Origin of the sequence: Nocardia seriolae NBRC 15557 (assembly GCF_007990715.1) — a bacterium.
GTDB lineage: Bacteria > Actinomycetota > Actinomycetes > Mycobacteriales > Mycobacteriaceae > Nocardia > Nocardia seriolae.
On record NZ_BJWY01000064.1, the window covers coordinates 1 to 40,451 of the forward strand.

40 protein-coding genes and 2 pseudogenes are annotated in these 40,451 nt (G+C 66.9%); 18 read left to right on the top strand and 24 right to left on the bottom strand.

All coding sequences use genetic code 11. The features are described 5' to 3' along the window. A partial coding sequence (locus NS2_RS36820) for a hypothetical protein (RefSeq protein WP_222594876.1) occupies positions 1–240 on the bottom strand: 240 nt, incomplete at its 3' end. Positions 241–569: 329 nt separating this feature from the next. Between NS2_RS36820 and NS2_RS19700 the strand changes: the two genes are divergently transcribed. Both NS2_RS19700 and NS2_RS19705 read left to right on the top strand, forming a co-directional pair. Continuing rightward, a complete protein-coding gene (locus NS2_RS19700; protein WP_033088942.1) occupies positions 570–1,166 on the top strand; it encodes a DUF4241 domain-containing protein in 597 nt (198 codons plus the stop codon). A 576-nt stretch (positions 1,167–1,742) separates the two neighbouring features. Next, positions 1,743–2,240 (top strand): hypothetical protein, encoded by a 498-nt coding sequence (locus NS2_RS19705; protein ID WP_147207242.1) that lies wholly within the window; start codon positions 1,743–1,745, stop codon positions 2,238–2,240. A 487-nt stretch (positions 2,241–2,727) separates the two neighbouring features. On the opposite strand, the gene NS2_RS19710 is transcribed toward NS2_RS19705, so the two are convergent. Further along, a complete protein-coding gene (locus tag NS2_RS19710) occupies positions 2,728–2,961 on the bottom strand; it encodes a hypothetical protein (RefSeq protein WP_106852413.1) in 234 nt (77 codons plus the stop codon). Between the two features lie 67 nt (positions 2,962–3,028). Then, on the bottom strand, positions 3,029–3,607 hold the full coding sequence (locus tag NS2_RS19715) for an MspA family porin (protein WP_230464322.1): 579 nt from the start codon (positions 3,605–3,607) through the stop codon (positions 3,029–3,031). Positions 3,608–4,636: 1,029 nt separating this feature from the next. Between NS2_RS19715 and NS2_RS19720 the strand changes: the two genes are divergently transcribed. After that, complete coding sequence (locus NS2_RS19720) at positions 4,637–5,632, top strand: potassium channel family protein (RefSeq protein ID WP_033088938.1); 996 nt, start codon at positions 4,637–4,639, stop codon at positions 5,630–5,632. On the opposite strand, the gene NS2_RS19725 is transcribed toward NS2_RS19720, so the two are convergent. After that, positions 5,629–7,122 carry a DEAD/DEAH box helicase gene (locus NS2_RS19725; protein ID WP_306455141.1) on the bottom strand — a complete coding sequence of 498 codons (1,494 nt, stop codon included), beginning with the start codon at positions 7,120–7,122 and terminating at the stop codon, positions 5,629–5,631. The two genes, NS2_RS19720 and NS2_RS19725, sit on opposite strands and share 4 nt — an antisense overlap. A gap of 86 nt (positions 7,123–7,208) precedes the next feature. On the opposite strand from NS2_RS19725, the gene NS2_RS19730 reads away from it, so the two are divergent. Further along, complete coding sequence (locus tag NS2_RS19730) at positions 7,209–7,853, top strand: plastocyanin/azurin family copper-binding protein (protein WP_033088937.1); 645 nt, start codon at positions 7,209–7,211, stop codon at positions 7,851–7,853. Between the two features lie 359 nt (positions 7,854–8,212). Further along, a complete protein-coding gene (locus NS2_RS19735; RefSeq protein WP_235263970.1) occupies positions 8,213–8,626 on the top strand; it encodes a universal stress protein in 414 nt (137 codons plus the stop codon). A 28-nt stretch (positions 8,627–8,654) separates the two neighbouring features. Here the strand turns inward: NS2_RS19735 and NS2_RS19740 are convergent, their stop codons facing one another. The 4 genes from NS2_RS19740 to NS2_RS19755 are packed head-to-tail and all read right to left on the bottom strand — an operon-like array spanning position 8,655 to position 12,844. Then, entirely contained in the window at positions 8,655–9,119 is a 465-nt protein-coding gene (locus tag NS2_RS19740; RefSeq protein WP_033088935.1) for a nitroreductase family deazaflavin-dependent oxidoreductase, read from the bottom strand. Between the two features lie 32 nt (positions 9,120–9,151). Then, the gene (locus tag NS2_RS19745; RefSeq protein ID WP_036546451.1) at positions 9,152–11,497 is read right to left on the bottom strand and encodes an ABC transporter permease; all 2,346 of its coding nucleotides are present in this window, start codon (positions 11,495–11,497) and stop codon (positions 9,152–9,154) included. 11 nt (positions 11,498–11,508) lie between these two features. Next, positions 11,509–12,255 (bottom strand): ABC transporter ATP-binding protein, encoded by a 747-nt coding sequence (locus NS2_RS19750; RefSeq protein ID WP_052086646.1) that lies wholly within the window; start codon positions 12,253–12,255, stop codon positions 11,509–11,511. Beyond that, positions 12,221–12,844 carry a TetR/AcrR family transcriptional regulator gene (locus tag NS2_RS19755; protein WP_052086645.1) on the bottom strand — a complete coding sequence of 208 codons (624 nt, stop codon included), beginning with the start codon at positions 12,842–12,844 and terminating at the stop codon, positions 12,221–12,223. Before NS2_RS19755 ends, NS2_RS19750 begins: the two co-directional genes overlap by 35 nt. Before the next feature lie 348 nt (positions 12,845–13,192). Between NS2_RS19755 and NS2_RS19760 the strand changes: the two genes are divergently transcribed. Together NS2_RS19760 and NS2_RS19765 are read left to right on the top strand one after the other, a co-directional pair. Continuing rightward, the gene (locus NS2_RS19760; RefSeq protein ID WP_052086644.1) at positions 13,193–14,338 is read left to right on the top strand and encodes an alpha/beta hydrolase; all 1,146 of its coding nucleotides are present in this window, start codon (positions 13,193–13,195) and stop codon (positions 14,336–14,338) included. A 95-nt stretch (positions 14,339–14,433) separates the two neighbouring features. Continuing rightward, positions 14,434–15,114 carry a phosphatase PAP2 family protein gene (locus NS2_RS19765; RefSeq protein WP_063865022.1) on the top strand — a complete coding sequence of 227 codons (681 nt, stop codon included), beginning with the start codon at positions 14,434–14,436 and terminating at the stop codon, positions 15,112–15,114. Positions 15,115–15,160: 46 nt separating this feature from the next. Here the strand turns inward: NS2_RS19765 and NS2_RS19770 are convergent. Then, positions 15,161–15,694 (bottom strand): annotated as a pseudogene (locus tag NS2_RS19770) (oxidoreductase dimerization domain-containing protein); the annotation flags it as partial. On the opposite strand from NS2_RS19770, the pseudogene NS2_RS19775 reads away from it, so the two are divergent. Then, positions 15,684–16,073, top strand: a pseudogene (locus NS2_RS19775) (ArsR/SmtB family transcription factor). The pseudogenes NS2_RS19770 and NS2_RS19775 sit on opposite strands and share 11 nt — an antisense overlap. Here NS2_RS19775 and NS2_RS19780 read toward each other — a convergent pair. Beyond that, entirely contained in the window at positions 16,067–17,833 is a 1,767-nt protein-coding gene (locus tag NS2_RS19780) for a chloride channel protein (protein WP_052086643.1), read from the bottom strand. The pseudogene NS2_RS19775 and the gene NS2_RS19780 overlap by 7 nt on opposite strands. 86 nt (positions 17,834–17,919) lie before the next feature. Beyond that, entirely contained in the window at positions 17,920–20,148 is a 2,229-nt protein-coding gene (locus NS2_RS19785) for a putative glycosyltransferase family protein (RefSeq protein ID WP_033088933.1), read from the bottom strand. Between the two features lie 188 nt (positions 20,149–20,336). Here NS2_RS19785 and NS2_RS19790 point away from each other — a divergent pair, with 188 nt between their 5' ends. Then, a complete protein-coding gene (locus NS2_RS19790) occupies positions 20,337–20,822 on the top strand; it encodes a MarR family winged helix-turn-helix transcriptional regulator (RefSeq protein WP_033088951.1) in 486 nt (161 codons plus the stop codon). Here NS2_RS19790 and NS2_RS19795 read toward each other — a convergent pair. Next, the gene (locus tag NS2_RS19795) at positions 20,813–21,172 is read right to left on the bottom strand and encodes a hypothetical protein (protein ID WP_143837498.1); all 360 of its coding nucleotides are present in this window, start codon (positions 21,170–21,172) and stop codon (positions 20,813–20,815) included. The two genes, NS2_RS19790 and NS2_RS19795, sit on opposite strands and share 10 nt — an antisense overlap. A 334-nt stretch (positions 21,173–21,506) precedes the next feature. Here NS2_RS19795 and NS2_RS19800 point away from each other — a divergent pair, with 334 nt between their 5' ends. Continuing rightward, complete coding sequence (locus tag NS2_RS19800) at positions 21,507–22,343, top strand: hypothetical protein (RefSeq protein WP_143161289.1); 837 nt, start codon at positions 21,507–21,509, stop codon at positions 22,341–22,343. Between the two features lie 61 nt (positions 22,344–22,404). Here the strand turns inward: NS2_RS19800 and NS2_RS19805 are convergent, their stop codons facing one another. The 7 genes from NS2_RS19805 to NS2_RS19835 form a co-directional block, all read right to left on the bottom strand. Beyond that, the gene (locus NS2_RS19805) at positions 22,405–22,635 is read right to left on the bottom strand and encodes a hypothetical protein (protein WP_033088932.1); all 231 of its coding nucleotides are present in this window, start codon (positions 22,633–22,635) and stop codon (positions 22,405–22,407) included. 390 nt (positions 22,636–23,025) lie between these two features. Beyond that, entirely contained in the window at positions 23,026–23,913 is an 888-nt protein-coding gene (gene thpD / locus NS2_RS19810) for an ectoine hydroxylase (RefSeq protein ID WP_033088931.1), read from the bottom strand. Positions 23,914–23,940: 27 nt separating this feature from the next. Beyond that, entirely contained in the window at positions 23,941–24,330 is a 390-nt protein-coding gene (locus tag NS2_RS19815; protein WP_033088930.1) for an ectoine synthase, read from the bottom strand. A gap of 1 nt (position 24,331) precedes the next feature. Then, complete coding sequence (ectB, locus tag NS2_RS19820; protein WP_033088929.1) at positions 24,332–25,603, bottom strand: diaminobutyrate--2-oxoglutarate transaminase; 1,272 nt, start codon at positions 25,601–25,603, stop codon at positions 24,332–24,334. After that, positions 25,600–26,091: a diaminobutyrate acetyltransferase gene (gene ectA, locus NS2_RS19825; RefSeq protein WP_373456098.1), complete on the bottom strand. Its 492-nt coding sequence runs from the start codon at positions 26,089–26,091 to the stop codon at positions 25,600–25,602. Before ectA ends, ectB begins: the two co-directional genes overlap by 4 nt. Positions 26,092–26,263: 172 nt before the next feature. Beyond that, positions 26,264–27,676 (bottom strand): sensor histidine kinase, encoded by a 1,413-nt coding sequence (locus NS2_RS19830; protein WP_081986046.1) that lies wholly within the window; start codon positions 27,674–27,676, stop codon positions 26,264–26,266. Beyond that, entirely contained in the window at positions 27,663–28,376 is a 714-nt protein-coding gene (locus NS2_RS19835; RefSeq protein WP_033088947.1) for a response regulator transcription factor, read from the bottom strand. Before NS2_RS19835 ends, NS2_RS19830 begins: the two co-directional genes overlap by 14 nt. Here NS2_RS19835 and NS2_RS19840 point away from each other — a divergent pair. After that, a complete protein-coding gene (locus tag NS2_RS19840) occupies positions 28,342–28,926 on the top strand; it encodes an alpha/beta fold hydrolase (protein WP_071811780.1) in 585 nt (194 codons plus the stop codon). The genes NS2_RS19835 and NS2_RS19840 overlap by 35 nt on opposite strands. A 36-nt stretch (positions 28,927–28,962) precedes the next feature. Here the strand turns inward: NS2_RS19840 and NS2_RS19845 are convergent, their stop codons facing one another. Further along, complete coding sequence (locus NS2_RS19845) at positions 28,963–29,931, bottom strand: acyl-ACP desaturase (RefSeq protein ID WP_033088927.1); 969 nt, start codon at positions 29,929–29,931, stop codon at positions 28,963–28,965. A 280-nt stretch (positions 29,932–30,211) separates the two neighbouring features. Further along, complete coding sequence (locus NS2_RS19850) at positions 30,212–30,973, bottom strand: sigma 54 modulation/S30EA ribosomal C-terminal domain-containing protein (protein ID WP_158544076.1); 762 nt, start codon at positions 30,971–30,973, stop codon at positions 30,212–30,214. Positions 30,974–31,244: 271 nt separating this feature from the next. Here NS2_RS19850 and NS2_RS19855 point away from each other — a divergent pair, with 271 nt between their 5' ends. From NS2_RS19855 to NS2_RS19865, 3 genes are all read left to right on the top strand, one after another. Beyond that, entirely contained in the window at positions 31,245–32,930 is a 1,686-nt protein-coding gene (locus NS2_RS19855) for a sensor histidine kinase (protein ID WP_269150588.1), read from the top strand. A 338-nt stretch (positions 32,931–33,268) separates the two neighbouring features. Next, the gene (locus NS2_RS19860; RefSeq protein WP_045438278.1) at positions 33,269–33,976 is read left to right on the top strand and encodes a response regulator; all 708 of its coding nucleotides are present in this window, start codon (positions 33,269–33,271) and stop codon (positions 33,974–33,976) included. Positions 33,977–34,087: 111 nt separating this feature from the next. Continuing rightward, on the top strand, positions 34,088–35,110 hold the full coding sequence (locus NS2_RS19865; RefSeq protein ID WP_033088924.1) for an Acg family FMN-binding oxidoreductase: 1,023 nt from the start codon (positions 34,088–34,090) through the stop codon (positions 35,108–35,110). A gap of 92 nt (positions 35,111–35,202) precedes the next feature. Here NS2_RS19865 and NS2_RS19870 read toward each other — a convergent pair whose 3' ends face one another. After that, positions 35,203–36,132, bottom strand: coding sequence for a universal stress protein (locus NS2_RS19870; protein ID WP_033088923.1), 930 nt, complete (start codon positions 36,130–36,132; stop codon positions 35,203–35,205). A 1-nt stretch (position 36,133) separates the two neighbouring features. On the opposite strand from NS2_RS19870, the gene NS2_RS19875 reads away from it, so the two are divergent. Continuing rightward, entirely contained in the window at positions 36,134–36,418 is a 285-nt protein-coding gene (locus tag NS2_RS19875) for a hypothetical protein (protein ID WP_033088922.1), read from the top strand. 187 nt (positions 36,419–36,605) lie between these two features. Next, positions 36,606–37,484: a DUF302 domain-containing protein gene (locus NS2_RS37650; protein ID WP_228102859.1), complete on the top strand. Its 879-nt coding sequence runs from the start codon at positions 36,606–36,608 to the stop codon at positions 37,482–37,484. Positions 37,485–37,588: 104 nt separating this feature from the next. Here the strand turns inward: NS2_RS37650 and NS2_RS19885 are convergent, their stop codons facing one another. Then, a complete protein-coding gene (locus tag NS2_RS19885) occupies positions 37,589–37,975 on the bottom strand; it encodes a PfkB family carbohydrate kinase (protein ID WP_052086640.1) in 387 nt (128 codons plus the stop codon). A gap of 550 nt (positions 37,976–38,525) precedes the next feature. Here NS2_RS19885 and NS2_RS19890 point away from each other — a divergent pair. Both NS2_RS19890 and NS2_RS19895 read left to right on the top strand, forming a co-directional pair. Beyond that, complete coding sequence (locus tag NS2_RS19890; RefSeq protein WP_197707833.1) at positions 38,526–39,158, top strand: sigma 54 modulation/S30EA ribosomal C-terminal domain-containing protein; 633 nt, start codon at positions 38,526–38,528, stop codon at positions 39,156–39,158. 139 nt (positions 39,159–39,297) lie between these two features. Next, entirely contained in the window at positions 39,298–39,771 is a 474-nt protein-coding gene (locus tag NS2_RS19895; protein ID WP_147207243.1) for a nitroreductase/quinone reductase family protein, read from the top strand. A 141-nt stretch (positions 39,772–39,912) separates the two neighbouring features. On the opposite strand, the gene NS2_RS19900 is transcribed toward NS2_RS19895, so the two are convergent. After that, positions 39,913–40,428: a tellurite resistance TerB family protein gene (locus NS2_RS19900; protein ID WP_036546417.1), complete on the bottom strand. Its 516-nt coding sequence runs from the start codon at positions 40,426–40,428 to the stop codon at positions 39,913–39,915. Positions 40,429–40,451: the final 23 nt, after the last annotated feature.

Sequence of the window (40,451 nt, forward strand, 5' to 3'; positions counted from 1 at the left end):
AGTACTAACACCGATCAACCCGAACCACCCCACGGCCCATGGACCGCAATTGCGGATCAAACCGGTCGGCACGCGCAGTACGCCATCAAGGGCTTGACCTGCTGTTTCACCTGATACTTCCGTTGATGACACCGTTCCCGGACCCTCCAGTTCCCGCTTGATCATCACCGGTCCGGAAATCTGAATTGACCGTCGAATGGCGCGGTACTCCAGCGCTCCCGCATCACCGTCGCCATACATGGATGCTGCGCGGCCTGTTCTCGATCGTCGGGCATGCTTACTTCTGCTCGACCTGCAGGTATGCAGAACCCAGCCCTCTTAGATTGCCTGATAGTTGCTAACGTCGTGTAATGGCCATGTCTCGGCGACGCTGTCTGACGACCTCGCTCGGGGTTGCGTTATCGGCCTGGTGGGAGGTTGGGTGCGGCGTCGACCGCGATCCTGACAAGCGGGTTCTCGCACACGTCACCTCGACGGTCCCGGCACGCACGACAGACCCGCCGGCCGCAGACGACAACGAGCCTCCGAGTCTGGCCGACCTCTATGCCCTACGTACCGGGCCCGCGCCGATGGGCGCTGATCAGTGCACGCTCACCGTGCACGACATCGGGCCGTTGACCGTGCTGTCGGGCCGGGTCGAAGCCTCCGATCCGTTCGTGAGTCTCGGCCGGGGCTTGGTGGTTTCGGTTGCCTCCGGGCAGATTCCAGTGGTGCTCACCGTCGCGGAGGTGCCGTACCCCAACGGCGACACCGAACTCCGCAACGCTTACCTGAGCCTGGTCTTCAGCGACGATCCGCCCGTGATGGTCGAGAACGTCACGCCGGAGGGAAAACCACCCGCTCCTCCCGGCAAGATCTACGGCGTATCCGTCGATTCCGGTCTGGCCGGTTTCGTCGACGCGCAAGCCGTCGCCCAGGTCCCCGACGATATCGACACCACGGTTCTGGAAACCGGGCGCCCCGGCGCCTGGATCGACCTGTTCAGCAAAGACCCTCGCATCCCCAAATACGCCAACACTGTTGTCCCCTTCGCCCCCGACCATCAGAACATCGTGTTCTGCGAATCCGGTTGGGGCGACGGATTCTGCCCGCTGCTGGCCACCCGCACCGATGACGGCCGAATGACCGCCCTGCACTTGGATTTCGGCGTCGTCTACCGCGATTGACCCGACCGCCAGCGGCGTGGCACGAGGCGCGGCCAGAACCGGCGCGTCTGGGTCACGACCATGAACCCGTCAACCACCGCTTGGCTGTCCGAGCGCTGGAACACGAGTGCGAAAGGCGGTCCGTCGAGTAGGTTCGGCATGCTTGGCGGATCTTGTCCTTGATCGATTCGGGGTTGTCGTAGCCGTCGTCCCGGTAGACGTTGGGGACCTCGAGATCGCTGGCCAGCTCGGCGAGCCCGGGATCAGCCTGTTCGACCGTATGCGCCAATTGATGCAGTAATGCGGCAATGCGTTACGACGCCCTGGGCGGCAACACCCCGACCTCCACCCGGGGCCTCGCGGGTATCCATCCGGTGGACCGGCCGGTGGATCCACTGCCGGACGACACCGCGCCCCCGCCGCCCGATCCCGGCGACGGCAAAATACCCCCGCCTCCCCCCGTGGACCTCGCACGACAAGGGGGCCCCACCATGGGGATCCCAGCCGATCTGGTCACGTGCCGACGACCTGGCCTTCAAGGCGGCCATCCTCGAAGCCCTACCAGCCATATCATCGGTCTGGCCGCATGTCACAAGCATGCTCCGGCATTATCTCGGCAACACCGGCAACACCGTGAATCTCGATCCAGCCGAGCTTATGACCGAAATCCCCGAGTTCAACGATGAGGTCAATCGCACCATACATAATCAGGTTGCGGAGATTGTGGCGCAAGCGGTCGCGTCTGGCAACTACGGCAAACCCACACCGTTCGGTACCGGGTGGCTCGGATTCTACCCATCACCCACAAAGTATCCGGATTGGTTTCGGGCGATCGGCGGATTCGATTACTCTGTCGGTGGCGTGGTGACCGTCTATCCGCCATCGACACCGGGCGGTAATCCTATTGTGCATGTCGAGTCCCAGGTCGATATTGCAGACCGATACAAATGGGACACCGGAAAAGAGAGCAAGATCGGACCCTTGACAATCGAAGACGGCGACATACAAGCCCTGCAGACAGCTGGGTTGGCTCGGGAATTCAACATCGAGGGCCATCATCTAATGCCGACCTTCCAAGGTGAGTTCATTGTGTAGGCCATCGAACTGGCTCATTGCCATCGTTGTAATTGCAGCAGTTCTGGGAACCGTGGTCGTCGTTGGTGTTGCGAAGAAGTTCCATTTCGACTCCGGCAGTAAACCGACCTGCATTCCGGACGATCCGGACGCCGCATTCAGGATGGCGCGAATCGACCTACCACCTTCCGCGGTCGTTGAAAGTTTCGAAGTCAATTGCGATCGTTTCTATAATTTCGATGCGACCATTCGCATGAATTCCGCAACCGTAGACAGTTTGCTAGCCTCATCACAATTCAAAGATGTACCGACGGTACTCGACCGACATGGCGTGAAGTCATGTCACATCTCCGACCATGTGTCAATACCCGGATGGCAGGCAAACATCCAACGTGAAATAGAATATCCCGATTGCGCTCGATCACCCGATACCGTTTTCCTCAGGATCGCGACCGATTATCCTACGCCCGTGTCCTGAAAGAAAGACGATTGGTGTGAGGCTCTGTTTCTAAAGCACCGCCGGTTCGAGGGCAGCTTTGCTGTGTGGGTATCGATAGACCAGGATCGCGCCGTAATCGTCGGCCCAGCCGGGGATCCGGTTCAGGTTCGCGAATGCCACGATCAACAGCAGCAGACCCAGGGCGAAGCCACCGAGCGCGACAACGGTCGGGTTCACCGCTTCCGGCACGGAGTCCGCGCGCGGCGGCGCTGCGGTCTCAACAGTAGGCGTGGTGTCGGTCATCAGCGGGTCTACCTTCCTGCGCTAACGTGCTGGGGTCGATGGCGAAGGGGTTGGGGCACTGGTGGTTTCACAACCAGATCGGGTCGCCGTAAACCGACAAGTTGTTGTCGGCGTCCGCAGCGGAGACCGCAGCTGTTGCGAAGGATCTGATGGTCACTGGCCCAGCACACGCGTCGACCTTGATCTCGACCTGCTCGGCGGTGACCGAAGCACGCGGCCCGGCAAGGGGTTTCCATCCAAACGCGATCGTGGCGATCGCGCCGGGCTTGAGGGTGGTGGAGATATTCGGGGTCACCGCGGCCCGCCCACCGATGGTGACGCCAGGGAACTGAGAGATGGCGACCGAGGCGTTGGGCCCGATGGAGAACCCCAAACCCAGGGTCAGGCCATTGGAAACGTCCACAGCACAACCGATCTGAAACCCCAGGGTGACGGTGCCGGTCGTGATCGGTTGCGTGCCTCGCCCACTCACCTCGGCGATCGCTTTGAGGCTGACGAAACCTTCTCTGCTGACTGGCGAGTTCGCCAAATTGGGCCAGCGGTCGAGGTTCTCGTTGGTCTCGGCGATGGCAAGGGCCCAGCCGTCGTCGGTGACGGTCTGCCGGGACTTGTCGGCGATCGGATCCGCACCGGCCGAACCAGCCATCCACCCACATGCCAGCAACATTGCGGCCATTGCGCGGCCAACACCGGTGATCTTCGGTCGTAGCGTAGGCACGAGTGGGGTTCGAAGATGACGTCACTCGGATGAGAGCCGAGTACCAGCAGAGAATCACTGAGGACGCTCGAGAAGAAGTCCGGCCTGATGCTGATCGTCGGGCGGCTGAGGCGCGGATCGCCCCAGAGGTGGCTGAGGCAATCGCCGGTTTCGCTCGCTTCGCCTTGTCAAACGGCGCGCATTACGTCCCGCTGTACCGCTGGCGTGACGTGGATCAGTCCGACGGAGGCAAGAAGCGCAAGTACAGGAGGGTGGGCTCGGTGCTGGCGTGTATCGCCTGGTCGTCAAGGAGTTCCAGCAATTTCGGGTGGTGGGAACCCAACGGCACGGGCATCACCCAAGACGGTCGCGTGGTAGTCGATGCGAGCTTCTATGACGGTGGCTTCTGGCGGTCGCCCGGCCTCGCCGACGGTATCGCGGTTGAAAACTTGGGAGCGCATCCGAACCTGCCAGACTGCTCGAGCACGCCGCGGCGAGTCTATTCGCGCCCACAAACCTGCCGACGGGCCGAAAGCCCCTGGAGGACGGGATCATTCACTTCGGTCCACCAAGGTATTCCTGAAACGGATGCGACGCGGGCCTGTGGTGGCGTGGCCGCGCGGGTCGGGCGAGTGGCGATGAATTTCGAGGCTGCGGGTCCGACCAGGCCGCCGACCAGCGTAGGCAAATCATCAACGACACCTCGCCCTCGGTATTGGCGGCATGGAGCAGTCGACCACGGGTACCCCCAGTGTGAGAGGGTGGTCGCGGACGATTCCCCGATGGTAGTTCCCACGTTCGATGGCCGCGGCTCCTCTCGCGTCGCATATCTCGACATCAGCCCGCCACAAGGCCCGGTACCCGCTTCGCGCCGAAGCCATCCCGTGCCACAACACGAGCCGCCCCGAACCCTTGTCGAGCGAACAGCTACCCGCTGGACGATGTTGCGCTGATGACGATGGATGACACAATCGTGCGGTGAATCCGTTGCTCCGCCTCAGCCGTGTGGCGCTGGCATTCCTACTGGTGGTGCTGGCGGGCACCGTCGGTTATGCGGTGCTGGGGTTCGGTTTTCTGGATTCGCTGTACCAAACGGTGACGACGATAACGACGGTTGGATTCCGTGAGGTCCATCCGTTGACCCCGGCTGGTCAGGTGTTCACCATGGTGCTCATCCTTGTCGGTGCGGGCACCGTCTTCTACTTGTTCGGCATCCTGCTGGAGGCTCTGATCGAAGGGCATCTGCGGCATCATCTGGAGCGGAGGCGCATGGACCGGCGGATCGATCGGATGCGCGGGCATGTCATCGTGTGCGGCTGGGGCCGGGTGGGTCGGTCGACGGCTCAGTTCCTGCAGAGTCTCGGCAAGACGATCGTGGTCATCGACAAGGACCCGGAACGACTGCGCGACATCGAATTCCCGCACATACTCGGCGATGTCACCGAGGACAGCGTGCTCGACGCCGCCGGCATCGCCCACGCTCACGCGCTGATCGCGGCCCTGGACAGCGATGCCGACAATGTCTATGTGACACTGTCCAGCCGTGCGCTGCGCGCGGATCTGGTGATCATCGCGCGGGCGCGCACCGAGAGCTCGAAGTCCAAACTGCTTCGCGCGGGGGCGAATCGAGCGGTCAATCCCCAGTTGATCGGCGGCCGCCGCATGGCCGCGTTCGCACTGCAACCCAATGTCGCCGAGTTCCTCGATGTGGTCATGCACGAGGACGCCCTCGAATACCGGATCGAGGAAATCGGTATCGGCGCAGGTTCCGAGTTGATCGGTCGCACCCTCACCGACACCGCCCTACGCCGCAATACCGGCGCACTGCTGCTGGCGCTGCGCACCTCCGAGGGCCGGTTCATCACCAATCCCACGGATGAAACCGAGCTGCACGCCGGGGACATCCTGATCGTCCTGGGCACCCCGGCTCAACTCGACGCGGTACGAGCCGAGGCGACACCCCAAGCCGACTAGCAGCCGCTACTCAGCGCTCCTTCAGTCGAACTCCGCCAAGCGATCTCACGCCGAACAGTAGACAGCGAAACGCTCGCGCTGCCGATGGGCGTGGCCGACACAGTCCGCGCGAGACGTCCGACGAGCTGGACCATCGGGCTCAATGAGCGGCGATTGTCATGGAAAGCCCCGACTTTCAGAGTCGGCATATCGAATCCCTCGCCGAGCATGTCGACGCAGACGATGATCCGGCAATCGCCGTTTTTCAACGCTTCGAGGGTCGCGGCCTTCTGTCGAACAGCCTGACGGTGGTAGAGGATCCGCGGCTCGAACTCCGGCGCCATCTCCGCGTAAAGAGCGTGGATCTCCTCCGCGCGTTGGCTGGTCCCGGCTCTGGCCAGCAGTACATGGTCGAAGCCGGTCTCCCGGTCGGCCCGGAGCCGGTCGAGGGCCGCGGCGGCGCGACCGCGGTCCGGGTCGTCCAAGTTGAGCACGGCCGCGAAATCGATCCGGCTGAAGTACCCCTCCCGCTGGGCTTCTCGCAGCGGGAAACGAAAGATCGTTCTGCCGGGCAGGGCTTTGCCATCGGACCGAAACGGTGTCGCGGTGAACAACAGCACGGGGCGGCCGGTGAACTGCCGGATTACCGAGCGCCAGGTCGCGGCGGCGGCATGGTGTGCTTCGTCTAGGACGAGATGGGTGCATTCCTCGAGTAGTGCGGCTCGGACCTCGGATGCCATGGCGTTCAGAACGCTGGGCGTGGCGACAATGACGTTGCAGGCCTTCGCAAACAGCACGGCCTCGCCAGCATCAGCGAAGGCATGCTCGACGCGCCCGACGCATGGGCGTAATGCCGACAACGCAGTGATGCCTTCCTTGCGCAGGATGCCCAGGGTCTCGAACTTCGAGGCCACCTGCTCTCGCAGCGCAACCGACGGCACCAGCACCAGCAGACGCTCGGGGCGACGCGCCACCATCCACGCCAGCATCGTCTCCGTTTTCCCGGTCCCCCGTCGGCATGACGACGACGGCCGGCTCCTCCAGCCCCGAGGACTGGTAGCCGACGATGGAGTGCAGGGCGCCGATCTGCGGTCGGCGCAAACTGTTGGGCTCCCCGGCAGGTTGAAATCCGATCGCTCCCCGGTATGAGTCCAGCACGACGGCCGGGGTCGACAACTCACGACTGCCCGACCAGCTCTCGCCCCCGGAGGCGAGCAGTTGGCGAATGGCGTTGCCGCCGAGGTGAAGCGGTGACGCCCAGACCTCGGCAACCGACTCGGACATCTCTGCGATCCCCCACTCCCGTGTGCGATAGGTGCGGCGATCCCCCTGATACGAGCACGAGCCGACGCAACGATGACCAATGGAATCCAACCGGCAATCCAGTCGGATGAGAGACAAATGATGCCCGCAGAACTGACGAAACATGCCAATAGCGCACGGCCAGCAACCGTGACGGCGGGCCTCGGCCGGATCAGCCCAGCCGGTGCGAGGAGAGGGACATCGGCCACTCGCCTCGTTAGGAAGGTCCCTGTTCCGGGGGCTGGCGGCGGTCCGACACTGTGTGTACGCGCAATCGAAACGGGGTGCTGCCGTGATGAATCGACGATATCTGCTCGTCGTCGCGCTGGTGGGTGCGATCATGCTCGCGGTCGCGTTCACCGTTCTGGTTGTCGGGTACGTGGGGTGGGGTCGATCGGATGGCATGATGGGCGGCCACGATCCCGGCACGGCGATGGGCGCGCGGCTGCGCGACGCGCCCGGTCCCAGGGTGAGCGAGGAGGACGCCACGAGGCTCGGCGCGCAGACTCCGATCGATGCCGCGGTGGACCCCTCCCGCAACAGCATCACCTTCATCGGCCCGGACGTTCGGCTGGTGGTGCTGGCCAGTCCGGTGATGCCCGCGGAGGATTTCCGAATCGTGGGGCTGATCGACCCCACCATCACCGTGCCCGAGGGTGCGCGAGTGCACATGCAGTTCATCAATGCCGACGACGACATGGCACACGGTTTGATGGTCACCCGCGACCCGTTTCCGATGATGATGACGTCTCCGGCGTTCCGCGGGGCTGAGGTGACGGCGCTCGGCGATGCCGGTATCGCGGGAATGCACACGCAGACAATTGATTTCACCGCCGATGTGCCTGGCAGCTACCGGTACGTATGCCCGGTGCCGGGTCACGCGGAGAAGGGCATGTCGGGCGCTTTCGTCGTCGTCGGCGGCGGATCCTCCGGCAGTTGAGCACTGTTGTCGATGACAACTGTTGGCTCGACGGCGGGCCGCACCGTCACGAGGTGCGGGTGCGGTGGATTCCGAGCCCGTCGAATTCCACCAGGACCATCGACGGCAAACCGGTGGCGGTTCCGATGCAACGGGTGCGCGCCAGACTTCCAACCGACGTCGGCGTGGTACCACGGTCACTGTCGGCCCGCGACATTCGGCCCTACGGTCGTATGCCGACCGGGCGCATCGTTGACACCACACCTCAGCTGGCGTTTCCGCGTCGGCCTGGGGTCAACCCGCTCGAGCCAGTCCGGGTCAGCCCGGACGGGCTCCGCAGAATCGAGGTGAGACGAATGAACGGTCGAGCCACACCGCGGGTGATCGTCGGCGTGGACGGTTCAGAGTCGAGGAAGTCGGCCTTGCGCTGGGCTGCGCGGCAGGCAGCCCTGACAGGTTCTGAACTCCATCCGATCCAGGCATGGCAGCTTCCGCCCAATCACGGCATGCCGGTGGACTATTCCGATGTCGACTTCGCGGCCCGAGCCCACAAGAACCTCGAGCACATCATCCGGGAGGTCTTGGGTGAGCACCCGACGACGCCGGTCACGCCGGAGGTTCTGGTGGGTCATCCGCCGGCGGTGCTGATCGAGGCGGCCGCGGACGCCGATCTGCTGGTGGTCGGGAGTCACGGCCATGGGGCCTTCAGCGGCATGCTGCTCGGCTCGGTCGGCCAGCACTGCGCCCAGCATGCCGCCTGCCCGGTCGTCATTGTTCGCACCGGCGATCGCTGATGTCAGGGACGGTGTGAGGTAAGCGGTTTCAGCGCAGCTGCAATCGCACCATGGGAAGGGTGTCCACCGGCTTGCCGGTGGCCGCCTCGATCGTGCCGCGTAGTTTGACCCAGGCCTTGGGATGCCGCTCGATGTAGCGGTCGAGCGCCGCCGCGGATTCGGCGGCCGTCATCGGCGTCGCGGTCGCGGGCAGGGCGCGCCGCGCGCCGACCGAGACCCGCACGTCGGGGTGTGCGGCGATGTTCCGGTACCACTGGGCCTGGACGCCGAATCCGGACACCACGATGTACTGGTCGGACTTGGGGTGGTCGACCACCTCCAGGACGACGTATCGACGTTGCCCGCTGCTGCGGCCGATGTGCTCGAGCATCAACAGTCGGGTACCGAACAGGAAACCGAGTCCGGCTCGGTAGAGGGCGATGGGGCTGCGGACCACCCACCGGGTTTGTAGCGCTCGCGCGCCGAGCTTGGAAGCGAGCTTGGGCGTGGCCATCGGTCGTTCTCCTTCGACGGGGGTTGCGGATGTCATTGGGCGCGTTCGCGAACGACGTGGGCGATGCCGATGCGTCGCACCAGGCGTGCCGCGGGGAGTTGGGAGAGGGCGGCGGCGATCAGCACCGCGAAAACCGCGAGAACCGGCGCGGCGATGCCGAAGGAGAGCCCGAAGGTGAACATGTCGCTGGTGAACGAGCGCAGCAGTGCCCAGGCCGCGACGTATCCCGCGGCGAGTCCGATCGGGACCGCCAGCACGGTCGCGGTGAGATTCTCGGCGGCGAGCGAGGCGGTGAGCTTGCGGACGGGCACCCCCGCCGCGCGCAGGGTGGCCAGCTCGGTGGTGCGTTCGGCGAGGTGCACCGTCATCATCACGTAGATGACGGTGAAGGCCAGCAGCGCGCCGAAGATCAGCATCACCGCGATGAACGCCCAGAACAGCCCGAGGAACTGATCCACCTGGTTGCGGATCGCGTGGGAATCGCTGTAGGCGACGACTCCGGGCAGGTCGGTGATCTTGGCGCGTAAGCCATCCCGATCGGCGCTCGCGGTGAACCGCAGCAGATAACCGTGCAATCCGGCACCACCGACATCGGTCGTGGTCGCTCGGGTGGCGTAGGCATAGGTGCCCAGTGGCTCGTCGAGCAGCCCCTTCAACTGCTCGGTTCTCGGGATCCCGAAAGCAGGTGTGACCGTGAGGGTGTCGCCGACCGAGACGCCGAGCTGCTTCGCGACCGCCGCACCGGCGAGAATGCCGTTCTCGGGCAGCCGAGCGCCATCGCCCGCGCTGACGCGGAAGCCGTGCATGGTGGTATCCGGGAGCAGTCCGGTCAGCATGGTGGAGTATGAGCGCCCGTCGGCGGACAAGGTCACCGGCGTCATGTCGGCGGGTTCGACCTCCGCTACACCCGGGATCGAATGCAATTGGGCCGCAAGCTCGTTCGACTGCGCCGAGACCAGGACCGTGGCGTCCTCTCGTTCGACCCGGTCGAATTGGATGTTCAGGGCCGAGCGCATGCTGGTGAGCATTCCGACCGAGGCCAGGATCAGTACCAGGGCCAAGACGGCGCCGGTCATGGTGGCGATGGTGCGTCGTCGCCCACGTGCCAACGAGCGCAATGTCATTCGTGCCACCACCGGCAGCCGATGCCAGCCTATTGTCGATCGGGACCACCGCCCGGCCCTTGCCGGTCGCAGCCCGTCGCCGCGCATGGCCTCGGCGGGAGCGAGGCGTGCGGCGGCCAGCGCCGGAACCACGCCCGCGACGACACCGGTGACCAGACCGAGAGCCAGGGCGGCGAGTGCGGTCGAGGGCCGATGGTCGACCACGGTGTCGGGGATTCCGACCGCCTTGGTGTAGGCCGCGGTCACCGCGGAGGTGGCGAAGAATCCGCCCAGCACACCGAATGCCGTGCCCGCGAGCACCATCGCGACCCCGTAGCCCGTGTAGTGGCCGATGACGGTGCGCCGACGCGCGCCCAGGGCCAGCATCGTGCCGATGATCGGCCGTTCGGCCAGCACGATCCTGGTGATCAGCACATACGCCGCCACTGCGGCGGCGACCAGGAACAGGGCTGGGAAGGCGACGGCGAGTTCGGAGAATCCGCTGAGGTCCTCGTGCAAGGCCGCGTTGGAGGGTTGGTCGGCCTTGGTCGTCACGTCGACCGCACCCGCCTCGCGCAGCAGCCACGCCACCTGATCGCGCTCGGATCGGGTTGCCGTGGACCGCATCTCGACGAGCGTCTGGGTTGTCCCGGCGTTCCCGGTCAGCCGCGCCAGCTGATCCTGCGGGGCGAACACGACCGCGAAGCCGTGTGGATCCCCGAGCACTTCCTGGCGGCTGCGGGCGGGCCAGAGGTATTCCGGTGACCAGGCGATGCCGGAGACGGTGAGCGTGTGCCAGTTCGTGCCGTCGAAGACCCGCATGTCGCTGCCCACGTGCAGACCGAAGGTCCGCGCGGCGTGGTGTTCGACGACGACTCGGTCGAGATCGGCCGGGGCCGGCGGCGTTCCGGTGGTTACGTCGATCCGGTTCACGCCGTCGGGTCCGCTCAGGCCGACCACGCGGCCCAGCAGCTTGCCGCCGCCGATCGACAGCGGCACATCGGCCTGGGTGCGCACCGACACCCCGGCGACTCCCGGCGCTTCGCGCACGGCGGCCGCGATTCGCTCGGAATCGCCGCCGATGGCGGTGAAGTCGGCGAAATGCAGGCGGGAATATGTGCGTTCGTAGGAGGTTTCGAGATTGCGGAAGGAGTCGTAGCTGGCGACGAAGAGCAGCACGCCCAGCAGAACCGTGACCGCGACGGCGGCAACTTGCGTCGCGCGACGCCGCAGATCGCGCAGAACCTTGCGATGGAGGGCTCGATGCGAGGCCATGAACACCGCCCTCACCACCGAATGTCCGTGGCGGCAACCGGATTCGCGTTCACCTCGTCGGCGACGACTCGGCCGTCGCGCATGCGGATCACCCGGTCGGCCAGGCGCGCGGCGACCTCGTTGTGTGTCACCATGACCACGCCCCGACCAGCGCGGCTGGTCCGCTGCAGCAGCTCGAGCACGCCCTGCCCGGTCGCGACGTCCAGTGCGCCGGTTGGCTCGTCGGCAAGCAGCAGGTCCGGGTCGGTGGCCAGCGCCCGCGCGATCGACACCCGCTGCTGCTGACCACCCGATAGCTGAGCCGGGAAGTGATCGGCGCGATCGGCGAGCCCGACGGCCGCCAGCAGCTCCGGCACCCGGGCGCGCTCACCACGCCCGGTCAGCTCGACGATGACCTCGACATTCTCCCGCGCGGTCAGGGTCGGGATCAGGTTGAAGAACTGGAAGACGAAACCCACATGGTCACGCCGGAACTCACCGAACGCGGCGGGATCACGCCCCGAGATATCGTCACCGGCGACAGCGATCGAGCCGCTGTCGGCAGCCTCGATGCCGCCGATCACATTGAGCAGCGTGGTCTTTCCCGAACCGCTGGCCCCGAGCACGGCGACCAATTCCCCCGGCTGGATCTCGAGGTCGACATCGACCAGCGCGTGTACCGCGGCCTCGCCGACACCATAGGTCTTGTTCAGCCCGTGCACGATGACACCGCCCCGGCGGCCGTCACCTGCCGGGGCCGCCTCCTCCTGCTTGCTCATCCGACTTCCCCTCGCTCGTTCGACACTCGGTCAGTCCCGCCGCACGCAGCAGCGGCCCCGTCACATCCACCGCACCCAGGCTCGAATCGATCAGACGATGCAGGATGAGCCCGTCCAGCAACGCCACCACCACCGCCGCCGTCGCTTCGGGATCGGCCACCGCGCTGTTGTCGCGGAACCACCGGGCCAGCACGGTCCGCGCCTCGGCGACCAGCCCGCCCAGTTCGGCGCGCAACCGCTCGTGGCGGGTCGCGGCGAGCATCATCTCCGTCATGACCACCGTCGTCGGATCGATGGTGGTGTAGGCGGCGATCGCGGCCAGCATGCCGCGCATCGCCTCCGGACCAGGCAGGGCCATCACCCCCGCCATCACCGATTCGTACTCGCGCCGCGCGGCCTGCACCGAGGCATCGATCAAAAGATCGGTCACCGACGCGAAGTGGTAGTGCACCAGCCCCGGTCGCACTCCCGCGCGGTCGGCCACCATGCGAGTGGTCACCTCGCCCCAGCCATGCTCGGCGACGAGGTCGACCGCTGCCGCCATCAGGCGTGCGCGCGTCTCACGACCTTGCTCGACCGAGGTGGCCATCTCCGTCCTCCCGCCTTGGACAATCGCCTTGGGCGTATGCCCAAGCTATCAAATTCTATTGCACTATGCAATAGTTGCTTACTGCCCATATATGGCGAGGCGCTCGCCTCGCACGCTCCAGACTCCCGCCATGCTCCCTTCACGATTCCGCAGCTCTCACCCAGAGGAGGCAATCATAGAAGTGCATAGGGCAACTATTGCATCAGGCCCCTATCCGGTAGCCTGCCGAACTGTGACGCGCGACCCCTACGCACTCCGCCCCGTGCACCCGCCGACGATCCTCGATGCGGGAATCGCCGTGCCCCACCCGAATCAGTTGACAGGCAAAGACCTTCGCGTGCCGATCCGATGAGCCTGACCAGCGACTGCCTGTTCTACGTCATGATCGCCGCGGCGGCGGCCGCCGTGCTGACCACCTTGGCCGCCTGGAATTCGGTACGCGGGCCACGATGGACGCGCTTGCTGACTCGGTTGTTCATGATCGGCATGTGCCAGGCCACCGCCGTCGCGGTGCTCGGCCTGTGGGTCAACGACAATTTCGCTCTCTACAGTTCCTGGAACGATATGCTGGGCGAACCGCCCGCCGCCGATATGCAGACCGGCGCGGGATCCGGCCCCGTGACTTTCCAGGATGTCGGTGACCAGGTCGTCTCAACCGAGTACACCGGTCCCCGGTCGCACCTGCGCGGCAAGGTCCTGGTCTGGACTCCACCCCAATACGACCAGCCCGAATATCGGGGCTACCGCTTTCCGGTGATCATGCTGCTGCACGGCGTCCCCGGCACGCCCGGGGCCTGGATCAAGGGCGGTCACGCGACCACCGAGCTCGCCGACATGATGCGCAAAGGTCAACTGGCACCGGCGATCCTGGTGATTCCGCGCGTCGATCCCGGCGGAAACACCGACTGCGCCAACATCCCCCGCGGCCCGCAGACGGCGACCTGGCTGGCACAGGATGTCCGTGCCCTGGTGATCACCCATTTCCGCGCCATCGCCGAGCCATCGGGCTGGGCGATGGCCGGTGATTCGACCGGCGGCTATTGCGCAATCTCACTACCCCTTCGGTATCCGGCGGCCTTCGCCACCGGGCTCGGCTTCAGTCCCGACGATTTCCACGGCGACCCTGACGTGGTGCCCAGCCGCACGCTGCGCCGGTTGAACGACCCGATTCGCTTGGCGGCCAACGGACCCCGGGTCGCGCTGCTCGTCGCGACGAGCCGCCGCGACCGGTTCAGCACCCTCGCCAACGCGCAAGCCCTGGCCGCCGCCGCCAAAGCACCCACCCAGGTCGCGCCGGCACTGATCGCCGACGACGGCGGGCACAACTGGGGCACCTGGCGCGCGATGTACCCGAAGGCCTTCAGCTGGCTCAACACCCATCTCAGCCCGCCCGAGGGACCCTCCGCACCAACCGCTCTGGCGGTAGGACGGCCGGGATCCATCAGATCGCTACCGACTTGCCAGCCCGCGGATCGGTGTTCCGGCCCGCGTTGACCGCATTCGCAAACCCGAGGCGAACGACCAGGCGTACCCGCTGTGCGCACCGCAAAGGCCGGGTACAGCCGCTACCGACGAAGGATGGTGAGGCTGTGACGATCTCCGCGTCAAGCTACGCGACGCTGTCGGATCCGGATCTGTTCGACGACATCAATACCTTCGCCCGCAATACGCGGTGGCTGCACGCCCCGATGCACGACCTGACAACCTACGGCCCGGTACTGATCGGCGCCCTGCTGCTGACCGGTTGGTGGAGCGCCCGCACCCGAGCCGACGCTCGCGCCGTCGCGGCTGCGGGGTGGGCCGGAACGGCGGCGCTGCTCGCACTGGCGTTGAACCAGCCGATCACGAGCGCGGTCGCCGAGACCCGGCCGTGTTCCACCCGCCACGACATCCTGATACTCGTCACCTGCCCGTCCGATTACGGATTTCCCTCCGATCACGCGGTCCTGGCCGGCGCGGCCGCGGCGGGTCTGCTGGCCTGCACCCGGGAAGTCGGCGCATTCGCCGCGGGATTCGCTGTGCTGCTCGCGTTTTCGCGCGTCTACACCGCCGCCCTCTACCCGCACGACGTGCTCGCCGGACTCACCTTGGGCGCGGGCTTCACAGTGCTGGGCTGGTGGCTGCTTGCGCGCCCCCTCACCGCGCTGACCGAACTCATCGCGGGCACACCGCTGCGGCCACTGGTGACGGCCGAGCCGAAGCGGCCCGACGAGGGCGAGTCCTACAGCGAAGGCACTGAGCGGCGGGCGCAGGGCACGGGTGGTGACTGATAAGGACCTGAAGTTCAGGTCGGCCCATGCGGAGGCTCCAATCCGACGGGGCCCAGGTGTGGGCCAGCTGGTCGACGGTCAGGCGGGCGGTCATCGCGTAGGTGGCGGCGGTGATCAGATCCCCGGCGCCGTCGGCGACGGCATGCACCCGCAGGATCCGGCCCGATTCGGCGTCGGCGACGATCTTGACCAGGCCGCGAGTATCGCGATCGACCAGCGCCCGGGGCACATTCGACATCTCGAGGACCCGGGACCGGCAGTGCCATCCGGCCCGGGCCGCCGCGGCTTCTGTCATTCCGACGGCGGCGATGGCCGGGCTGGTGAACGTCACGCGGGGTACGGCGGTGTAGTCCAAGGCCCGGTCCGCACCGGCCAGGGCGTTGTCGGCGACCACCGTGCCCTGGGCGGCGGCCACGTACACGAACTGCGGGCCGCCGGTCACGTCTCCGGCTGCCCAGATCCGTGGATTCGTGCTGCGCTGGCGGTCATCGACGATCACCGCGCCCAGTTCGCCAACAGTCACGCCGACCGAATCCAGGTGCAGCCCTCGGGTATCGGGCCGTCGTCCGGTGGCCACCAGGTCGCTTCGGTCTGCGACGGCCACCGACGCCGGTGCGCCCGGTACCGAGACCGCGTGCACGCATCTGGATGCCACGGCGAGATTCTTTCGCGCCCTGTCGGATCCGACGCGACTGAAGCTGCTGGAGTTCGTCATCGCCGACGAGCGCACATCCGCCGAATGTGTCGAGCACGTCGGCATCTCCCAGCCCCGTGTCTCGGTCCATCTGTCGTGCCTGTCCGACTGCGGATAGTTCGTCGCCCGCCGGGACGGCAAGAAGCTGCGCTACTCCGTCGGCGATCCGCGGGTGGTGAATCTGGTGATGCTCGCTAGATCCCTCGCCGCCGACAATGCCGCCGCCCTGACCTGCTGCGGCCGCATTCCCGCCGCCGATCAATGATCGGGGTGCAGAACCGCCAGTAGCGCTTCGTAATTCACCCAGCCGATCACGGCCGTGCGATCCGCGTCCAGCACCGGGAGGCCGGTGCCGCCGTGCCCGGCGAGTGCGGTGACGACGTCGTGGAAGCCGGTGTCGGCGGTGATCGGCGGCAGCGTCCGGATCAGCGCGGCCACGGCGGCAGGCGGCTCGGGCGCGTCGAGGGATTCGGCGACATCGCGTGCGGACACGCAACCGCGGTACCGGCCGCGATCGTCGATCGCGGGGAGCATTCCGCCCGGAGTCTTTTCGAGCATCTTCGCCGCCGAGGCGAGATCGGAACTCTCCCAGAGCGATTCGGGGATGGGCTGGGCGAGGTCGGCGGCGGTCACGGCGGCGAAGGGGTGGTGCGGGCGGTCGATGTCGATGCCGCGGCGCAGGAGTTTGCGGGTGTAGATGGTGTCGGACGACAGCAGACGCGAGACCCCGGTCGCCACCGCGACCGCCACCATGAGCGGCAGGATGATGCTGTACTCGCCGGTGAGCTCGAACAGGATGATCACCGCGGTGATGGGTGCTCGGGTGGAGCCGCCGAGCGCGGCGGCCATGCCGACCAACCCGTACGCACCCGGGGATTCCGTTGCGGCGGGCAGGATCTGGTGCACGATCTCGCCGAAGGCGGTCCCGGCCATCGCGCCGATGAACAGCGTCGGCGCGAACACGCCGCCGGATCCGCCGATGCCGATGGTGAGGCTGGTGGCGAGCATCTTCCCGATCAGCAGCAACGCCAGCATGCCGAGCATGTACTTGCCTTCGACGGCGTTCTCCAGCACGGGATAGCCGACGCCGTACATCTGCGGCAGCGCGATCAGCAGACCCCCGAGCAGCAGGCCGCCGACAGCGGGCCGGGCCCATTCGGGTCCGCGCCAGGCCCGGTCGCAGAGGTCCTCGATCAGGTACAGCACCTTGGAGAAGCACACGCCCACGGCACCGACGACGAGGCCGAGCAGCAGATACAGCGGGTACTCGACGGGATTGCGGACCGCGAAGACCGGCAGCGTCAGAAATGCGGTGTTGCCCAGTATCGCTCGCCCGACCACGCTCGCGGTGACGCTGGAAAGCACCACCGCGCCGAAGGATTCGGCGGCGAAGTTGCGCAGGATGAGTTCCATGGCGAAGAACGGCCCGGCCAGCGGGGCGTTGAAGGTGGCCGCGATGCCGCCCGCGGCGCCACAGGCGACCAGCAACCGAACCCGTGGAGTGTCGAGGCGGATCAGTTGCGCGAGGGTCGATCCCGTGGCCGACCCGATCTGTACGATCGGCCCTTCCCGGCCGACCGATCCGCCGCCGCCGATACACAGCGCTGACGCGAAGGCCTTGAGCACCACCACCTTCGGTGCGATCCGGCCGCCGCGTTCGGAGACCGCGTACATCACCTCGGGCACGCCGTGCCCCCGCGCTTCGGGCGCGAACCGGTAGATGACCGGACCGTAGATCGCACCGGCCACCACCGGCACCGCCAGCAGGAACCAGAATCCGAGCGCGGGCCACTGCGCCGAGGCGATCCGGCCGAGTCCGGAATAATCGTCGTAGCCGGTGAACAGCCGGGTCGCCCCGGTGATCAGATACCGGAAGGCCACCGCCGCGATACCGGTCGCGGCGCCGACGGCGACCGCCAGCACCAGGATTCCGGACGAACTCTCCCGCAACCAGCCGAGGAAGGATCTGCGTGAGCCGAGGGAGATTCGGAGCCGATTCTGCCCGGCTCCGTCGAGCACCAACATGATTGCAGTATGCAATAGTTGCACTGCGCGCGGAAATGGGGGGTGTGAACAGACTGGTCGTCTGATCGACCGAGAGGATTGGTCGATCAGACGAACACGGGCGTCAACTCTTCGGTGACCGGTTCGGCAGAGCCCGAACCCGAATGGTCGTCTTCGTCGTCTGACCTGCGGCGGTGTGCCCATTGCAGCCATCCCAGGCCGATCAGCCCGAGCAGGGCGGTGCCGATTCCGATCTTCCAGCCGGGTGGCCGCCAGGACACAATCAGTTCACCGTTCTCGGTGCCGGGCGGAATATCCACGGCGAGGAAGGTTCCAGTAATCGTGTGGAAGCCGATGTCGCGACCGTTGAGGGTGACACGGTAGCCAGGCCAGGCCAGTCTGGCGAACACGATCTGCCCGCCGTGCGCGGAGTTGACGCGGATATGGCTGGTCACGCTGTCGCGCTCGAGGGGACTGGTCGCGACGCCGCGGGTGTCGGCGATGAATCCGTCGCGGGTCGAGATCGGGCCGTCCTCGCGTTCGAGGACCCAGATGTAGCGCTCGTGGCCGGGGTAGTCGACCCATTTCCAGCCCGGCGGGGCGGGTTGGCTGCCCGCGTCCGGGTACTGGACGCGTTGCAGCACAACGCGATCCACCTTCATCAGATCGACGTAGCTTCGGCCCGTGGTGGGTTCGGACGAGAAGGCCGCGCCGAAGGCGGCCGGGCAGGTGCTGCCGTCCCAGCCCATGCACAGCAGTTTGCTGAACTTCCGGTACCCGATCGGGGTGTAGGCGTTCACATAGTTCAGGTGCATGTTCTTGGCGTAGTTGCCGAACGTGAGCGAACCCCACGCCCCGGCCAGTGACTGCTCGGCGGGAGGCACCAGAGCACGGTCGGCGAGTTGCAGTGTGACGCCGCCGAAATGCGGGAATACCGCAGCCATCTCCGAACGACGTTCCGGAAAGTGATACGACATCGGCGTGGGCGACTGCACGCGCACCTGGTCATAGGCGATGGGGAACATGGCCACGATCGCCAGCGCACAGGCGGCCGCGACTCCGCGCGCACGGGCCAGCCACACCAGCGCCGCGGTGAGAGCCGTGACGACCAGCGCGGCAATCAAGTGACGGATCACCAGATGCGGTGCGGCACTGAAGGATCGAATGAACAGCAGGCCGATCAGCACCGCGGCGGCGGCGCCGCGGCGACGCCAGTCGGCGAAACTCCCGTAGCGGGACAGCGCCACGCACACCAGCACCAGCAGCCCGACCGCCAGCATCGGCAGCACCCGCGCGGGCCAGCGCAGCGGACCGATGCGTCCCGGCCCGGCCGTCCACATCAGGAACGTCACCACGAACAACGCCATCCCGGTGTGCTCGCGCCATGCGTTCCGCATGGCGGACCAGTCGATGAACGCCAGCAAAGGAATCAGGAACCAGGCGATGTAGACCATCGGCAGTGGCTGCACATATCCCCACCAACCGGTGAAGGCCGGGACGGTGCTCGGCAGACTCGCGTTCAGCGACTCCGACCAGCCCACGTTGAGGAAGTCGTCATTGAGGATGCGTTCGTTGCCCCGCCAGGTCACCGGTGAGGACAGCATGCCGGGTAAGTAGGTCTCCAACCCGGCCAGTCCCGCGCATGCCGCCACGGCCAGCAGCCGCAGCGACGGTCGCCACACCCGCTGGTAGAACACTTCCCCGACGGCGACCGCCCCGATCATCAGCGCGGCTTCGACTGCGGGAAAGACGTATTGGACCGAGATCGCCAGATACAGGAACACGAACACCGGGATCGGCCCGTTCCACCAACGCCGCCCCTCACACGGCGTTCGGGTGTAGCGGATTGCCGAGGCCCACGCGTGCAGCATCCACGCGGTGCCCGTCAGCGAGGTCGCCCAACTGGCCTCGTCGAAGAACAGGAACCATCCCGAGAGCGGAAAGGCGATGGCGGCCACCGTCGCCCACGGCGGCCGGGCCCCGTAGGCCAGGCAGACCCGGAAGACGCCGAGCGCGGCGATGATCGAGAAGATCAGCTTCACGATCGTGGCGTACAGCGCCAGGTTGTCGAATTCCGGTGCGAACCAGTCGACGAGCATCTGCGGTGGGTTGTAGAGGCCGGCCTCCTCGAGAGAGTAGTTGCCCGACATCCACTCCCATGGCACGAGGGCCGGGAATCGCCCCTCGTGCATGTGCCGCCCCAGCATGACCCACATCGGGCCGTACTGGGATTCGGTGTCATCGGTATAGAAGTGGCGCGGATTCGCCAACAACACTGACGCGTACCCCGCGACCACGCCGACGACGGTGGCAAATCCCCACCGGCACACGTCCATTCGAGCTTCGAACGCTGCACGCACTCCCACGAGTCGGAGACCCTACCCAATCAAAGCATTATGCAACAGTTTCTGTATGCCGGAGTCCGAATTCGCCCACGCGAACCGCGATGCGGTTACACGGAATCGGGGCGGACACGGCAGGATAGAGGGGGTAGGTGAATACCGAGTTTGCGGAGGTGGTCGCGATGGCGAAGGACGTGGTGGTCGGCGAGTCCGTGGACGAGATCACCGATGCACTGTTGGCCGCCTCTCGCCTGCTGGTCGCCTTGTCCGCGCGATCGATCGCGCTGGTCGACGAGTCCATCACCATCCCGCAGTTCCGGACCTTGGTCATCTTGTCCACGCGGGGTCCGTCGAAGGTCGTGACGCTGTCGAACGCGCTGAACGTGCAGCCGTCGACCGCCGCACGCATGGTGGACCGGTTGGTCGCCGCGGGCTTGGTGAACCGCAAACCGAACCCCGACTCCCGGCGTGAGCTGATCATCGAATTGACCACGCTCGGCCACCGGGTCGTCGACCAGGTGACCGCCCATCGGCGTCGCGAGATCGCCGCGGTGGTGACACAGATGCCCGAGAAGGACCGATCCAGCCTGGTGCGCGCGCTGACGGCGTTCACCGCGGCAGGCGGCGAACCACATCGGGATCTCGACGTCGACAGCTATCAGCTCTGATTCCGCACCGCGAGAGCGATAGAGGGCAGCACCGCGGGCCGAGGCGTTGACACGGCGATTCGCCACCCCTCCGCCTCCGGAATGGCCTTGTCCCCCACCCGGAACGCGGGCACGCGATCTTCGCCGCGAGCGGGTGCCTCGCCACCGGTGTGTCGCGATACGGAAGGCAATCGACATCGCATGCATCGCGGCGAGAGCTGGTCCCCCAGATGCGTCATCCAACGCGAGCACTGCCCGCAGCGAGTGGCGACCGGTGGGCCGATGACGTTTCCCAGCCCGATCATGAGCATGCCGAAGGCGGCGGCCAAATCCAGCGCGGCCAAAGTGAAAGCCAGTACATCCCAAGTCATGGGCCCTGCTCCTCAAAACGGAATGCCGGTTTCGCCCGAGCCCTCGGCAAGGTCGCTGTGCCGGTCGACCCACCCCGATGAGGCGTACGTCCGAGCGTAGCAAAAACATTCACACTGCAACCATTGCTTAGTGCATCAATTCCGTCTCGACAAGGCTCAACACCCCGAACATGCCTATTGGTCGGTTCTTGACATGGGCACGCGGCCGACGCACGATCATGACCACTCACCTGCACCCGCCGACAAAAAGAAACTCGCTGGTCGGTATTCTGGCGCGGCTATACCAGCACGACGAGGCCATAGGTCATGCCTTGCCGGGCTGAAAGGATTGGTGATGGTTTCGATCGGCCGCGGAGCGAAGCTCGGCACAGCAGTGACGGTGCTGCTGTCCGCGGCGTGCTCTGCCGACGGCGGTTCCTCGGTAGAGCCCCTGACGCCGGCCCGGCTCGCGGCGGTACCCGCTGACGAGTACGCCTTCCCGGCCGAATGGGCCGGCGACCACACCTTCCGGTGGAGTGCCCCGGATGCGATCGACCTCATGAGCCCCGAGGCAACGGTGGTCCGAGCCCTCGCGGAGAGCAAACGGCTGTCCCTCGCGGTCGGTGACCGGCTGGCCTATCCGGGCTACTCCGCGGCGGTGTCCGACGTCGTCGAGCTGCACGTCCCCGACGGCGGCGCATACCCCGTCGGTGCGCGCGAAGGCACGTGGACCTACCGGTGGCGCGGCACCTTCCTCGCCCGCATCCTGCGCATCGATCCGGATGCCCAGGGGTTCACCGCCGCGTACTGCGTCGACTTCGGAAATGTGGCCGAGTCGGACAATGGGGGCAGAACCTATCACTGGCGCAGCGTGGGTGAGGGCGGCAAGCTCGACCACGGGTGGGTCACCTGGCTGCGGGTGACGTCGAATTCGGACACGACCCGCGTCGCCGACTCCATCGGCCTCGATGGAGGGCAAACCAGCCGCGTTCCACGCTTCGATCCATTTCATGGCTGGTCGGTTGCCGAGGCGTGGGGTCCATCGCCCCGTCGGGCGAGTGACGCCGCCACCGTCGACGGCTGCGCTCAATGGACCCGATCGAATCCACACGAGGCGTCATCGGCGAGCGATGCCGCGGTGACGCTCGCGGAGCCGCAGGACCCATATCCCGGGTGGCCCGCAACCGGATAGAACCCGACCGGGTAACCGACGTTCGGCGGCTCTCGAACGAAAGAGCCTGGCCCCCAGTTGATCACGGCGACCCGGTCGAGCCTATATCCGCAGACCTCATCCACAGCTGGGCGTGCGGCAGCGCCGGGAGCCGGTCGTGGAGTTGGTCGTCGATCGTCACCGACACGCCGTGTCGGCCGAACTCGACCGCCAGGCGATCGGCCGCCGGTCGGGTCGTGCGGTAGTCCAGCACGGCACCGCCGTCAGGAAAGCGGAGGCGCACCCGGACCTCGTTGCCCCGGTCCTCGGTCATGATGAACGACGAGAGTGTCGACCACAGGATTTCATTTCGCCATCCACCTACAACTTCACCAACCACATGCCGACCGCAAGCATAGTCGACACTCGCCACCGTCACTTCCACCGAATATTGCGGTCAGTTGACGAATATTTCGACCGTGCGACGGTCATCAGTCAATCGTCGCGCCCTCGCCCCGCCGAGGCATAGCGGCGCATGCGTGTGGGTAAGTTCGTCATTGGAGAGACGGTGACCCTCCCACTTGCCAGGGTCGTCAGGTGGGGAGGGTGTCGGAGACCCTCATCAGGGCTACGGGTCACCGTCTCTCGCCAAGCGGAAACTACCGAATTCACGCGAGTTCGGAAGTGCGCATTTCCGCGCGACCGCGTCCCCACCGTTTTCAGCTCATAGAATCGCCGTGAAATCGCGGCTCGCAATATAGTCGGGCCTCGGCGATTCGGACGCATACGGATCGACCAGCGCGTTCTCGACGCTATTGAAAACAATGAAAATATTCGAGCGCGGAAACGGCGTGATGTTGTTGGCCGAGCCGTGCATGATGTTCGAGTCGAACAGCAGCGCCGAGCCGGGTTTTCCGGTGAACTGCGCGATGCCGTGTTCGAGCGCGAGCGCCGTGATGTCGGCCGCGCCGGGCACCCCGATCTTCTGCTCGCGCAACGAGTCTCGATAGTGCCGAGCCGGGGTGACACCGATGCACGGCACGAAGGTCCGATGCGAGCCAGGCATCACCATGAGACTGCCGTTGAAGGGGTAGTTCTCGGTCAACGCGATGGACAGGCTCACCGCGCGCGGGGCGGGCATGCCGTCCTCGGCGTGCCAGGTCTCGAAATCGGAATGCCAATAGAAGCCAGTGCCGGTCATGCCGGGCATGTAGTTGATCCGGCTCTGATGGATGTAGACCTCCGATCCAAGAATCTGGCGGGCGAGCCCTGAGATCCGCTCGTCTCGAACCAGTCCCGCGATCGCGGCGCTGAGCCGATGCACCTGGAAGATCGAGCGGATTCGGTTCGAGGACTTCTCGATCACCACGCGCTCGTCGAGCCGCAGTTCCGGTTCCCGGGTCAGCCGTTCGACCTCGGCGGAGAGCACCGCTACTTCGTCGGGCCCGAGCAGGGCATCGAGCGCGACGTAGCCGTCGCGTTCGAAGCTCCCCAGCGCCTCGGACTCGACCTCGCCCCAGACGACGGGGTGCACGCGGTGGACGTGTGGCGCGCGCCCGGTAGTCCGGGTCGGGTAGTGGTCGATGATGATGTTGTTGTCGGACAACGACATTCGGTGTGAGACTCCTGTGCGGACTGATCAGGGCGCGGCGATGAGTGGATAGACGCCGTTTTCGTCGTGGACTTCCCGGCCGGTGACCGGCGGGTTGAACACGCACATCATGCGCATCCGGCTGCGAACTTCGAGACGGTGGCGCTCGTGGCCGTCGAGCAGGTACATAGAGCCTGGACCCAGCTCATAGGCGACGCCGTTGTCGAGATCGGTGAGCGTGCCCTCACCCTCGATGAGCCAGACCGCCTCCACATGGTGGCGGTAGTGGAAGTCGTGCTCGCTGCCGGCCTCGATGGTGGTCTCGTGGAAGGAGAATCCGACGCCGTCGCCGCCGAGCACGATGCGTTTGCTGCGCCAGCCCTTGCCCGCGACATCGCGTTCGGTGCCGGTGATCTCCGCTGTGGTGCGCACGATCATGTCAGCCCCGTCCTCCGCACACCGCGTCGACCGCGGTGGCGAGTATCTCCAGGCCGTGGTCGAGTTCGGACTCCGAGATGGTCAGCGGGGGAAGCAGTTTCACAACCTCGTCGTCCGCTCCGGCGGTCTCCACCAGCAGTCCGCAGTCGAAGGATTCCTGGCACACCTTGCCCGCGCGAGAGGCGTCGGCGAAGGCAAGCCCGTGCACGAGGCCGCGGCCCCTGGTCACGATTCCGGTGTAGGAGGCCGCCAGGCCCGTCAGCGCACGACGCACCCGCTGCCCCTTGTCCAGGGTCGCCGCCGCCAGCTCGCCGTCGTTCCAGTAGTGGTCCAGCGCCGCCCGCGCCGTGACGAATGCCGGGTTGTTGCCCCGGAAGGTGCCGTTGTGCTCGCCGGGAGCCCACTGGTCGAGCGCCGGGCGCATGAGCACGAGCGCCATCGGAAGACCATAGCCGCCGATGGATTTCGACAGTGTCACGATGTCGGGGACGATCCCGGCCTCCTCGAACGAGAAGAACGGCCCGGTGCGACCGCAGCCCATCTGCACGTCGTCGACGATCAGCAGAATGCCGCGCGCCGCGCACAATTCGGCGAGCCCGCGCAGCCATTGCGGCCGGGCCACATTGACGCCGCCTTCTCCCTGCACGGTCTCGACGATGACCGCCGCCGGCTTGTCCAGGCCGGACGACGCACCGTCGAGCGCCCGCTCCATCCACCGGAAGGCCTCGTGGTCCGGTTCGCGGAGGTAGCCGTCGTAGGGCATCACGCTGGCATGGGCGAGCGGGACGCCCGCGCCCGCTCGTTTGACGGCGTTGCCGGTGACCGCCAGCGCGCCCAGGGTCATGCCGTGGAATGCGTTGGTGAAGTTGAGGATTCCGTTCCTGCCGGTCACCTTGCGCGCCAGTTTGAGCGCCGCCTCGACCGCGTTGGCTCCGGTGGGGCCGGGGAATTGGACCTTGTAGTCGAGTCCACTCGGGCTCAGCAGGGTGCGTCGTACGGTCTCGAGCAGCGCCCGTTTCGCGACGGTGGACATGTCCAGTCCGTGTGTGATGCCGTCGCGGGCCATGTAGTCGAGCAGCGCCTGTTTCAGCACGGGGTTGTTGTGCCCGTAGTTGAGAGCGCCGGCTCCGGCGAAGAAGTCCAGATACTCCCGGCCGTTCTCGTCACGCAGCCACGCTCCGCTGGCGGTGTCGAACACGGTGGGCCAGCATCGGCAGTAGCCACGGACATTGGATTCGAGTTCGTCGAATACAGTCGTGCCGGTGGTGGTCATCGTCGACCCTCCTGATCGGTGCCCGCAGCTATGCGATACAGCTCCTCGGGCTCATGAACGTCGGGAAAGTGATTCGCGGTGAACAACTTCCGCCGAGTGATGCCCATGCCCCGCAGCCGCGCGAGGGCGGCGAACATCGCGGTCGAGGCGGTGTTGTCCGGTGAGACGGTGGTTTCGATCGCGGAAGCCGCCTGCCCGGAACCGGTTTCGAGCAGGCAGTCCAGCATGGCGACACCAATGCCGCGACCGCGGTGGGCACGGTCGACCGCGACCTGCCAGGCGAACAGCGTGGCGGGATCCGCCGGACGCAGATACCCGATCACGAAACCGGCGACCTCACCGTCGATTTCGGCCACCACCGATGTCGAGGCGAAATCCCGACACCACAGCAGATAGGCATAGCTCGAATTCACATCCAGTACACGGGAATCCACAGCGATTTGCCACAGCCGCGACCCGTCGTCGATTCGCGGCGAGCGGATCACAATGGCGTCCGACCGAGGTGCCGACGCCAAAGCGTATTCCGGCGACTGTTCTCGCACGATTTTTTCAGGGGCGGCGATGAGTCGCGAGGATTTGGATTGCATGACCCTTCCAGGTTGGCAAAGCTGTTTTACGATTCCTTTGACGGATGCTTTGCGATTCCATGAAGAGTCTCCGCTATTTCCGCTCCAGGCTCACGATCGGCAGCCTGATGACGAACCGCGCGCCACCCGCGGGCCGTGCCTCGCACTCGACCCTCCCACTATGGGCCGCAACGGTTTCGGCGACGAGCGCGAGTCCGATGCCGGTACCGGTTCCGCTTGCGTTGCGCCGCGTGGTGCGCACGGTGGCGAACCGCTCGAAGATGCGATCCCGTTCGGCGGGCGGCACCCCGGGCCCGGCGTCGTCGACGGCGATCACCGCCTCCGGCCCCTCCCGCCGAACGTCCACCCCGACGACGCCACCGCCGTGCCGGTCCGCATTGTCGAGCAGATTGCCGACGGCCCGTTCGAGTTCGAGCTTGCGGCCGCTGATCGTCGAGTCCCGCTCGACCGCGAGGAGCGCCGGATCGTACTGCCGTCCGACGAGCGTGTGCTCGAGCAGCTCACCGACCGAGAGCAATTCGGTGTCGCCACGATGCACTCCGGCCTCGACCCTGGCCAGTTCGAGCATGTCGTCGAGCATGTGCCGCAGATGCTCGAGTTCGGCGCTGACCAGATCGAGGGCGCGCCCGGCGCGCGGCGACAACTCCGTCGCATGCCGGTTCAGCACACTGACACTGGTGATCAGGGTGGTGAGCGGAGTGCGCAGCTCATGGCTCACATCGCCGACGAGCCTGCGTTCGCGCTCGATTCGCTGCTGCAGCGAGTCGACCATGGTGTTGAAGGAGTCGACCGTGGTGCGCAGATCCTGATCCGGCGTCCGCGGCAACCGCAACTCCAGTTCGCCGGAGGCGATGCGCTCCGCAGTGCCGGCCACCTGATGCAGGGGTTTGAGCACTCGCCGACTCGCCCACACCCCTAATGCCGCACCGATCACCGTTGCTACGGCGGCGCTGACGGTCAACAGATCGCGCAGCATCCGCAGGTTGGATTCCAGCTCGCTGATGGGGGTGAACTCGTAGAGCACGTCGCCGCGGTCGCCGACCGCGACCCCGGCGCGCAGGTAGGGCTGCCCGCCGATAGCGGCCCGTTCGATGCCGGGTTCCGGGCCGCGGATCAGCTCGGCGGGCAGCAATTCCTCCACGGTGCGATCGGGATCCGTGTCGTACCAGTCGATTCCGGCCCGCAGCACCAGCACCGTCTCATCGGGCGGTTCGATCGAACCCAGTATGGCGGGGTCGGCCACGCGGTCCAGGCGCGGCCACAACAGCTCGGCATGGGCGCGGGCCAATCGCTCCGCCGACCGCATGCGCTGGTCCTCCATGTACCCGCGCCCGATGGAATAGACCGACAGCGAAAGCACCAGGGCGACCAGGCAGGCGCTCAGTGCGAACGCGAACACCACACGGCCGCGCAGGCTTTGCGCGCGCCGGGCCAGCAGCGATCTGATCCGCTCGGCGTTGGACCCGATCCGCTCAGCGTTGGACATCGAGCCGGTAGCCGATTCCGCGCACGGTGACGACTATGCGCGGATCCGAGGCATTGCGTTCGATCTTGGTGCGCAACCGTCGCACGTGCACGTCGACGATCCGCTCGTCGCCGAAAAACCCTCGGTCCCAGACGCGTTCGAGCAGCACCGACCGGCTGAGCACCCGGCCCGGGCTCTCGGCGAGCTCACACAGCAGCCGGAATTCGGTGATGGTGAGCCGGATGACATGGTCGCCCCGCCGCACCGTCACGCCGCTGGGCGAGAGCACCAGCGCACCCCGCGGGTCGGCGTCGAGCACGATCTCGTCATCGACGTCGGCATCATTGACCACGCCTTCCCGGCGCGCGACCAGTCCGGCCCGGCGGCGCAGGGCCCGCATCCGCGCGGTGATCTCCTTCACCACGAACGGCTTGGTGACGAAATCGTCCGCGCCCGCTTCGAGCGCCGCGACCACGTCGTGGGTGTCATCGCGGGCGCTGACCACGATGATCGGGACATCGTGGTCCCTGCGCACCTCCCTGATGCAGGTGAAGCCGTCCATGCCGCCGAGCATCAGATCGACGATCATCAAGTCGGGGGCGCCGTGGTCACGCAGGTACTGCAGCGCGGTCTCCGCCTCGCCGGCCTCGGCGACCTCGTAGCCCTCGTAGCCCTCGTCCTCCATCGTGGACCGCCTCGGTGTGGAGCGTTTCGCGCTGATCGCGCACGACTTCGGCGGCCCGGTAGCCGCGCACCTGTACGCGAAGGCCGGCCACCGGATCACCCATCTGGCCGTGTTCCCCACCAACGCATTCCCCGACACTCCCATCCCGTTCCCGCTGTCGCTGGTGCCCAAGCGCGGAGTCGGCCCCCTTGCCCAGCGGATTCTGTTCTCCCCCTGGGCGTTGCGACAGCTCGTGCGTCACGGATCCGGGCGACCGAATCCCCGCCCCGATCCGGCCCCTTTCGTCGGTGACCGCGTCCAGGCGCACGCGATCAACTACATCTTCGGTGAAAGCCTGCGCCATATCGACACGCTGTACACGCCGGTGCGTGCCGCCCTGGCACGGGTGTCGGTGCCCGCACTGGTCGGCTGGGGCGACCACGACCCCTTGTTCAGCATCGAAATCGGCCGCCGGACAGCCGAACTCATCCCCACGGCACGATGGCGGCTCTACCCTGGCGCCGGGCACTTCCTGCCCCTCGAACGACCCGACGAACTGGCCGCCGACATCACGACATTGCTGAGCGAGCCCGCCGGCCGGACATAGACCCGTCGTGATCGCGCATGTACCGGCGGTGTGGACTCAGACTGCGACTGTCGCGCGGTCGCGCTCGCGGGCGAGTGCGCGGTCGCGGTGTTCCTCGAAGCGGGGGATGTGGACGGTCTCCATGGTGTTCAGGAAGTCGGCGAGGCGTTCGCGGGCTTGTTCGCCGCGGGGGCCGAAGTCGTTGCGGTCGAAGATGTTCCAGTGTCGCAGGACTGGTTGGAGGACGTCTTCGAGGTGTTGGCGCAGGTCGTAGATGCCGTGCTTGGCCATGAGGACGCCGTGGCGGCGGAAGTTGGGCATGCCGGTGCCGGGCATGCGGAAGTTCTCGACGATGAGGTCGATGGCTTCCATGGCCTGGTCGGGGACGAGGTCGAGGGCCGCGCCGCAGAGGGTGCGGTAGAAGATCATGTGCAGGTTCTCGTCGAGGGCCAGGCGTTGCAGCATGCGGTCGGCGATGGGGTCGTCGCAGACCTTGGCGGTGTTGCGGTGGCTGATGCGGGTGGCCAGTTCCTGGAAGCTGACGTAGGTGACCGAGAACAGGAATCCGGCATCGGCCAGGGCCGCGGCCCCGGTGGGCGGGGTGTAGCCGTTGGTCATGTGGGTCATGCGGTCGTTCTCGAGGGCGACCGGGTCCACGCCGCGGGTGACGACGAGGTAGTCGCGCAGCACGATGGAATGGCGGGCCTCCTCGGCGGTCCAGCGCCCGACCCAGCTGCCCCAGGCGCCGTCGCGGGAGAAGTTCTCGGCGATCTCGCGGTGGTAGGACGGCAGGTTGTCCTCGGTGAGCAGGTTGGTGACCAGCGCGGCCTTGGCGACCTCCGACAGCGTGGATTGCCCGGGCTCCCAGTCTGTTCCGCCGAGCGCGGCGAAGTTGCGGCCCTCTTCCCAGGGGATGTAGTCGTGGGGGTGCCATTCCTTGAACACCGACAGGTGCCGGTCCAGTGCCTGCCCGGCGACGGGTTCGAGCTCGACGAGGATCTCACGCTGTGTCAGTGCACGTGCCACGAGTGGTGTCTGCCTTCCTGTCGGGGACTGTCGCTGTTTCGCAGATCAGCTTCTCCGGCCTGGCGTTTCGGGCACAGGGCCCGAAGTCCCACCGGCCGAGGTCTTTCGAGTGCGCTGCCGACGTGCGCGCTGGTGTGCCGAGGGTGACTCGACGGACTGCTTTCGAACGTGGCGGCCGCCGGGTGCGACTGTCGAGATCACGTCGGCGAGTGCGAGTTCGGCGGCGCGGCCGGTCGACCGTCGGTCCGGGCTGCGCGGCTCGGCCGGTCGATGGTGCCGGTCAGGCAGCCGGGGTGAGCAGGGTCAGGTCGTTGTCGTAGCGGCGGTACAGCAGTTGGCCGCGTCCGGTGTCGGGATCGGTGAAGAACACGAACGGCAGCCCGTAATCGCAGATCCGCGAGTGCGCTTCAGCCGCACCGATCTCGGCGACGGGCCGAGGATTCATGGTGAACGGGCCGCCCTCGCTGACGCAGGCCGGTGGTCGGCCGCAGACCTGCCGGGCGATTTTGAGCCCGCTCGGTCCGGCCCGGTAGACGATCGCGTCCTCACCGGTGTCGCTGTCGAGGAACATGTGCGCGTCGTAATCGCTGAGGTCGAGTTCGTGCGCGGCCTGTTCCGGGGTAATGCCGTGCAGGTGAACTGGCTTGTGGCGCACGATCCTTCCCGGCCCCGGCGTCGACAGCGGGGGTCGGGCGGGGTCGGGCCAGCGTCGTGGCCGCCATGGTGTGCGGGCGGCGTTGATCTGCTGGTCCAGGCGCACGATCGCGGCCAGGATGTTGTGGTGCCCGGCGGTGACGGTCTGTGTACGGACAGCGCGCCCGCTCGCGTCGAGGTTGATCTGGATCAGCAGTGGCCCGTCGGCGACGTCGAGCGCGGTGATCCGGACCCGCACCCTGCCGGTGATGCCGAATCGCCGCGCAGCGGTGTCGACCGCCCTGGTGACCCGTTCGGCCTCGAGCGCGGGGACCGGCCCGTGCGGCGACACGACCACGGCTGGGCCGGTTGCCGGGCGATGTTCCGGTTCGGTGCACAGCATGCTCATGGCCTCCATCCCGATGCGCGACGCTCGACTGGTCGAACGCCAATGGTCCACGCCACACCGAACCGTGGGCAGGGACCAAAGTCCTCTAATCCGTCGACCAACGAAACCCAGTCGGCGGCAGGTGTCTTCGTCGTGTGCGGCCCGCGCGGTGGCGGCCGACGCAGAATCTCGAACCGGCCGTCTCTAGACTCCGGATACCGGTTTCTCCCATCCGCGATTGGAGTGCACGTCGTCCGCTATGGCCACTGACCCTCATGCTGGTTCCTACTCGATGCGTGAAACGTTGTCGCAGTTGCGGTTGCGGGAGCTGCTGGGTGAGGTGAAAACGCGCATCGAGCAGGTCATCGACGCCCGCGACCGGATGGACGGCCTGGTCGAGGCCATGCTCACGGTGGCCTCCGGGCTCGATCTCGACGAGACCCTGCGCACCATCGTGCGCGCCGCGACGACCCTGGTCGATGCCCGCTACGGCGCGCTGGGTGTGCGCGGACACGAGGGCGGGCTCACCGAATTCGTCTCCGAGGGCATCGACGAACACACCCGAACTCTCATCGGTGACCTACCCCAGGGGCACGGCGTGCTGGGTTTGATGTTCACCCAGCCTCAGCCCATCCGCCTGACCGATCTCGCCGACCATCCCGCCTCGGTCGGATTCCCGGCACATCACCCGCCCATGCGGTCGTTGCTGGGTGTGCCGATCCGGATCCGTGACGAAGTGTTCGGAAACCTCTATCTCACCGAGAAATCCGGCGGGCAGGCCTTCTCCGAGGACGACGAGGTACTGGTCCAAGCGTTGGCCGCCGCCGCGGGAACAGCCATCGACAACGCCCGCCTCTACGAGGGCTCCCGCACCCGCCAGGCATGGATCGAGGCGACCCGCGACATCGCCACCGCCTTCCTGGCCGGCGCGTCCCCGGAGACGGTCATGGGCCAGCTGGTCGAACGCGCCCGCACCCTCACCGGCTCGCAGCGGGTCTTCCTCGCCTTCAACGACGATCCCGATCCGCACGGCGACGACATCACCGAACTGCGCATCGCGCACCTGTCCGGCCCCGACGACCGGCCACACCCCACCACGGTCGCCACCGACGGCACCGCGATCGGGGCGGCGTTCACCGGCCGCCGACCACGACGATTCAGCCACACCGACGAGATCGATCTCGGCACACCGTTCGGTGAGCGTGGACCGGCGCTGATCCTGCCGCTGCACACCCAGAACGCGACGCTGGGCGTGCTGGTTCTGCTGCGTGCTCTCGACGCCGCCCCCTACTCCGAGGAAACCCTCGAGTTCGCCACCGCGTTCACCGAACACGCGGCGCTGGCGCTGCGACTGGCCGCCACGCAGCGGCGGATGCGTGAACTCGACGTGCTCACCGACCGCGACCGCATCGCCCGCGATCTGCACGACCACGTCATCCAGCGCCTCTTCGCCGCCGGGCTCAGCCTGCAGGGCACCCTCGCCCGCGCCACCACCCCCGAGGTACGAGACCGGCTCTCCGACGTCATCGACGAGTTGCAGGACGTCGTCGCCGAGATCCGCACCTCCATCTTCGACCTGCACGGCGGCAACGCCGAGAGCACCCGACTCCGACAGCGACTCGAGGACCTGATCAAACGCCACACCGGCGACACCGACCTGCGCACCTCCCTGCGGATCTCCGGACCGCTGTCGGTCGTGGAACCGGCCCTGGCCGACCACGCCGAAGCCGTCGTCCGCGAAGCGGTGTCCAACACCGTCCGCCACGCCGGAGCACAGACATTGACCGTACAGATCGACGTCGACGACGAACTGGTCATCGTGGTCAGCGACGACGGCCGCGGCATCCCCGACAACATCACCCCCAGCGGACTGACCAACCTCGCCCACCGCGCCGAACAAGCCGGCGGCACCTTCACCATACTGCGCGACACCGGCGACACCGGCACACGACTACGGTGGGCTGTCCCGTTGCAATAGAGAGGCCGCCGCGGTTCCGACCGCTTCGGCGGCTTCTCGACGGTGCCATCATGTGACACCGGCGGACAGCACGCGGCACGGTGTGGGCGCAGCGCCATTTCCGCACTGGGAGAGGCGGATTCGTTGCTGGGCGTGTGGTCATCGCACGCGGTGTCCGCACGGCTGTTACCGGGCAGGGCTTTCGAGCCGGTCCGGGCGTTCGCCGAGCAGGCCGCCTCGACGATCCCGATGGCGGGCGCAGCCCGCCCCGGCGCACGAGCCGAGCGGGTGTCGAAGGTCCCGTCCGCGGGTGTCTTTTTCTCTAGCGGTGAATGTTGCGCGGCAGGCACTCTGAGCAGATGGACCAAACCGACCACCTCGGCCCGCCCCGGCTGTCCGCGCCGTCGAGGCGGCCGGTTCGCGTGGTTCTCATCGACCGTGATCCTCACGTCCGCGCCGCGATCGCCGACCTGATCACGATCGAACCCGACATCGACGTCGTAGGCCAGGCAGGGTCTCTCGCGGCGGGGTCCGCGCTGGTCACCGAACTCACTCCACACGTGGTGGTGCTGGATCCGCACCTGCCCGACGGTGACGGACTCGAACTATGCCGGAACCTGCGTGCCGGTCACAGTCCTGCCCGGTGCCTGGTCCTGTCGACCGCCGCCGACCCCGATGCGATGGCCGATGCCGTACAGGCCGGCGCCGCCGGCTATATCGTCAAGGATCTCACCGAACTCGCACTCGGCGACGCGATCAAGGCCATCGCAGGCGGGCGATCTCGCCTCGACCGGCCCGCTGCCCCGACGCGGCACCATCGTGGTGATCGCGAACTGCTCGCGGCGTTGACGGGCATGGAGTTGTCGATCCTGTTGTTGCTGGCCGAAGGGCTGACTCACCAGCAGATCGCCGGCCGATTGTTCTTCGCCGAGAACACGATCCGGACCTACGTCGCCCGAATACTGCGCAAACTCGGCCTCGACGACCCCGCGCACGCGGCCGACTACGCGAGCCGCCTACGAGAAATCGCGGCGACGAGCGGTGAGCCGCACCCCGACCAAGCGTGACCGGGCCAGCGGAGAACCCGATGATGACAGCGCCCGACCGGTGACCAAGGACACTCGGGACCGAGCGGAAAGCCCGTATACCCAGGCCCCCATGACAAGAAGACTCGGGCCATGACAACCACGGACGCCGGTTCCCTCGCGGTACCCGATCACCAGACCATGCTGGCGGCGATGCAGCGGGCATCGCGTGCGCCGTCGGTGCACAACACCCAGCCGTGGCACTGGAGGTTCGACGGGGAACACCTGCACCTGCACGCCGACCCCGACCGGCTGCTCGCCGCCGCCGACCCGCACGGTCGGCAGCTGGTGATCAGCTGCGGGGCGGCGCTGCACCATGTGCGCACCGTCTTCGGGTCGCTGGGCTGGCACACCGACACCGTCCGAGTCCCGGATGCCTCGGATCCGAACCGGCTCGCCGAGACCACCTTCCGGCCCTGGCCCGATCCACCCGCCGGGCTGCTCGCCCGCGCGGACGCGATCGACCGGCGACGCACCGACCGGCTGCCCATGGCCGCGCCCGAGCACTGGGACGCCATCGCGCCGAGGCTGCGCATGCTGGTCTCGCCGCACTACCTCGAGCTCGACACACTCGGCGAGTCCGCACACGCGCAGCTGGCCGAAGCGTCCGAGAAGGCCGCCGCCCTGCGCCACCAGGACATGCTGTACGTGATCGAAATCGGTTGGTGGACGGGACATTCGGGAACCCCCGACGGGGTGCCGACCGACGCGCTGCCCTCGTCCGCCGAATTCGCCCAGGTGCGGGTCGGCCGGGCCTTCCCCATCCCACGACATCCGGACGCCGCCGCAGCGCACTCGGCCCGGCGCGCGGACACCGAGGATCACGCCCGGCTGGTGGTGCTGAGCTCGTCCGGCGATTCGGTCACCGAATGGCTGCGCACCGGCGAGGCGCTCTCGGCGGTCCTGCTCGAATGCACGGTCGCCGGGCTCGCCACCTGCGCGCTCACCGACATCACCGAATTACCCACAGCCCGTACGGCTCTCGCCCGGATGCTGCCGCGGCCCGCGCTGCCGCAACTCGTGATCCGGATCGGCACCGCACCCGCCGGCGAGCCCGAGCACCGGCCCACACCGCGGCGGCCACTCTCCGAACTCTTCACCATCGAGTTACGCTGAACGCACGCCCGGGAGGCCCTCGCCGACGCGAGGGGCCGGGCATGCGTGCCGTTGTCGGTGGAGTCGTGCGGCCTCGAACTCGCGGCGCTCGCCTAGCGCTGTTCCGGCTCGCCGTGCACGACCATGACGGAGCAATGCGCGTGCTGCACGAGCGAATGCGCGGTCGAGCCGAGCAGCATCCCGGTGAAGCCGCCGCGCCCGCGATTGCCGACGACAACCAGCTGAGCGTGCTTCGACAGTTCCAGCAGCTGGCGGGCGGGAGAGGCGACATACACCTCGCGGGTCACCTCCACCTCCGGGTATTTCTCCCGCCATCCGGCCAGCCGCTCGGCGAGAATGGCGGTCTCGATATCGTCGATCTCCGCGAGTGAATCGCGCGATGATCCGCCCGCGAATTTGCCCGCGTCCCAATCACTCCAGACGTGCACGGCCACCAATTCGGCGTCCCGTTCGGCGGCCTCGGCGAACGCGGCGGCAATGGCCGCCTCACCGGTCGGGCTGCCGTCGACGCCGACCACCACCGGCCCGGACTCCCGAACGGTGTCACCCGCCCGCGGTTCGGAGCGCACGACGATCACCGCACCGGCGGCGTGACTGGTCACCGTGAGCAGCGTCGAGCCGAGATGACGCATCGTGCCGTGGTTTCCGGTCGCGCCCATCACCACCGCGTACGCACAGACGCTGCGCTCGATCAGGGTTTGGGCGCCGGTCCCGTCCGCGAGGTACGTGGTGATCGCCAGTCCCGGTTCGATCTGGCGGGCGATACGCTCGGCGCGGGCGGTGGCCTCGTGGCTCTGCGCCCGGACCTCCTCGGCGGCAGACGCGGTGATGACCTGATAGGTCCCGAGCAAGGTGCCCGCGCCGGCCAGATTCATGCCGTGCGCCAGCTGGAGTTCACGGCCCCGCCGGGCCGCGTAGCGCGCCGCCCAGCCGACCGCGAGACCAGCCCCATCCGATTCGTCCACTCCGACGACCGGGGCCGAGGCCAGCCGGTGCACTTCATCGAAATCCCGCCGTGTCATCGTGACCTCCGATGTCGATATTGGTGAAAGCCCCATGTGGAACCACACTTTCACCGTATTGAGGCCGGACTCGCCGCCACTGCGGGCGATCGTCACCGGACAATGGCCCAAAGACCTCCGGCGGCCCGCGCGGTTCCAGGCCGAACAGGATTCGCGCAGAGCGGTTGCCCACGCGCCGCCCGATACGGCCGATCGCTCGATCGACCACAGGCCGCCGACCAGGGTGACCGGGCCCGCGATTCCGGCCGCCACAACCGACCAGCCGATGTGGATCCCCGGCTCGTAATCGTCGGTCTCACGGGCGATGACAGCGGACAGAACCGAAGGTCCCCATCGTGCGTCCTTCTCCCCTTGGTGATCACGACCGGTAGCCGGGCATTCCCTTCCGCCCGTGTCCACGTGACTTTCTGCCCTGTGGACCACACTCGATTCAAGGGCACGCTCAACTCCACACAAACGGAAGGAGACACGTGATGGACTACCGGGTGGACCTGTGCGAGACACCGCCACACGCGGTATTGAGCCTGCCGATGGAGATTCGGTCCGAGCAGCTCGCTGAGGGCATTCTCGCCGGGATGAACCGGATCGAGGAGGTGGCCCGGCGGGCCGGGCTGACCGCGAACGGCGCGCCCACCATCACCTTTCACCGTGAGCTTCCGACCGGGCAGGCCATCGCCGTGGACTTCGGACTGCCCATCGAACCGGCGCCGGCCCTGGGCCCGAGTTCCGGCGGTGATCTGCTGATCAAGTCGCCCGCGCTGGTGGCCCGCACCTGCCACCGGGGCGGCTATGCCGGGCTCGACGCCGCCTACCGCGCATTGCGAGGCTGGGTGCGAGAGTCGGGCTATCGCCCGGTCGGTCCGCCCACCGAGTCCTATCTCGTCGGCCCCGACCAGGTTCAGGATCCGCGCCTGTTCATCACCGAGGTCCGCATCCCGGTCGCTCCGTCACCGGCTATCGCAGTGCATGTGGACGGCAGGTTCGCGGTGGTCGCCGAACGCACTCGGATGGCATTGCGAGACCAGGGATTCGACATCTCCACCGAGATCGACGCGCAGGCGATGCTGCGGCAGCGGGCAGGCGAGCACATCGAGGAGTACCTGATTCTGGGCGCGTGCCATCCACGACTGGCCGCCTGCGCGCTCGAGATCGAGCGGTCGGCCGGATTGCTGTTGTCCTGCAGCGTCATCGTGCGCGCCGACGAGACCGGGGTGGTGGTCGAGGCCGGTGACCCCGCGGTGCAGGCGGCGGCGTTCGAGTCCCCGGAACTGACTGCCCTCGCCACTGAGGCCCACGATCTACTGGCCGCCGCCCTGACCGACCTGGTGCGCACCGCTGCCGCCGCGAGCTGACCAACCTCACGGCGGCATCGCCCTGGCTGTTGCCGGGACCGTCGGCGCGCGTCGACACGCCCCTCGGCCCGGCAGCCCCGGCGTTCCTTACCGAGTCGCCGGCTTCACACGCACACTGAGCTTCCATTCGACAACCGCACCACGTCCCGCGCGGTCAGCACCGGCCCGGGAAACACGAATCGGTACTGCTCGCCCGTGCACTCATCGGTGACCGCAATATTCTCCCGGGTGTCCCCGATGATCGGCACAGCGCGCATCGGCACCCCGGTGCCGCGCATCAGATCCTCGAGCAGCCGGCCCACGGGCCCGCCCGCGGGGAACACCGCCGTCACCGACTCGCCCAGAGCCGCGATGGTGCGCGCGGCGTTGATCCCGCCCCCACCCGGGTCGAATCGCGGTGCCGCGCCGCGAATCTTGGAGGTCGGGCGAACGTGGCCGGCCTGTGCGGCGACGTCGATCGGAGGGTTCATGGTCAAGGTGACGATCGACATCGTCGGCCTACTTTCGAGCTGACGCCCGCCGAATCACCGACGGGCTGCGACACCGACGACTCCCCGCGCGTGCGGGTCACAGTTGAAGGGTAGCCAGTCGTCACCGCCGGTGACGGCGGACCGCTCACCGATGACCGAAATGCCCTGTCGCCCAAGGCGATCGCGCGGCAACGGAATGCAGGTCGGTCGTCGAAAGCGCGGGATGGCGGTAAGTCCCGCCGATTCACCGGCGCCCGGTCCTCCCGAGTGCCTGCCGAGTTCGCCCGTATTTCGCGGACGAATGTCCGGTCTCGGGTGGACTTTCGACTCTGAAGCGGGTCGTGGGTCGCGTGGAAATGTCGGCGGCGTCATCACCTGATGACACCGCGAACGAGGAGGAGCATTGAGCGTGCAGACAGTGGAGTCGGGCTCGGTGGTTCAGGTTTGGGCCGACCACAATGTATCGGCCGGCGCGTCGGCGTACATGCGGGACAAGGTCAGTCGCGTTCTGGACCATGTTCCCGGGCCGGTGATCTCGACGCGCGTGCGTCTGACTCGACATCGTGAATGGGTGGCCTCGAAACCGGTTGTCGCTCAGGCGAATGTCAGCCTGCCGGGCCGGATGGTGCGGGTGCAGGTGTCGGCGACGTCGGAGCACGAGGCCGCCGACCTGCTGGAGGTGCGGTTGAAGTCGCGGCTGGACCGGTTGGCCCGGCACGGGGACGGGCCGCACGGTGGACGATCCGCCGCCGCGGGTTCGCCCTGGCGGCACGGCGACGTCGCCCGGGCGCGGCTGCCGTACTTCCCGCGACCGGAGGAGGAGCGGGAGGTGGTGCGCCACAAGGCTTTCACGCTGGCGCATGCGACCTGCGACGAGGCGGCGTCGGATATGGAGCTGCTCGACTACGACTTCCAGTTGTTCACCGAGGCGGGCAGCGGTGTGGACAGCGTGCTGTACCGGACCGGCAGCGGCGGTCTGCGGCTGGCCCAGCTCACCCCGCAGCCGCAGGAGGTCATCCCCGGCGTGGTCGCGTTGTCGATGAGTCCGGCCGCGTCACCCGAGCTCGCCCTCGAGGGCGCGATCACCCGGCTCGAACTGACGAACTGGCCGTTCGTGTTCTTCCGCGACCGCGACACCGGCAGCGGCAGCGTGCTCTACCACCGCTACGACGGCCACTACGGCCTGCTCACGCCCGCCGAGTAGCGACCGGCAAGGCGCGACGCCCAGCCGAGGCATCTCGCGAAGAGCGACCTCGGCTGGGCGCCCCCGCACGAATGGAGTTCACTCGGTGAAGGCATTGGGACACACAATCATTCAACGTCTTTTCGCGGCCAAACGCTGGATGTATCGCACTGGCCGACCGGGTGCGACCGCGCGGGCGTTGAATCGGATCGCACGTCTCCAGTACTCGGCGGGTCTGCTGTCACCGCACTATGCGGTGACCTTGGAGGTGACGGGCCGGCGCACCGGTCGGCCCGTGCTGCTGCCGCTGGTGGTGGCCGAGTACGACGGCGATCGGTATCTGGTGTCGATGCTGGGTCCCGACGCCAATTGGGTCCGCAACGTCGACGCCGCCGATGGCCGAGCGGTGCTGCACCGCCGTGGCGCGGAAGCCGTGCGGCTGGAACTGGTCGCTCCGACTGCCCGCGCCCCGATCCTGCGCCGCTACCTCGCGGTCGATCCCGGGGCGCGACCGCACTTCCCGATCGACCGCCACACCACGGCCGACGAATTCGACGCGATCGCCGACCGCTATCCGGTCTTCCGCATCGTCCACACACCCCGGGCAGACGGCCCGACCCGACGGCAGCGGTAAGGAAGAACCGGAGCTGCCGTTGGCACTAGGCCGGACGTCGAGCGTTGCGCAAGACAGCGTCTCGATGAGCACTGTGGAGAATTCGATCGGGACCGGTCACCGGGCGACGAGCAGATCGGCCGACCTCGAAGGTCGGATGCCTCAGTGCTTGCGACTTTGAGTATGCGGTCGTTTGTCGGGGAACAGCAGGTTGAAGCGCTTGACCTGGAGGCTGCGCTCGGCCAGATAGTGTTCCTCGAGCTGGTTGACCTCGGCCGCGGAAAGCCCGAGCTGGTTGGCCATGGCGTTGATGGTGTTGCGTTCGCCGCCGCTGAGGAATCCGTCGGCATAGCAGGCACGAATGGAATCGAAAACGAGTGTGCGCGCCCAGTTTCCGGCGTCGTCGGCGGCCGCGTCGACCGGGGTGCGTGCGGCCAGAACGGTGGCGATGTCGTCGGTGGCCTTGTAGTTGTCGAGCTCGGCGAGGAGTTCGGGGGAACCGCCGAACGCTTCACAGAAGCCGGGTACCCAGTCACGCTCGGCGGCAGCCAGTTCCCCGTCGCCGTTCGCGCAGATCATGATGCACTTGAAGAACGTCGCGTAATCGCGATCGCTGGGCTTTCGATCGAATCCGCGCTCGGATTTCATCACCCAGTGCACGCCTCGAGAATCAGACATTTTCCACTGCCTTCCAACTCTTC

Coding starts and splice junctions, on each gene's coding strand:
- NS2_RS19700 (WP_033088942.1), top strand. CDS start 570: ATGGGCGCTGATCAGTGCACGCTCACCGTGCACGACATCGGGCCGTTG.
- NS2_RS19855 (WP_269150588.1), top strand. CDS start 31,245: ATGCGTGAAACGTTGTCGCAGTTGCGGTTGCGGGAGCTGCTGGGTGAG.
- NS2_RS19850 (WP_158544076.1), bottom strand. CDS start 30,973: ATGAGCATGCTGTGCACCGAACCGGAACATCGCCCGGCAACCGGCCCA.
- NS2_RS19715 (WP_230464322.1), bottom strand. CDS start 3,607: ATGGCTGGTTCGGCCGGTGCGGATCCGATCGCCGACAAGTCCCGGCAG.
- NS2_RS19730 (WP_033088937.1), top strand. CDS start 7,209: ATGAATCGACGATATCTGCTCGTCGTCGCGCTGGTGGGTGCGATCATG.
- NS2_RS19705 (WP_147207242.1), top strand. CDS start 1,743: ATGCTCCGGCATTATCTCGGCAACACCGGCAACACCGTGAATCTCGAT.
- NS2_RS19805 (WP_033088932.1), bottom strand. CDS start 22,635: ATGACCGAGGACCGGGGCAACGAGGTCCGGGTGCGCCTCCGCTTTCCT.
- NS2_RS19795 (WP_143837498.1), bottom strand. CDS start 21,172: ATGACTTGGGATGTACTGGCTTTCACTTTGGCCGCGCTGGATTTGGCC.
- NS2_RS19800 (WP_143161289.1), top strand. CDS start 21,507: ATGGTTTCGATCGGCCGCGGAGCGAAGCTCGGCACAGCAGTGACGGTG.
- NS2_RS19870 (WP_033088923.1), bottom strand. CDS start 36,132: ATGACACGGCGGGATTTCGATGAAGTGCACCGGCTGGCCTCGGCCCCG.
- NS2_RS19740 (WP_033088935.1), bottom strand. CDS start 9,119: ATGGCCACGCCCAAGCTCGCTTCCAAGCTCGGCGCGCGAGCGCTACAA.
- NS2_RS19830 (WP_081986046.1), bottom strand. CDS start 27,676: ATGTCCAACGCTGAGCGGATCGGGTCCAACGCCGAGCGGATCAGATCG.
- NS2_RS19790 (WP_033088951.1), top strand. CDS start 20,337: ATGGCGAAGGACGTGGTGGTCGGCGAGTCCGTGGACGAGATCACCGAT.
- NS2_RS19900 (WP_036546417.1), bottom strand. CDS start 40,428: ATGTCTGATTCTCGAGGCGTGCACTGGGTGATGAAATCCGAGCGCGGA.
- NS2_RS19895 (WP_147207243.1), top strand. CDS start 39,298: ATGTATCGCACTGGCCGACCGGGTGCGACCGCGCGGGCGTTGAATCGG.
- NS2_RS37650 (WP_228102859.1), top strand. CDS start 36,606: ATGGACTACCGGGTGGACCTGTGCGAGACACCGCCACACGCGGTATTG.
- NS2_RS19865 (WP_033088924.1), top strand. CDS start 34,088: ATGACAACCACGGACGCCGGTTCCCTCGCGGTACCCGATCACCAGACC.
- thpD (WP_033088931.1), bottom strand. CDS start 23,913: ATGTCGTTGTCCGACAACAACATCATCATCGACCACTACCCGACCCGG.
- NS2_RS19755 (WP_052086645.1), bottom strand. CDS start 12,844: ATGGCCACCTCGGTCGAGCAAGGTCGTGAGACGCGCGCACGCCTGATG.
- NS2_RS19885 (WP_052086640.1), bottom strand. CDS start 37,975: ATGTCGATCGTCACCTTGACCATGAACCCTCCGATCGACGTCGCCGCA.
- NS2_RS19760 (WP_052086644.1), top strand. CDS start 13,193: ATGAGCCTGACCAGCGACTGCCTGTTCTACGTCATGATCGCCGCGGCG.
- NS2_RS19860 (WP_045438278.1), top strand. CDS start 33,269: ATGGACCAAACCGACCACCTCGGCCCGCCCCGGCTGTCCGCGCCGTCG.
- NS2_RS19815 (WP_033088930.1), bottom strand. CDS start 24,330: ATGATCGTGCGCACCACAGCGGAGATCACCGGCACCGAACGCGATGTC.
- NS2_RS19750 (WP_052086646.1), bottom strand. CDS start 12,255: ATGAGCAAGCAGGAGGAGGCGGCCCCGGCAGGTGACGGCCGCCGGGGC.
- NS2_RS19710 (WP_106852413.1), bottom strand. CDS start 2,961: ATGACCGACACCACGCCTACTGTTGAGACCGCAGCGCCGCCGCGCGCG.
- NS2_RS19745 (WP_036546451.1), bottom strand. CDS start 11,497: ATGGCCTCGCATCGAGCCCTCCATCGCAAGGTTCTGCGCGATCTGCGG.
- NS2_RS19780 (WP_052086643.1), bottom strand. CDS start 17,833: ATGTTGGTGCTCGACGGAGCCGGGCAGAATCGGCTCCGAATCTCCCTC.
- NS2_RS19785 (WP_033088933.1), bottom strand. CDS start 20,148: ATGGACGTGTGCCGGTGGGGATTTGCCACCGTCGTCGGCGTGGTCGCG.
- ectB (WP_033088929.1), bottom strand. CDS start 25,603: ATGACCACCACCGGCACGACTGTATTCGACGAACTCGAATCCAATGTC.